Annotated in this window: 46 protein-coding genes and 1 pseudogene (1 of these 47 only partly in view); 19 read left to right on the forward strand and 28 right to left on the reverse strand. The window is 62.6% G+C overall.

Translation table 11 applies throughout. From position 1 onward, the window contains the following. The first annotated feature begins 282 nt into the window (after window positions 1-282). From ACI0FO_RS17135 to ACI0FO_RS17145, 3 genes are all read left to right on the forward strand, one after another. Window positions 283-4,293, forward strand: a complete 4,011-nt coding sequence (locus tag ACI0FO_RS17135) for an autotransporter outer membrane beta-barrel domain-containing protein (RefSeq protein ID WP_416028494.1) — start codon at window positions 283-285, stop codon at window positions 4,291-4,293. A gap of 81 nt (window positions 4,294-4,374) precedes the next feature. Further along, window positions 4,375-7,209 carry an autotransporter outer membrane beta-barrel domain-containing protein gene (locus ACI0FO_RS17140; RefSeq protein WP_416028496.1) on the forward strand — a complete coding sequence of 945 codons (2,835 nt, stop codon included), beginning with the start codon at window positions 4,375-4,377 and terminating at the stop codon, window positions 7,207-7,209. Window positions 7,210-7,357: 148 nt separating this feature from the next. Beyond that, window positions 7,358-8,443 carry a calcium:proton antiporter gene (locus tag ACI0FO_RS17145; RefSeq protein WP_416028498.1) on the forward strand — a complete coding sequence of 362 codons (1,086 nt, stop codon included), beginning with the start codon at window positions 7,358-7,360 and terminating at the stop codon, window positions 8,441-8,443. A gap of 20 nt (window positions 8,444-8,463) precedes the next feature. Here ACI0FO_RS17145 and ACI0FO_RS17150 read toward each other — a convergent pair whose 3' ends face one another. Then, window positions 8,464-8,730, reverse strand: a complete 267-nt coding sequence (locus ACI0FO_RS17150; RefSeq protein WP_416028500.1) for a hypothetical protein — start codon at window positions 8,728-8,730, stop codon at window positions 8,464-8,466. 225 nt (window positions 8,731-8,955) lie between these two features. Here ACI0FO_RS17150 and ACI0FO_RS17155 point away from each other — a divergent pair, with 225 nt between their 5' ends. Then, the gene (locus ACI0FO_RS17155; protein ID WP_416028502.1) at window positions 8,956-9,378 is read left to right on the forward strand and encodes a DUF3995 domain-containing protein; all 423 of its coding nucleotides are present in this window, start codon (window positions 8,956-8,958) and stop codon (window positions 9,376-9,378) included. A gap of 68 nt (window positions 9,379-9,446) precedes the next feature. Here the strand turns inward: ACI0FO_RS17155 and ACI0FO_RS17160 are convergent, their stop codons facing one another. Further along, entirely contained in the window at window positions 9,447-11,030 is a 1,584-nt protein-coding gene (locus ACI0FO_RS17160; protein WP_416028503.1) for an EAL domain-containing protein, read from the reverse strand. A 154-nt stretch (window positions 11,031-11,184) separates the two neighbouring features. Further along, the gene (locus ACI0FO_RS17165) at window positions 11,185-12,744 is read right to left on the reverse strand and encodes a sensor domain-containing diguanylate cyclase (RefSeq protein ID WP_416028700.1); all 1,560 of its coding nucleotides are present in this window, start codon (window positions 12,742-12,744) and stop codon (window positions 11,185-11,187) included. A gap of 519 nt (window positions 12,745-13,263) precedes the next feature. Between ACI0FO_RS17165 and ACI0FO_RS17170 the strand changes: the two genes are divergently transcribed. Beyond that, window positions 13,264-15,954 carry an autotransporter outer membrane beta-barrel domain-containing protein gene (locus tag ACI0FO_RS17170; protein WP_416028702.1) on the forward strand — a complete coding sequence of 897 codons (2,691 nt, stop codon included), beginning with the start codon at window positions 13,264-13,266 and terminating at the stop codon, window positions 15,952-15,954. 75 nt (window positions 15,955-16,029) lie between these two features. On the opposite strand, the gene ACI0FO_RS17175 is transcribed toward ACI0FO_RS17170, so the two are convergent. Genes ACI0FO_RS17175 through ACI0FO_RS17200 form a run of 6 tightly spaced genes read right to left on the reverse strand, consistent with a single transcriptional unit; the run spans window position 16,030 to window position 23,334 of the window. Then, on the reverse strand, window positions 16,030-17,346 hold the full coding sequence (locus tag ACI0FO_RS17175) for an aminotransferase class III-fold pyridoxal phosphate-dependent enzyme (RefSeq protein WP_416028504.1): 1,317 nt from the start codon (window positions 17,344-17,346) through the stop codon (window positions 16,030-16,032). 33 nt (window positions 17,347-17,379) lie between these two features. After that, a complete protein-coding gene (locus tag ACI0FO_RS17180; protein ID WP_416028506.1) occupies window positions 17,380-19,011 on the reverse strand; it encodes an ABC transporter ATP-binding protein in 1,632 nt (543 codons plus the stop codon). 2 nt (window positions 19,012-19,013) lie between these two features. Then, the gene (locus ACI0FO_RS17185; protein WP_416028508.1) at window positions 19,014-19,871 is read right to left on the reverse strand and encodes an ABC transporter permease; all 858 of its coding nucleotides are present in this window, start codon (window positions 19,869-19,871) and stop codon (window positions 19,014-19,016) included. Next, window positions 19,868-20,809 (reverse strand): ABC transporter permease, encoded by a 942-nt coding sequence (locus ACI0FO_RS17190; protein WP_416028509.1) that lies wholly within the window; start codon window positions 20,807-20,809, stop codon window positions 19,868-19,870. The genes ACI0FO_RS17185 and ACI0FO_RS17190 overlap by 4 nt, the downstream gene beginning before the upstream one ends. Before the next feature lie 7 nt (window positions 20,810-20,816). Further along, window positions 20,817-22,394, reverse strand: a complete 1,578-nt coding sequence (locus tag ACI0FO_RS17195) for an ABC transporter substrate-binding protein (protein WP_416028511.1) — start codon at window positions 22,392-22,394, stop codon at window positions 20,817-20,819. 58 nt (window positions 22,395-22,452) lie between these two features. Beyond that, window positions 22,453-23,334, reverse strand: coding sequence for an alpha/beta hydrolase (locus tag ACI0FO_RS17200; protein ID WP_416028513.1), 882 nt, complete (start codon window positions 23,332-23,334; stop codon window positions 22,453-22,455). Between the two features lie 112 nt (window positions 23,335-23,446). On the opposite strand from ACI0FO_RS17200, the gene ACI0FO_RS17205 reads away from it, so the two are divergent. Next, window positions 23,447-24,352, forward strand: coding sequence for a LysR family transcriptional regulator (locus ACI0FO_RS17205; RefSeq protein ID WP_416028515.1), 906 nt, complete (start codon window positions 23,447-23,449; stop codon window positions 24,350-24,352). 33 nt (window positions 24,353-24,385) lie between these two features. Here the strand turns inward: ACI0FO_RS17205 and ACI0FO_RS17210 are convergent, their stop codons facing one another. Then, on the reverse strand, window positions 24,386-25,942 hold the full coding sequence (locus ACI0FO_RS17210) for an MFS transporter (protein WP_416028516.1): 1,557 nt from the start codon (window positions 25,940-25,942) through the stop codon (window positions 24,386-24,388). A 103-nt stretch (window positions 25,943-26,045) separates the two neighbouring features. Here ACI0FO_RS17210 and ACI0FO_RS17215 point away from each other — a divergent pair, with 103 nt between their 5' ends. Then, window positions 26,046-26,936, forward strand: a complete 891-nt coding sequence (locus ACI0FO_RS17215; RefSeq protein ID WP_416028518.1) for a LysR family transcriptional regulator — start codon at window positions 26,046-26,048, stop codon at window positions 26,934-26,936. Between the two features lie 40 nt (window positions 26,937-26,976). On the opposite strand, the gene ACI0FO_RS17220 is transcribed toward ACI0FO_RS17215, so the two are convergent. From ACI0FO_RS17220 to ACI0FO_RS17230, 3 genes and pseudogenes are all read right to left on the reverse strand, one after another. Beyond that, window positions 26,977-27,915, reverse strand: a complete 939-nt coding sequence (locus tag ACI0FO_RS17220; RefSeq protein ID WP_416028520.1) for a Bug family tripartite tricarboxylate transporter substrate binding protein — start codon at window positions 27,913-27,915, stop codon at window positions 26,977-26,979. Window positions 27,916-28,020: 105 nt separating this feature from the next. Continuing rightward, window positions 28,021-29,199 carry a CaiB/BaiF CoA transferase family protein gene (locus tag ACI0FO_RS17225; RefSeq protein ID WP_416028704.1) on the reverse strand — a complete coding sequence of 393 codons (1,179 nt, stop codon included), beginning with the start codon at window positions 29,197-29,199 and terminating at the stop codon, window positions 28,021-28,023. Between the two features lie 210 nt (window positions 29,200-29,409). After that, a pseudogene (locus ACI0FO_RS17230) lies at window positions 29,410-30,255 on the reverse strand (hydroxymethylglutaryl-CoA lyase); the annotation flags it as partial. A gap of 141 nt (window positions 30,256-30,396) precedes the next feature. On the opposite strand from ACI0FO_RS17230, the gene ACI0FO_RS17235 reads away from it, so the two are divergent. After that, window positions 30,397-31,326, forward strand: coding sequence for a LysR family transcriptional regulator (locus ACI0FO_RS17235; RefSeq protein WP_416028522.1), 930 nt, complete (start codon window positions 30,397-30,399; stop codon window positions 31,324-31,326). Between the two features lie 138 nt (window positions 31,327-31,464). Here ACI0FO_RS17235 and ACI0FO_RS17240 read toward each other — a convergent pair whose 3' ends face one another. After that, entirely contained in the window at window positions 31,465-32,220 is a 756-nt protein-coding gene (locus ACI0FO_RS17240; RefSeq protein WP_416028524.1) for an SDR family NAD(P)-dependent oxidoreductase, read from the reverse strand. On the opposite strand from ACI0FO_RS17240, the gene ACI0FO_RS17245 reads away from it, so the two are divergent. Both ACI0FO_RS17245 and ACI0FO_RS17250 read left to right on the forward strand, forming a co-directional pair. Beyond that, complete coding sequence (locus ACI0FO_RS17245; RefSeq protein ID WP_416028526.1) at window positions 32,214-33,347, forward strand: AraC family transcriptional regulator N-terminal domain-containing protein; 1,134 nt, start codon at window positions 32,214-32,216, stop codon at window positions 33,345-33,347. The two genes, ACI0FO_RS17240 and ACI0FO_RS17245, sit on opposite strands and share 7 nt — an antisense overlap. A 49-nt stretch (window positions 33,348-33,396) precedes the next feature. Further along, on the forward strand, window positions 33,397-33,840 hold the full coding sequence (locus ACI0FO_RS17250; RefSeq protein ID WP_416028527.1) for a DUF695 domain-containing protein: 444 nt from the start codon (window positions 33,397-33,399) through the stop codon (window positions 33,838-33,840). 66 nt (window positions 33,841-33,906) lie between these two features. On the opposite strand, the gene ACI0FO_RS17255 is transcribed toward ACI0FO_RS17250, so the two are convergent. Further along, window positions 33,907-35,400, reverse strand: a complete 1,494-nt coding sequence (locus ACI0FO_RS17255) for a methyl-accepting chemotaxis protein (protein WP_416028528.1) — start codon at window positions 35,398-35,400, stop codon at window positions 33,907-33,909. A gap of 328 nt (window positions 35,401-35,728) precedes the next feature. On the opposite strand from ACI0FO_RS17255, the gene ACI0FO_RS17260 reads away from it, so the two are divergent. The 4 genes from ACI0FO_RS17260 to ACI0FO_RS17275 all read left to right on the forward strand — a co-directional run bounded on the left by ACI0FO_RS17260 (window position 35,729) and on the right by ACI0FO_RS17275 (window position 40,690). After that, entirely contained in the window at window positions 35,729-37,387 is a 1,659-nt protein-coding gene (locus tag ACI0FO_RS17260) for an MFS transporter (protein ID WP_105556126.1), read from the forward strand. A 65-nt stretch (window positions 37,388-37,452) separates the two neighbouring features. Continuing rightward, window positions 37,453-39,102 (forward strand): AMP-binding protein, encoded by a 1,650-nt coding sequence (locus tag ACI0FO_RS17265; protein ID WP_416028530.1) that lies wholly within the window; start codon window positions 37,453-37,455, stop codon window positions 39,100-39,102. After that, a complete protein-coding gene (locus ACI0FO_RS17270; protein WP_416028532.1) occupies window positions 39,099-39,863 on the forward strand; it encodes an SDR family NAD(P)-dependent oxidoreductase in 765 nt (254 codons plus the stop codon). The genes ACI0FO_RS17265 and ACI0FO_RS17270 overlap by 4 nt, the downstream gene beginning before the upstream one ends. A 41-nt stretch (window positions 39,864-39,904) precedes the next feature. After that, window positions 39,905-40,690, forward strand: a complete 786-nt coding sequence (locus ACI0FO_RS17275) for an enoyl-CoA hydratase/isomerase family protein (protein ID WP_416028533.1) — start codon at window positions 39,905-39,907, stop codon at window positions 40,688-40,690. A 19-nt stretch (window positions 40,691-40,709) separates the two neighbouring features. Here ACI0FO_RS17275 and ACI0FO_RS17280 read toward each other — a convergent pair whose 3' ends face one another. Continuing rightward, window positions 40,710-41,543, reverse strand: coding sequence for a TetR/AcrR family transcriptional regulator (locus tag ACI0FO_RS17280; RefSeq protein WP_416028534.1), 834 nt, complete (start codon window positions 41,541-41,543; stop codon window positions 40,710-40,712). 169 nt (window positions 41,544-41,712) lie between these two features. Continuing rightward, window positions 41,713-42,627, reverse strand: coding sequence for a LysR family transcriptional regulator (locus ACI0FO_RS17285; RefSeq protein WP_416028535.1), 915 nt, complete (start codon window positions 42,625-42,627; stop codon window positions 41,713-41,715). Window positions 42,628-42,726: 99 nt separating this feature from the next. Between ACI0FO_RS17285 and ACI0FO_RS17290 the strand changes: the two genes are divergently transcribed. Further along, window positions 42,727-43,914 (forward strand): MFS transporter, encoded by a 1,188-nt coding sequence (locus tag ACI0FO_RS17290; protein WP_416028537.1) that lies wholly within the window; start codon window positions 42,727-42,729, stop codon window positions 43,912-43,914. 21 nt (window positions 43,915-43,935) lie between these two features. Here the strand turns inward: ACI0FO_RS17290 and ACI0FO_RS17295 are convergent, their stop codons facing one another. The 10 genes from ACI0FO_RS17295 to ACI0FO_RS17340 all read right to left on the reverse strand — a co-directional run bounded on the left by ACI0FO_RS17295 (window position 43,936) and on the right by ACI0FO_RS17340 (window position 53,675). Next, window positions 43,936-46,236: a xanthine dehydrogenase family protein molybdopterin-binding subunit gene (locus tag ACI0FO_RS17295; RefSeq protein ID WP_416028538.1), complete on the reverse strand. Its 2,301-nt coding sequence runs from the start codon at window positions 46,234-46,236 to the stop codon at window positions 43,936-43,938. Next, on the reverse strand, window positions 46,233-46,706 hold the full coding sequence (locus ACI0FO_RS17300; protein WP_416028539.1) for a (2Fe-2S)-binding protein: 474 nt from the start codon (window positions 46,704-46,706) through the stop codon (window positions 46,233-46,235). The genes ACI0FO_RS17295 and ACI0FO_RS17300 overlap by 4 nt, the downstream gene beginning before the upstream one ends. Before the next feature lie 170 nt (window positions 46,707-46,876). Next, entirely contained in the window at window positions 46,877-47,434 is a 558-nt protein-coding gene (locus ACI0FO_RS17305; RefSeq protein WP_416028541.1) for a dihydrofolate reductase family protein, read from the reverse strand. Window positions 47,435-47,541: 107 nt separating this feature from the next. Then, a complete protein-coding gene (locus tag ACI0FO_RS17310; RefSeq protein WP_416028542.1) occupies window positions 47,542-48,924 on the reverse strand; it encodes a 3-carboxy-cis,cis-muconate cycloisomerase in 1,383 nt (460 codons plus the stop codon). Window positions 48,925-48,948: 24 nt separating this feature from the next. Beyond that, window positions 48,949-49,527: a protocatechuate 3,4-dioxygenase subunit alpha gene (gene pcaG / locus ACI0FO_RS17315; protein WP_416028543.1), complete on the reverse strand. Its 579-nt coding sequence runs from the start codon at window positions 49,525-49,527 to the stop codon at window positions 48,949-48,951. 3 nt (window positions 49,528-49,530) lie between these two features. After that, window positions 49,531-50,232: a protocatechuate 3,4-dioxygenase subunit beta gene (pcaH, locus tag ACI0FO_RS17320; RefSeq protein ID WP_313459780.1), complete on the reverse strand. Its 702-nt coding sequence runs from the start codon at window positions 50,230-50,232 to the stop codon at window positions 49,531-49,533. A gap of 79 nt (window positions 50,233-50,311) precedes the next feature. Then, window positions 50,312-51,592, reverse strand: a complete 1,281-nt coding sequence (locus tag ACI0FO_RS17325) for a TRAP transporter large permease (protein ID WP_416028544.1) — start codon at window positions 51,590-51,592, stop codon at window positions 50,312-50,314. Then, on the reverse strand, window positions 51,589-52,164 hold the full coding sequence (locus ACI0FO_RS17330; protein WP_416028545.1) for a TRAP transporter small permease: 576 nt from the start codon (window positions 52,162-52,164) through the stop codon (window positions 51,589-51,591). Before ACI0FO_RS17330 ends, ACI0FO_RS17325 begins: the two co-directional genes overlap by 4 nt. A 40-nt stretch (window positions 52,165-52,204) precedes the next feature. Beyond that, a complete protein-coding gene (locus tag ACI0FO_RS17335; protein ID WP_310031366.1) occupies window positions 52,205-52,648 on the reverse strand; it encodes a type II 3-dehydroquinate dehydratase in 444 nt (147 codons plus the stop codon). A 19-nt stretch (window positions 52,649-52,667) separates the two neighbouring features. Next, complete coding sequence (locus ACI0FO_RS17340; RefSeq protein WP_105556110.1) at window positions 52,668-53,675, reverse strand: TRAP transporter substrate-binding protein; 1,008 nt, start codon at window positions 53,673-53,675, stop codon at window positions 52,668-52,670. Between the two features lie 131 nt (window positions 53,676-53,806). Between ACI0FO_RS17340 and ACI0FO_RS17345 the strand changes: the two genes are divergently transcribed. Both ACI0FO_RS17345 and pcaC read left to right on the forward strand, forming a co-directional pair. Then, window positions 53,807-54,631, forward strand: a complete 825-nt coding sequence (locus tag ACI0FO_RS17345) for an IclR family transcriptional regulator (RefSeq protein ID WP_416028546.1) — start codon at window positions 53,807-53,809, stop codon at window positions 54,629-54,631. A gap of 15 nt (window positions 54,632-54,646) precedes the next feature. Continuing rightward, window positions 54,647-55,030: a 4-carboxymuconolactone decarboxylase gene (gene pcaC, locus ACI0FO_RS17350; RefSeq protein WP_313459768.1), complete on the forward strand. Its 384-nt coding sequence runs from the start codon at window positions 54,647-54,649 to the stop codon at window positions 55,028-55,030. Window positions 55,031-55,037: 7 nt separating this feature from the next. Here the strand turns inward: pcaC and ACI0FO_RS17355 are convergent, their stop codons facing one another. After that, window positions 55,038-55,940: a LysR family transcriptional regulator gene (locus ACI0FO_RS17355; RefSeq protein WP_416028548.1), complete on the reverse strand. Its 903-nt coding sequence runs from the start codon at window positions 55,938-55,940 to the stop codon at window positions 55,038-55,040. A gap of 143 nt (window positions 55,941-56,083) precedes the next feature. Between ACI0FO_RS17355 and ACI0FO_RS17360 the strand changes: the two genes are divergently transcribed. Both ACI0FO_RS17360 and ACI0FO_RS17365 read left to right on the forward strand, forming a co-directional pair. Beyond that, window positions 56,084-56,923 (forward strand): type 1 glutamine amidotransferase domain-containing protein, encoded by an 840-nt coding sequence (locus ACI0FO_RS17360; protein WP_416028549.1) that lies wholly within the window; start codon window positions 56,084-56,086, stop codon window positions 56,921-56,923. Between the two features lie 99 nt (window positions 56,924-57,022). After that, window positions 57,023-57,671 carry the 5' portion of an alpha/beta fold hydrolase gene (locus ACI0FO_RS17365; RefSeq protein ID WP_416028550.1) on the forward strand. Its footprint extends 437 nt past the window's final position, so the window shows 649 of its 1,086 coding nt (coding positions 1-649); the start codon lies at window positions 57,023-57,025; its stop codon lies off the right edge, out of view.

Genomic DNA, 57,671 nt, shown 5'->3' on the forward strand with positions numbered 1-57,671 from the left:
CGGCCACAACGCCGGCTCGGCGCACGGCGCCCGGGCGGCCTCGTCATAATGGTTCCGGGTCAAGCGCTTACCCGAGGTCCTGCACTCCCAAGTCGCGTGTTTCAGCGCCTTGTTCGGGGTCCGTCTCTTGGATACAACTCCCGGACGCCGATTTATTCTCGATCTTGCGAAATACGTAGCTCGAATACGCCAAAAGATGTAATTTTTACGACGAGCTCACAGTAACAGCCACTGCCCGGTAGTACGTCCACTAAACAACGTGTGTACGGAAAAGGAGCGTGTATGTATCCAGCCAACGTGCCGGACAGCCGTCGTTCTCACTATCTTAGAGATGCACTGCGGTTCACCTGTCTCTACACCCCCGCCCACACGCAGTTTCCTGCTGTTCTCCCTGCCGCGACCTTGCGCGGTGACTTGAACAACGGCGTACCACCGCGCCCCAATGCAACCTGGGCCAAAACCCACTGGTGCCTTTTATTAGGCTCCCTGACAATCGGCGCCGACGCGGTCGCGCAGACGCCTTGCCCTTCCGGGCCCGTCTATCAATCTGGAACCGCCTGTCAGGTGACTGGCGGACCCGCAATTAATGTACTGGTCGCGGCCCAGCCCGGTTTGGATGCACAGGGTATTAACGGTGAAATCACGGCACGCGACGTCACGATAAACCTCGGCGGCACCGGTTCGACGTTGCCTCGCAACTATATTGGCGCACGGGCCGGCACAGGCGGCCGCATCACCTTTGACAACGGCCAACTGACTACCGTGCAAGCCGCCAACAGCCAGCAAGGGCTTGTGGCGTCCGACGCCGGCAGCTTGATCACCACCTCCGGCTCCAAAATCACGGTGGGGCTGACCACCACCGCCAATGACAACGTCGGCGTGCTTGCCGTGAACGGTGGCACCGTGCAGATGATCACCACGGATGTGGCGACCCAGGGCGGCGGCGGCGCCCGTAACCACGCGCTGTCGGCCACCGGCGTCGGCAGTTCCATTTCCCACGCAGGCGGCCTCATCAGCACCACCGGCCGGGGCTCGTTCGGCGTGCACGTCGATGGGGGGGCTTCGGTCACGCTGGGTTCCGGCACGTCGATCGTCACGACGGGCACCATCACCTCGGGCGGCTCGGCAATCGGCAGCCACGGCGTGTGGGCCAACGGATCGGGGATCAACGGCAGCACGGTGGTTCCGAGCCACGTGGACGCAAACGGAATTTCGATCGTCACCGGAGATCCGGGCATCGGGACGAGCAGCGGCACCAGCGCGGCGGGGGTCCGCCTTGAGACCGGCGCAACCGCGTCCTTGACCAATGTGTCAATTACGACCCGGGGCGCCGGCACGACGATCAATCCGGCGGCAGGCGTGCTGGTTATGTCGGGCAGCAGCGTGGTCGTGCAGGGCACAAGCGCTATCACCGCGTCCGGCCAATTCGGACATGGAATCGTGGCACAAGACCCGGGTTCAAGCGCCGTCGTCAACGGCGGAACGTTCCAGGTGGGCGGTGCGCGGTCCATAGGCGTCAACGTGCTGGCTGGCGGCTCCGTTTCGATGAATTCCGCCAGCGTTGTGGCGGGATCCGGGGCTGCGATCGGCGTTCAGGCGGACGGAGGCACTTCCGGCGCGGGCGCCACGTTTACCGCGGTGGACACCACAATCTCCGCGTCCAACGCCAGCGGACATGCCTTGCGGGCCAACGGCGGCGCAACCGTCACGCTAACGCGGGGTTCGGCGACCAGCAACGGGATAAACGCGAATGGCCTGGTCGCCGCAAATTCAACCATCACGGCAACCGACGTCTCTATCCTGACAACCGGCGACGGCAACGCCATGGGCGCGCTGGCAGACCTGGGCAGTTCCATCACAGTGACAGGCGGCAGCGTCACCACCCAGGGCGCAGTTTCTCCGGGGTCCCGCCGTCCCCACGCACTCGCGGCCCGTAACCCGGGTGGCCGGCTGTCGGCCCAAGACACCGTCGTGCAGACCAGTGGCGATGAAGCGATGGGCGTCGTCGCCGATGATGGGGGTTCGGTCATCCTTGAACGCGTACCCGTCACCACATCGGGCACGCTGGCGATAGGCGCATTTTCCGTGGTGGAACAAGCCGGCCCGCAGTTCGCGGCCGACATCGCGGCCACGGACTCGACCATCCGGACAACGGGTCTGCGCGCCTACGGCGCACTCGCACAACGCAATTTCTTGGACGCGCCGGCCACCATCGGGCTGCTCAATTCCTCGGTCACGACCGAAGGCGCGGAAGCGGTCGGTCTGCGCGCGGTCAGCGCGGGCGCCGTCACGGCCACGACAAGCAGTGTGCTGACGCAAGGCGCGGCCTCGCACGGCGCGCTGGCGCGAGACAGCGGCAGCCAAATCACGCTTAACCAGACGCAGGTGACGGCGCAGGGCGCCGCGTCGCACGGCGCGGTTGCGCAAAACGGCGGCAGAATCAGCGGCGACGGCGCGGTGATCCGCGCCAACGGCGGCGCAGCGATGGGCCTGTTCGTGGTGGGCGACCCGGGGCCGGAAGCCAGCATCGCGCTGGCAAGATCCAGCGTGACAAGCGTAGGCGCGCCCGCGATCGGCATGGCCGGTCTTGCCAACGTTACGCTGCTGAACAGCACGGTTTCCGGAAATGGCGTGTGGCTACAGGTAGGCACCATCGACAACTTCCCGCTGTTATCGGCACCGGACGCGCCGTTGACAGGCATCCCGGATCCCGACACGCTGCTGGGCGACGCCGTCGCGACGCCCGCAGCCGTGAATGCCGTCGGCACCGCTGGACAGGCCACGCTGACCGCTTCGGGTTCAACATTGACCGGCGCCGCGCTAACCGCGCCGGGCAGCGTATCGAACGTGGCTTTACAGTCGAATACCGTCTGGACAATGACGGGCAATTCGAACATCACGAACCTGACGAACACCGCCAGCCAGATCGTCTACGCGCCGCCTGTCGGGAATGCCTACAAGACGCTGACCGTTTCGAATTACGTAGGCGGCGCCGGCAGCGTCGTCGGGCTGAACACCTTTCTGGAAGGCGACGGTTCCCCTTCCGATATGCTCGTCATTACCGGCTCGGCCACTGGGCAAAGCGGCTTGCGCATCACCAACGCAGGCGGCGCGGGCGCCGTGACGCAAGCAAGCGGCATCAAGGTGGTGGACGCGATCAATGGAGGGACCACGGCAGAGAGCGCTTTTTCGTTGAGCGGCCGGGCAGTCGCGGGCCCTTACGAATACCGGCTTTTTCGCGGGGGCACCGCGCCCGAGGAATCGAACAACTGGTACTTGCGCTCGGAAAAGAACCCCCAGCCCCAGCCCCAGCCCGCCCCGCCTGATCCTGAACCTTTGTATCGCCCGGAAGTGGCCGCGTATCTTGCAAACCAGCGCCTGGTGGGACAGATGTTCGTGCAAAGCATGCATGACCGACTTGGCGAGCCTCAGTTCATCGAGACGCAGCAATTCGATAACGACGACAGCAAGCGCAATGCGCTCTGGTTGCGTGCCGTCGGAAAATGGGAAGGATCACACAGCCGGGATGGAAACTTTGATGTCAGCACAAACCTGTTCCTGCTCCAGGGCGGCGGCGACATCGCCCAGTGGAAGCTGTTTTCCGAAACCGACAGGCTACACGTTGGCGCAATGCTCGGATATGGAACAGCCGACAGCACGGCACGCGCCGATGGCAACCCTTACAAAGCCAAAGGACGGGTCGACGGCTACAACGCCGGCGTATACGGCACATGGTTTCAAAATAACGAAACCAAGCTTGGCGCTTATGTAGATACGTGGTTTCAGTACGGCTGGTTCAATAACAGAGTCCAAGGCACCGATTTACCGCGTGTCGACTATGACTCCCAGGGTTGGGCAATTTCGGCCGAAACGGGGTATGCGTTCAAGTTGCGCGAAAACTGGATGCTTGAACCCCAAGCCCAGATCATCTACGTCGACACCGACACCGATAGCGTCACGGAAGACAATGGAACGCGAGTTGATCGAGCCGACTCCAACGGAACCATCACGCGTCTGGGCGTGCGCACCTATTCGACCTTTGATCTAGGCAATGCCCGCAAGGCGCAACCCTTCGCAACGATCAATTGGTGGCATACCAACGTCGACAGCTCCGTATCGTTCAACCAATTGCCCCTGGGCGCGCTCTATCCCAAGGATAGATACGAGCTCAAACTGGGAGTGCATGCCGATTTCACCAAAGGCTGGACCGGCTGGATCAACGCGTCGGGCAGTTGGGGCGCGCAAGACTATCACCAGTACGCAGGCCGGATCGGCGTGAAATACACCTGGTGATGGAGAGCAGCATTAGCACGAATCGTCTGAGTAGTACGTTTACCTACCATTGAGTAAGTACGGAACCAAGGAGCGTGTTGAATGTGCAAGCCTAATCCCGGCTCGCGATCCGCGGCCATTATTGGAAGCGCCTTGTTGTGGTCTTGCCAGACAGGCATCACCTACGCGCAGCTTTCCGCGCCTATTCCCCCCACCCCAAGCGACAACGACCTGACGGCCCCTCAGCTGGGCGGATTGACCGGTACGGTTCCCGCTGCCCAGGCTATTTCGGGCCAGCTCTACAGCACAACCGGGGTATCGAATCCGGCGCTACGCTCGGATGGCGTCGGCGCGGGCAACGTCAGTAACGGTATCGTGGTGACTGGCGGAGGTGGCGTCACAGCGCAGAACCTCAATGGCACGTCGCTCGGCGTCGTCAACGCGATGATGGGCGGGTTTGTTAATTTGGGTAGCGGGTCAACGGTGAATGCCAGCGGCACAGGTTCCAATCCGGGCATTATCGGCGCCACCGGCTTGTACGCGCGGGACATCGGATCAAACGGCGAACGCTCTAACATCACCGCCAACAATCTCACCATTAGCGCCTCTTCCGATAAGGCCTATGGCGCCTATGCCAGCTACGGCGCCCAAATCACGTTAACCGGTCTCACCTCCATCACTACGCAAAGCAATGGCACCGAGGGATGGGCCATTACGACAAACTACGCCGGTCTTCTAAGCGCGGAAAATGTAGTTGTCAATATGGATGGCTGGAATGGGGGATTTGGCTCATCGCAGATGGCGGTTTCCTCATGGAGGGGTAGCGTTACCACCATTACGGGCGACGCGAACCTGACGGTAAAAGGAAAGTCGGCCACGCTACTTTATGCGAGCGCCGCGGATTCCCAGACGAACGTGAACAACGTGACCGGTTCAGCGGTAAGTACGGAAACCTACGCTGTCATCGCTGGAGCAACTGGCGGCGGCTCCATCAGTGCAACGGGTAACGTGAATGCAACGGTCAATGCCGTCACGACGGGTTATGGGTTGAACGCCAGCGATGGCGGTAATGTGTCTTTTACGGGATCGTCGACCTTGAACATCAACGGCGGGCAGGCCGCCACGGGATTGGCGGTGTTCGACGGTGGAACGATGCAGTGGTACAACGGCACCGCCAACATCAACGGGGTGAAGAGCCCGACAGATGTCGTGGCGGCCCTGTATTCGGAAGGCACCGCCGCCACGACGGCCTCCTCTTTTGATATACGCAACAGCACGTTCAATTCGAACGGCGACGGGATCGTCATTCGCGGGGGCACGGCCACCGTCGCGTTCAACAACACGAAAATGACCAACGCCTCCGGCATCGCGTTGGATGTGGGCGCCGAAGGTGCCATCCCCGGAACGCTGGAGTTCACGGCGGACGGGGGGTCGCAATTGACGGGTTACGCATTGCTCGGAGCCGGCAGCACGTCGAACCTGACTTTGCAAGGCAACTCGCTTTGGAACATTACCGGCGACTCCACTCTCAGCAATCTTGTCCTGAACAATTCCCAGGCAATATTCACACCCCCCACGGCAAACACCTATAAAACGCTTACGGTCAATAACCTGAACGGCAGCGGCGGCACGATCAGTTTGAACACCGAGCTGGGCGACGACAATTCGCCGACCGACAAAATCAGGATAGACGGCGGCACGGCCAGCGGACAGACCCGTCTGAACATTCTGAACCAGGGCGGCGCGGGCGCGGTTACGGTGGCAAACGGCATCCGCGTCGTGGAAACCGTAAACGGTGGGACCACAGGCGGCTCGTCCTTTACGCTGGCGCAACGCGTCGTGGCCGGCCCCTATGAATACAAGCTGTTCAGGGGCGCGGCGACGGATGCCAACCCGGAAGACTGGTATCTGCGCTCCCAGAAGGAAGCACCGCCTCCCGAACCAATCCCAGGTCCCACGCCCGAGCCAGATCCTGAACCCTTGTATCGTCCGGAGGTGGGCGCCTATCTCGCTAACCAACGTCTGGCCGCGCAGATGTTCGTACATAGCCTGCACGACAGGCTAGGCGAACCACAATTTATCGAATCGCAGTTTGGGGCTCCTGACAGAACACGCCGCGGCGCCGGATGGATGCGCGTGGTGGGTCAATGGGAAGGCACAAAAAGCAGGGACGGCAATTTCGATGTAGACACCGACCTTTTTCTTCTGCAAGCCGGCGCAGACGTGGCGCAGTGGAAGCTGGGCGGGGAAAACGGCCGCTTGCATCTGGGTCTGATGGGCGGGTACGGCAATGCGCACAGCGACGTGTCGGCATCCGGCAACCCGGCTAAAGCGAAGGGCAAGGTCGACGGCTATAGCGCGGGCGCCTACGCGACGTGGTTTCAAAACGACGCGCAGAAGCTGGGGGCCTACGTCGACACCTGGTTCCAATATGGTTGGTTCAACAACGAGGTCAAGGGCGACGACTTGGCAAACCAGAAATACGATGCGCATAGTTGGGCGATTTCCGCCGAGACCGGCTACGCGTTCTCGCTTGGTGAACAGTGGGTGATTGAACCTCAAGCACAGCTTATCTATGTCGACTACAAGCAAGACGACGTGACAGAGGTCAATGGCACGGATGTCGGAAAGGCAAACTCGTCGGGCGTGATCACGCGTCTGGGCGCACGCACCTATAAGACGTTCGAGATGTCCAATGGCCGCAAGATCCAGCCCTACGCCACCGTGAACTGGTGGCACAGCAATCCTGCCAGCTCGGTATCTTTCAATGGCCTGCCGGTCAAAGATCTGTATCCCGCCAACCGTTACGAGCTGAAGATCGGGGTCAACGCGGACCTGAACAAGGGATGGACGACATGGGCCAACTTGGGCGGCTCTTGGGGCGCTCAGGACTTTCACCAGTACGCAGGCCGTGTCGGCGTGAAATACACCTGGTAAGTGCGTCATCGGCGGCGTCCGGGGGGCAGTCGCCCCCCCGGATGCCGGGTGGGAAGGCCCGCCAACAGCCAGCCCGAAGATGGGTCGGAGCACGTCCCCAGCGCGTTTAACATGCTAGGCTGGCATTATTTCCGCCCGTCCCTTGCAGATGAAGTCCTTTCTCCATTCCGAGAAGTTCCTACTCTTGGCGTGCGTCGTCGCCGTTGCCGGATACGCGCTTGACCCCTCTTCGCGCAACGTCGGCAGGCTGGCCAGCCTGGCGCAAGCCACCGTGCTGGTTGCGGCTATTCTTTGCGCCTCGTTAAGCGTGGCGCGCCATGCCGAGCGCATCGCGCAAAAGCTGGGCGACCCCTACGGCAGCATGATCCTGACACTGTCGGCGGTGTTGGTAGAGGTGATCGTGCTGGCTATCGTGTCGTCCAAGGGCGGCTCACCCACGCTGGTGCGAGACAGCATCTATTCCGCCGTCATGCTGGACATCAACGGCATCCTGGGCGTGGCCGCGCTGATCGGCGGATTCAAGCACGGCGAACAAGCCTACAACGACGACTCTGCCCGGACCTACAGCGTGATGATCCTGACCGCCGTCACGGTGTCGATGATCATCCCCGAATTCGTGCCCCAAGGCAGCTGGCGCGCCTACAGCGCCTTCACCATCGTGGCGATGCTGCTGTTGTACGGCGTTTTCCTGCGCATGCAGACCGGCCCGCACAGCTACTTTTTCAGCTACAGCTATCCTGAGAAGAAAACGCGCCGCAACTTGCCTGCGGGCGCGCAAGCCAGCTGGCGCCCGTCGGCGGCGATCATGGCCGCCGGCATCGTCGCCGTGGGCTTTCTTGCCGAACTCATGTCGCATTCGCTGGACCGCAGCCTGGAAGGCCTGGACGTGCCGATCGGCCTGGTCGCCTTGATCGTGGCGGGCATTTCCGCCGCGCCCGAGATGCTGACGGCCCTGCGCGCCGCCTTGGCCAACCGCATGCAATCGGTGGTCAACATCGCGTTGGGCGCGTCGCTATCGACCGTGATCCTCACCGTGCCTGCCATGGAGGCGATGGCGTTGATCTCTGGCCAGCGCATCATCATGGCGATGACGCCGCTACAGACCTTGATGATGCTGGTCACGCTGCTGGTTGCCGCCATCAACCTGAACGACGGCCAGACCAACGCCATTGAAGGCATGACGCACTTCGTGCTGTTCGCCGCCTTCCTGATGCTGTTGAGCCTGGGGCTGTAGGCACGGCGTTGCGGGCCGCGTCAAAAGCGCTGATGCTGCCCGAAAGGCACCTCGGCATCGGTCGGTTTTTCAAAAGTAGGCGCTTCGCCGTTCAAGTCGGCCGCGTGGATGCGCGCCAGCCGCGTGGCTTCGTCAATCGCCGTCTGCGCGGACGGGTATGGGGTTTCGATGGCGACGCGTTCACCCGGCTGCGGCTCGCCACCCAACGTCAACGTATAGCCGATACGCCATGCCCCGCCGTGTTCAACGGGCCGCTCGATCTGAAAATCCCATTTTGGCTTTTCCATGATTCCTCCTGTTGACACGCAACATGCTACAGCGATTGCCCGTGACGAAAAAAGTCCTTTGTGACCGCAACGACGGGCATGCCAATTGCTGCGCAACGGGGTTCACGGCGCCCAGGACACGCCATGATTTCCGAACGATTGCGCGGGTTGCGTCACATCGCGCAATTAGCCAAATCCCGTAAATCGGGGGCACAATCACGCCGTTGCCAGTTATCCGGAATCATCATGCAAGCCACCATCGCCGTCTTGACGTGTGCCGCCTTCATCGTGCTGTCGCTGTGGCATATCTATTGGGCACTGGGAGGCCGGATGGCTTACCTGACCGCCTTGCCGGTTAAGGACGGCAAGCCGCTGTTTAGGCCGTCGGCGCCGGGAACATTTTTGGTGGGGTTGGCCCTGATGGCGTTTGCCGGCCTGGTGGCGGTCAATGCGGGCTTTCTGAGCGCGCCTGTCGCGCCGACCTGGCTCCGCTGGACCAGTGCCGCGCTGGCGCTGGCTCTGCTAGGACGGGCGATTGGCGATTTCCGCTACGTGGGACTGTTCAAGCGGATGGGCGGCGAGCCCTTCGCCCGGTTGGACACGCGGGTGTTTTCACCGTTGTGCCTGTTGCTGGCCGCCGGCGTGGCGGCCACCGCCTGGCCGGGCTGACCGCGCGGTTAGCCGCCGGCTTGCCGGCCCCCCGGCCAACCGCGCCGGGCGTTCCTATTCGCGGCGGGTCAGCAAGCGGATGCCGAACGTGCCTGCGCGGGCGCATCCGTCTTGACGATCACTGCGTCCAACTCGTCAGCAGAGACGGGGTACCCGAAAAACCACCCTTGGCCGACGGCATGCGGCGCGCGTTCTTGGATGTAGTCGACCTGCCTTCGCGTTTCCAGCCCCTCCACGACCAGTTGGACGTTAAGCTGTTTTGCCATTTCGATCACTTGATCCAGCACCGGGTTGGTGTTTGAAACGTCTCCGATTGACTGGACAAAGACCCGGTCCAACTTGATTCCGCTGACGTCCCATTGAAGGACATTTCCCAGGTTGGAATAGCCCACGCCAAAGTCATCTAAAAACACGTTGAAACCCGCCAAGCGCAAGCGCCTGATCAGCGCTGCCGGAGACGCGGACGAGAACTTTGCCGACTCCGTGACTTCGATGACTATCCGCTTGGGCGAGACTCCTCGCTCTTTGACGCAAGCAACGAGAAAATCGAGGAACGACTCATCTTCCAGGTCCGCGGGAAAGACGTTAACGCTTAAATAAAATGGTCTTGCGCCCGTCAGTCGCTCCTTAACCCCGTCAATCGCATTCCGAATGATGTATCGCGTGAAATCTCGACGAAGTCCCATCGACTCGACCCAGGGGATGAATGTGTCCGGGGGAATAGGGCCGACCTCGTCGTGCGTCCAACGGGCTAGCGCTTCGGCGCCGACCATTTCGCCGGTCGCCAGAGAGCAAAGCGGCTGATACCGGACCTGGATTTTTTCTCGGCGTATGGCTTTGGCAAGGCTCACCCGCAGGCCGTTAGCGCCACGCCATGAGACCAGCAGTGCCACGCCGCAGGCGACACCGACCAGCGCTCCAACGAATCCGATCGCCAAGACCGGCACGCGCGCGTCCACTTGCGCCGTAGAAGCCACACAGACATCAGGCTGGCCGGGCGCCGAACACGTCAATCCGCTGCGGACAATCCGCAGCCCGCCGCCAAGCTTCCCCAAAAGGCTTGTATCGGTCTCGGCAGGCGGGTGAGCACCGAACTCCTGGATCACGCCGCCATCCCTCGAAAACGTTCGCCCCCACAAATTCCCGGAGTGCTCCTCCACATCAACGAACGCGCTGGGGCCATTGAACACCGCCACACGGTCGTTTGCCACGACGTCTGCGCTGAATGCCGGATGGACCGGGTTCGCCAGATTCCTCCATACAAAGGTGTTCTGGTGCATCGCCTTTCGCTCGGCAGGCAAGACATAAGGCTCGTCCCATTCGCCCCACACGGCCGAGCACTGTATTGCCCCCTCCGAGATCCGCGCGATATCACCCACATACTTCGACTGAAATACTCGTTCCCTCATCTGATCGAGGTCCTCGGCCGCGCATGGCATCGCCGGGGCGCTAAGTTCGTCAATGATAGCGATCTGCTCGTTCACGATGTCGAATGAACGCTGAAGCAGATGAACATTATGGTGGTCAATGACGTCGTCCAAGTGTGAAGCCTCGAACGAATAGCCAATCGCACCAAAAAACGTAGCAAGCCCCAATGTCGGCACAAGGATAAAAAGCAGCCCAAGCCGGCCTGGGAGATGTCCTGTTGTCATGATCGTCCCTGGTAATTGCCAGATTCTACGATCAGTATTGGCGGCGGGTAGCATTCCAACAAACCCACTTTTGGGGCGCATTTTGAACAAACACCATGGTGCATGGCAGCAACGCGGTTGTAAAAGCCTGGGCTGCCGAATCCCCTACATAAATTCACAATCCTGCCCACGCGTGGGCCATTTGTTGCGTCCGTCGAGCCTGTTTGTCCGCATACATTAGCCGGTCGGCTTCCTTAAGCGCGGCTTGTAGCGACGTGACAGCAGGGTCCACGCTGACAATTCCAAGGCTTGCGCCTCGATAGTCGAAACTACACTCGGCCAAGGTATAGGTACCGATCAGCGGCAGCGCCAGCCGGCTGCGCATTTCGTCCGCCGCCCTTTGCGGATCGTCGGGCCTGGACGGAGCCACTAAGCCAATGACAACGAACTCGTCGCCGCCCCATCGACCCAGCATATCGCTCGCGCGTAAGCCGGCCGACATGCGCCTGCCGACCTCTATCAAAAATCTGTCGCCGGCCTCATGCCCATAGGTGTCGTTGATCGGCTTGAATCCATCCAGATCGATAAATGCCACCAGAACCCATTGCTGCGTCCGCTTCGCCAGAGCGAACAAGCGCTCCAACTCGGCCAACACCGCGCGTCTATTCGGCAGGCCGGTCAGTACGTCATAGTTGGCCGCATATCGTTCATCCCGTCGGCGCATCACGATCTGGCTGGCCGCATGCCCCGATAACAAGATCAGGATCAAGCCGAATACCGCAACCAGCCCTGCCATCCAGAAGTGTTGTCTGCGCATGGGTGCCAGATGCTCCAGCGTAGCCAGCGTGAGCAACTGATATTGTGTGCCCGACAAAGGCTGACGCCGCAGCAGATAGGGCCGGCCGTCGATGAGCCAATGGTCGGCACGGTCTGGGCTACCTGCGGGGCGCACGTCCATGCGCTCGCCTAGCGCTTCCTCGCCGTCCGGCGGAAGTAACGTGCCTGGCGGCAGGAGCGCCGCGACGTTGCGTAGCATGAACGGCTCTGACGACGTCGTGATCACGCGCCCCTGGCGGTTCACGATCAGCGCGACATGACGCCCTGTCAGATAAAGCGCCACCTCGGGCGCGTCAAACTTGACCGTGACCGAGCCCAACGGCACGTCGTTCGCATCCTCGATACGACTGGCCACGAAATAGGATGGGGATTTATTCAGGCGAGCAATCCCGAACGAATGGCCATTGCCGGTGCGCAGCGCATCATTGAGGTAGGGCCGACCCGCATAGATCATGCCCACGATGCTGTCGGGCTCGGCCCAATTGCTGGCCGTCACCGTGTCGTCCGACAGGTTGTTCATGTAAATGCGCGCGTAACGCAGATCACTGGCCAGCGCGTTCATGACGTCGCCGACCCTGCGCACCAAGGGGTCGCGCGTGAACTGCGCGGCGCGCTCCTGCCGTGTCAGTTCGGCGACCCCCGGCGCATCCGTGCGATAACGCATGGCAAGCTCAATGACCAGGCTCTGCCGCGCCACCATATTGGCCACGCTCGCCATTTCGGTGAACAGCCGGTCCATAACGCGCGCGGTCGTTTTAGCTTCGTATTCGGCGCTGGCCGCCTGGCTAGCCAACTGTGCCGCCACGATCCTCTGCGAAATCCACCACCCCAAGCCGGCCACCAGCGCCACCCACACTGCGGCCAAAATCAGTGTCACCCGGCGCATCTTGGGCCGCATCGGTTGTTCACGCCTGCCTTGCTGCAGCGACACGTTATTCCCCTCACGAACTAATCATCCAAAACAACTCTCTTTAGCGTTTTTGGCCTTCTTGCTCGTGGCCAGAGTATAAGCATCGACGCGCCGCACGCGGCCTATCTTGATTCGGTTAAAAGCGCTATCCAGCAAGACAATATCGCGATAGATTATCTATGTTTTTTTAATTGACAATATTTGACAGTTAAATACTGGCGACACATTACGACACGCTGTCGTCTTCTCCAACACATACTGTGCCGCACCGGGCTTTACCCGGCTGGCACGGGGACTGGCAGGTGCCTTTACATCGCGACATAACCTCCGCGCCTTCGCACCCATCTTTTCCACATCAGCGAGGCGCTATTCCGCGCGGGTAACCACCTATGAAAAATAGCGGGCAGTATGCCGTAGCTATAAGCGTGGTTCCTATTTACTTATTTACCTCAGGAAGGAATTGCCGTGGTCAGCGAAAACTGCAAGCTCGCGGGGCGCTCAAAATGGATCGTCCTAGTCGCATTCGCGGCCAATTTCACGCACCCCACGTACGCTCAATCGGTGTCCAGTACCGGCCAGGTATCACCTGGACCCGTCCAGACGCCGGTTTGGGATGTTGGCGGCCCTCTATTCGTTGGCGACTCCCTTCCCGGGACGTTGACCATCAGCGATGGCGGTTCGGTGCTGAACGATTGGGCCGCCATTGGCGATCTCAATGGTGGCAGGGGTTTTGTGACGGTGTCAGGCCGTGACGGCAGCGGCACTGCATCCACCTGGACCAGCCTCGGCGCGGTGTATGTCGGCACCCAGCCCGGCAGCAATGGCACGCTGCACATTCTGGATGGGGGCATGGCACAAAGCGAGTCGGGCGCCATTGGCTTTGCTAACGGAAGCGTCGGCAGCGTGCTCGTTTCCGGGCCGGGGGCGACATGGAATCTCTCCCCGAACAGCACGTTCGAAATCGGTGGGAGCGGCGAGGCCACGCTGCGTATCGACAATGGCGGCGCCGTGCATAGCGGCCAAGCCGTAATCGGCTGGGTCGCCGGCAGCGAGGGCAGCGTGACGGTATCGGGGCCGACATCCGTCTGGGACCCGGTCAACAATATCTACGTAGGCTTCGAGGGCGTCGGCGAGCTGCACGTCGAGGATGGCGCCACCGTGCGCACCGTCGGATCGTCCGCGCCAGGCGCTGCCGCAACGGTCTACATCGGCAACCACGCGGGCAGTGTTGGCACGGTGACCGTATCAAGCTCGACGGCCGATATCTCGACCCTTACCGCAAGCGACCGTATCGATATAGGCGCGGCAGGCACGGGAACCTTGAGCATTTCCAAGGGCGGACTGGCCGTCGCCAACCGCGATACGTGGCTGACCGTCGACAGCACCGCCACCGGGACGCTGAACCTCACTGGCGATGCCACAGGCCGCGGCGTGCTGGAGACCGGATCGGTCATCAAGGGCGGCGGCAACGCCACCTTTAACTTGAATGGAGGCGTGTTGCGCGCTCGGCGTGACAAGGCCAATTTCCTGAATGGTTTCCTGACGCAGGCGATTGGCACCGAGGGCGCCTCGTTCGATACCAACGGCTACGAGGTGGGCGTGATGACCGCGTTCTCGGGCGCGTCCAGCCTCAACAAGCTGGGCGCCGGCAGGCTGACCTTGTCGGGCAACAGCGCGGCCTTCACGGGAAACACCGATATCCAGGCCGGCACACTGCAGGTCGACGGCGTGCTGGGCGGGCCGGTGAACGTCCTGGCCGCAGCCCGGTTGACCGGCACGGGGCGCGTCGGCGCGACGGTCAACCAGGGCACCATCGCGCCGGGGCCGCGCAGCGGCTTCGGCACGCTGACCATCGCGGGCAACTATACGGCGCAGGGCGGCAACCTGGAGATCCGCACCCAACTTGGCGGCGACAACTCGCCGACCGACAAGCTGGTGATCACGGGCGACACCGCGGGCGCAACACCGGTCATCGTGCAAAACATGGGAGGCGCTGGCGCGTCGACCCAACGCGGCATCCAGGTCGTGCAGGTCAACGGGGTCTCGGCGGGCCAGTTCAACCTGGCTAACGGCGACTATGTCATCGAGGGGCGTCCGGCGCTGGTGGCCGGCGCCTATGGCTATGTCTTGCAACAGGACTCGGCCGACGGCGACTGGTATCTGCGGTCGTCCCTGACAGATCCCGGCCTTCCCCCAATCGGTCCCGGCACGCCCCCGACCGGTGGTGTTACGCCAGGCGCCGAAGCGCCCATGCTGTATCAGCCCGGTGTGCCGGTCTATGAAGCCTACGCCAACACGCTGCTTAACCTGAGCCGGCTGCCCACCCTGCGCCAGCGGGTCGGCAATCGCCTCTATGATTCGGTGGATGTCGGCCGCAACGGCGTATGGAGCCGGATGGAGGGCACGACGAGCCGGCTCGATCCTTCCGCGTCGACCACGGGCGCACGCCAGGACATCGACAGCTGGAAAGCACAATTTGGGGTTGACCGTATCCTGGCAGGCCAGGAAGAAGGGTCCCGTCTGGTGGGTGGCATCGCCTTTCACTACGGCAAGGCCGACACGCATGTGTCCTCGACGTATGGCAACGGCACGATCGACACCACTGCCTATGGCCTGACGCCGACGCTGACCTGGTATGGCAAGAACGGCCTCTATATCGACACCCAGGCCCAGGCCACCTGGTACGACAGCGACCTGAATTCCCGACTGGCCGGCAAGCTGAAAGGCGGCAACCACGCCAACAGCTACGGGCTGGGCATCGAAGCGGGCAAGGCGTTCGGGTTAAGCGAGCGATTGGCCCTGATCCCGCAGGCGCAGCTAAGCTACGTATCAACCCGCTTCGACCGCTTCAACGACAAATTCGGCGCGCGCGTTGAAAGCGACAAGGGCGACAGCCTGCTGGCCCGCGTCGGTATCGCGCTGGACTACAAAAGCAACTGGCAGACGGCGGGCGTGAACCGGGAATCGAGCGTCTACGGCGTCGTCAACGTGAAACATGAATTCCTGAACGGAACCCGAGTAAACGTGGCCGACGCGCAGGTGGCAAGCCGCATGGCGCGAACCTGGGGTAGCGTGGGCGCCGGGGCCAATTACGGTTGGGGCGACCGCTATGCGATCTACGGCCAGATTGACGCCGACGTGGATTTCTCGGGCAGCTATATCGTCACCGCGACTGCGGGTTTCAGGATGACGTTCTAGACCCGGCGATGACCGCAAATCACGCCTGCGTCGGGGCGCGGATCTGGCACAAGAGACCTGGCAAGCGCCTCCTGATCATATGCCGTCAAGAAGAAGCGCCCGTTGCAAGCATTCAAAAATCTGTTCGACCTGAGCAGGGCTGATGATGAGCGGCGGCGAAATGACGATCATGTCGCCGGACGCGCGCACCAGCACGCCGTGGTCAAAGCAATAGCGTGCGACATCTGCGCCTCGCATGCCGGCTGCGCCGGCGCGCGGCGCCAGGTCCACGGCGCACAACAAGCCGATGCTGCGCACGTCGTTGACATGCGGCAGGCCTTTGAGCGCCAGCGCATGGGACTGCCAGACGGGGCTGATCTCTTGCACCCGGGCATTGATGCCCAGTTCCTGATGCAAACGCAGCGTGGCCAGCCCGGCGGCGCAAGCCAGCGGGTGGGCGGAATAGGTGTAGCCATGCATCAGTTCCACCACTTGCGGCGGGCCGGCCATGAAGGCCTCATAGACGTCGCCGCTGACGATGACGCCTCCCATGGGCACCGCGCCGTTGGTCAGGCCCTTGGCCACCGTCATCAAGTCGGGCGTGACGCCAAAGACCTGCGAGGCGAAGTTGCCGCCCACGCGCCCGAAGCCGGTGATCACTTCGTCGAAAATCAGCAGCACGCCGTGCTGGGTGCATAGCTCGCGCAAGCGTTGCAAATAGCCGACCGGTGGCGGGTAGACGCCGCCCGAACCGGTTACCGGCTCGACGATGACGGCGGCAACCGTGCTCGGGTCCTGGATATCCAGCAACTGCGCAAGCGCTTCCGCATAGCTGGCGCCCTGCTTGGGTTGCCCGGCGCTAAAGCGCATGCTGGCGTCATAAGGCAGCGGCAAATGGCTGACTTCGCCCAGCAGCGGGCCGAAGTCGCGCTTCTGGCGGCCGATACCAGAGACGGAAAGGCCGCCGAAACCCATGCCGTGATAGCCCTTTGCCCGGCCAATGAATTTGATGCGGCGGCTGTCGCCGCGTGCCTGATGGTAGGCGCGCGCAATCTTCAAGGCGGTGTCGACGGCTTCGGAACCCGAGTTGGTGAAGAACACCCGGTTCATGCCTTCGGGCGCCAAGTCAATCAAGGCATCCGACATGGTCTGCGCTGCCGGGTGACTCATCTTGAACGACGACACAAAGTCCAGGCGAGCGGCGGCCTGCTGAATGGCCTGCACGATGCTAGGCTGGCCATGACCGGCGTTAACGCACCACAGGCCGGCCATGGCGTCCAGAATTTGGCGGCCGTCGGGCGTGCGGTAGTACATGCCCTCGGCGCTATCGAACATCATGGGCTGTTGTTGAAACTGCCGCATGGGCGTGAATGGCGCCCAGAATGCATCGGAAACAGAACTGGCGTCGGTCATGGAATGTCCTTGAATGGTTGAAACGGGGCCGGCTCAGGGTTGTGCCGAGCGGATGCGATAGCCACCGCTAGCCAGCCTTTCCAGCGGGCTGGCTGCGGCCAGCAATTTGCGTGTGTAGGGGTGTTGCGGGTTGTCGAACAAGGCGTCGCGGCCCGCGATTTCGACTATTTCCCCCTGGCTCATCACGGCGACGCGATGCGCGATCCGTTCGACTGCCGCCAGATCATGCGAGATAAACAAGCACGCAAATCCATATTGCTTCTGCAAGCGCTCGAACAGATCCAGAATCTGCTTCTGGATGGTCATATCCAGCGCCGAGATCGGCTCATCGGCAATCACCATCTTCGGCCGCCGCACCAGCGCACGGCCGATGGCCACACGCTGGCGCTGGCCGCCAGACAGTTGATGCGGGAAGCGGTCACGGAACGACGGATTCAGGCCGACATCGTTCAGCGTTTCCGCCACTCGCGTGCGACGCTGCGCTTCGTCCAGGTCATCACTATGACGCAAGGGTTCGTCCAGAATCTGCCCTACGCGCATTCGGGGATCCAGCGACGAATAAGGATCCTGAAAGATCATCTGGCATTGCAGGCGGGCGCTGCGGTGGACGGACCTGAGTAAATCCACCCCATCAAACTTGATGCTGCCGGCGCAGGGTTTGACCAAACCCGCCACCGCGCGTCCCAGCGTGGTCTTGCCAGAGCCGCTGCCCCCCACCAGGGCCAGCGTTTCGCCCGGCGCGATGCTGAGATCCACGCCGCGCACCACGCGATAGGCGGCGCTGCGCCACCAAACGCTGCGCTGCCCGGGGTATTCGATGCACACGCCTTTGATTTCGACCAGCGGCGCGCTGGCCTGGGGCAAAGGAGGCAGAACGCCACGGCGCGGCAGCGCCTCCAGCAACTGACGGGTGTAATCGGCTTGCGGGTTCAGCAGGATGGAGGCCGTCGGCCCCTGCTCGACCGCCTGCCCATTGCGCATAACCACGACCTTGCTGGCGTAACGCGCCACCAGCGAAAGATCATGGCTGATGAAGAGCACCGCCGTGCCCTGCTCGCGGGTCAGTTCCAGCATCAATTCGATGACGTCCAACTGCGCCAGGCAGTCCAGCGCCGTGGTCGGTTCATCGGCGATCAACAGGGCTGGACGCAGCAGCATGACCGAAGCCAGCATGATGCGCTGGCGCATGCCGCCCGAGAATTCATGCGGATAGGCCGTCAGGCAGCGCACCGGATCCTTGATGCCGATGCGCTCGAGCATGGTCAGGCAGCGCCGACGTATTTCGGCGACGCCAAGCTTGGTATGCAGCTTAAGTGCCTCGCTCATTTGCCGGCCAATGGTCAAAGCCGGGTTGAGCGAGACCATGGGCTCCTGGAACACCATGCCGATCTCGGCCCCACGCACACGGCGCAAGGCTCTGGCGTTCTGCGTGTCCAGGACCTGGCCCTTGAACCCTATGCTGCCGCCCGCCACCTGCATGGGAGCGGGCAAAAGGCCGATCACGGCGCGGGCGGCCATGGTCTTGCCGCTGCCCGACTCTCCTACCAAGGCCAGGATCTCGCCCGCCGCAAGCTCAAAACTAACATCGTTCACGGCCAGCGGGCCATCCAGGCCGGCAGAGATCTTGAGATTCTTGACAGACAATAGTGGCGCTTTTTCGGTCATGGTCACTTCCTCATGCGCGGATCGAGGCGATCGCGCAAGGCATCGCCAAACAGATTGATACCCAGCAAGGCCACGCTGATCAGCACGCCGGGAAACACGCCCAGCCAGGCGGCCGAAGCGATGTAAGGCCGGCTGGCCGCCAACATACTGCCCCAGGTGGCGGCAGGCGGCGGCACGCCAAGGCCCAGAAAGCTCAACGCGCTTTCGGACAGCAATGCCCAGCCGAACATGCTGGTAGCCAGCACGCACACCGGTGCCAGGCAGTTGGGAACAATGTGGCGGATCATCGTGTACAGCTCGGAATTACCGATGACTCGGGACGCCTCGATGAACTCGCGCTCGCGCAGCGACAACACGCTGCCGCGGACCACACGCACCACCGACGGCGTATAGGCCATGCCCAAGGCCAGAACAATGCTGTATTGGCTGGCGCCCAAGACGGCCATGATGCCCAACGCCAGCAGAATTCCAGGAAAGGCCAGCAAAGCGTCGTTGAACATCATCAGGATGCGATCGGTCCAGCCGCGAAGGTAGCCGGCCAGCATGCCTATCATGGTGCCGCATGCCAAGGCCACCGCCACGGACAGGAGACTGATCCACAGGCTGGTCGACGCGCCGATGATGAGGCGGCTCAAGACATCGCGGCCGAACTCATCCGTGCCCAGCCAATGCAGCGGGCTGGGCGCCTGAAGCCGGAAGCCAAGATCCAGCTTCAGCGGGTCATACGGCGTCCACACCAGGCCCAGCAGGGCCAGCGCGACCAGGCTCAGCAAGAGGCCGCCGCCGATCAGGGCATTGAGCGCCGGCAGGCTGCGGCGTCGCGCAGGCGCAGCCGGCAGAGAGATGGCGTTGCCATTCATAGTTTCACCCTGGGATCAAAGACCGGATACAGCAGATCAACGATCAAATTCACCACGACATAAATGCTGGTTATCAACAAAAGACACCCCTGCAAGACCGGATAGTCGCGTGCGAAAATCGAATCAACCATGAGCCGGCCGATACCCGGCAGGGTGAAGACGGTTTCCAACACCGCGATGCCGCCCAGCAGATTGCCCAGGATCAGGCCCACCAGCGTCCAGGTCGGCGCAAAGGCATTGCGCAAGGCATGGCCCCACAGCACCGCTGTTTCGGACAGACCCTTGGCGCGGGCATGAGCGATGTACTCCAGCCGCAAGACCTCGATGGTGCTGGCGCGCGCCATGCGGGCAATCGAGCCGAACTCCACCAACGTCAGCGTCACCACGGGCAGGACCAGGTAGCTAAGCCCTCGCAAGGGATCCGCGCTGACGCTGACGTAGCCAACGATGGGAAGCCACCCCAACTGCATGCCGAAGAAGTACAACAGCAGCAAGCCCAGCCAGAAGGCCGGAATCGACAGCAGCAAGGTGGCGCCGGCGACCAGACCCAGATCCATCAGGCTGTTCTGCTTCCAGGCCGCGTAGAGGCCAACCGGCACGGCCAGCAGCACGGCAAGGCCAACCGAGATCAGGACGATGACGGCGCTGACGCTGAAGCGCTCGACCAGCAGATCCAGCACCGGCTGGCTGCTGCTGATGGACAAGCCGAAATCGCCGCTCAACACGGCCCGGATCCAGATCAGGTACTGGGTCACGAAAGAGTGATCCAGACCCAACGTCTTGCGCATCTCAGCCAGGCTGTCCGCGTCCGCCATATCCCCCAGCATCAGCAGGGCAGGATCACCGGGGATAAAGCGGATCAGGCCAAACACCATGATGGAGATCAGCAGCAAAGTGGGCAGCGCCATGCCCATACGCTGAACGAAGAATCGCAACATGACTGGCCTATTTCGCGGTTGCGGCCAACGACACACCCCACAGGCGCGGCTTGGATATCGGCCAGGTTCGATAGCCCTGAATGCCATCGCGGAAGGCGCCGATGGCGGTGCCGTTGTAGATGATGACCATGGGAACATCCTGGATCAACATGCCATGCAGCTGATCAAACAGCGCCTGACGCTTCGCCGGTTCGGCTTCACGCATGGCTTGACGCAAGATGCCGATGGCGTCCGCGTTGTCCCAGACTTTACGGGCTTCCTTGGATTTGTCTCCCAGCACCTGCTCAAAACTCAGGGCCGGGTCGAAACGCGGCGAATAAGAGAACGACATCATTTGGTAGTTGCCGCTCTGGTAGCGTTCGAGCTGCGTGCCCCATTCCAGCGTTTCCATCTGGATGTTGATGCCCACGGACGCCAGCATGGCCTGGCTCAGGATGCCCATATCGAACATCTGCGGATAGCGCTTATTCACGATCATCTTGATCGGCTGGCCGCGGTAACCGGCGGCGGCCAACAACGCCCGTGCCTCGGCCAGATCGGTGCGATAGCCCGTGGCGGTAGCCGCGTCATAGTAGGTGCTGCTGCTGGGCACGGCCGAGTTGTTGACCTGGGAAAGTCCGCTGGACAGCGTGGCCACCATCTGACCGTAATCCAGCGACAGCGCAATGGCGCGGCGAATGCGCACATCTTTCAGCAGCGGGTCGCGGGTCTGGAACAGCAAGCCGTTGATGGACATGGCTGGGCTGACCTGGATGGTCAGGCCCTTGGCCTGCTTCAAATCAGCCGCGTCCGTTGCCGTGACGTCGGGCAGCAGATCCACGCCTCGGGCCATCAGCGCAGCCTTTGCCGTGGCATTGTCGGGAATCACGACAAAGCGCAGTTGGTCCACCAACGGCTGCTTGTTGCCGGTATAGCCGTCTGGCTTGGCCTCGGCACGCGCGGCGTATTCGGCAAAACGTTGCAGGTCAATATATTGCCCGCGTTGCCACTGCCCCACTTTGAAGGGGCCGGTCCCGATCGGGGCACGCCACGCCCCCTCGGGCGTCAGTGAGTCCGGATGCAGAATGCCCGTGCCGCCGCAATCGGTTCTAGCCATGGTCGCCAGAAACAGGGCGTTGGGCTGCTCCAGCGTGAAGACCACGGTCATCGGATCCGGGCTGCTGATGTCCTGCACCTTGAGCAGGCCACGGCCGTCAAAGTCGGCCAGGCAGCGCCATTGCGTCTTGGGATCCAGGTAACGGCGCCAGGTCCACAAGACCTCGGCTGCGGTCAGCGGCGCGCCATTGTGAAAGCGCACGCCCTCGCGCAATTTGAAGCGATAAGTGCGTCCATCGTCAGAAACGCTGATCGATTCAGCCAGCATGGGGCCCACGGTCGCGTCTTCGCGGTAGGCCACCAAGCCCTCCACCACATGCATGACGACAGCGTCGGTGTTCTCATCCCGGTTGACGCCGGGGTCAGTGCTGCGGATATCCCCGCTGATGCCGACCTGGATGCGTGATGGTTCGGTAGCGTGAGCCCCGGCTGCCGCCAGCGCCAATGCCAGCGTGGCGCAGCTCACGGCGGCTTTTACAGTGTTGTGCATGAAGTACTTCTCCTTCAATTGGGGGCTGTAGGGCCGGATCCGGCCATGCCGTTTGTGCTTATTGCGGCACTTGGCGAGCCCGCCGTTGGCGCAACACCGCAGCGAAGAACTTCTGCGCGGCCGGCATGACTTTGATACCCATGTGTGGCACGTTGGGAATTTGGTCCAGCGTGGCCTTCACGCCGGCGGCTTCAAAACTGGCGCGCAGACGTTCCAGCCGCTCGGGCCGGGTGCGGCCGGCGTCATTGGCGCCTTCCATGTAGTGCTTGCCGCCGGGGCGATGAGTGATCTCCCAGGTTTCGAGATCGGCTGCGCCGACCACCATATGGATGGGCACTTGACGCAGGGCGTCCAGGTTCAGCGCCTTGCCAAAACGCGTCTCCATATCGGCCACGCCCACCCACCACTTGCGATCGGTGTCCAGTAGCGTGACCGAACCGGGCGCGCCTATCGACGCGGCCCAGAGCCGGTCGGGGTGCAGATAGCAGAAGCGATTGGTGAATTGGCCGCCGCCCGAATAGCCGAAGAGCCCAAAGGTGTCGAAGTGACGGCCGTATTTCTTGCCGACCTCGGTGACCATATCCAGCAGGATCTGGTCATACCGGATATCGCCTTCAAGAATTTGCTTGTAGCCGTCGCCATTGCCATCGCCCTGCACGCCCACCGGAAACAGCGGCGCCAGGATGATGCAGTCGTTCCAGCGGCCGAACTCGGCAAAGCTGTTCCGGTAGGTCTCCATCGCGCGGTTTGAGCCGTGCACCACAACCACCAGATCCACCGGACGCGTTGCATCTTCGATGGACTCCGGAACGTAAAGACAGTACGAAAAACGCTTGTCGCCCACATGGGAGTAGACCGTCGTCGGGCCTTGATCGTAGAGACGCCGCGCGGTTTGTCGCGCCAGCAGTTCGGCCTGGGATTCCGGGGTAGCAGTGCTCATGGTCTACACCATTCAATGGGAAAGACCCGCAGTATCCATCGGCGCCTAAACAAAGAAAATCTAATTTAATTTTAATTAGAGTAAAGTAAACCTTTACCAAAACCGACTCGACATGAGCAGCATCCGGTTCCTCAGAACATTTATTGCCGTCGCCGAAGAAGGCAGCTTTGCTGCCGCAGCCGATCGGGTCGCGTTGACCAGCGCCGCTGTCGGCCAGCAAATGCGCGCGCTTGAAGATGAAATGCGCCGCGCGCTGTTCGAGCGCAACCACAGACAAACAAGTTTGAGCCGCGAAGGGCAGCTCTTGCTGCCGCGGGCCAAGCGCCTGGTGGCCGATTACGAAGCGATGCTGGAAGACCCCGATCGCGACTTGCGCATGGAAGGCGAAATCACCGTCGGCGGCATCATTTCCGCCATGGGCCTGCTGGCCAATTGTCTGGTGCAGTTGAAGGCCATTCATCCCAAGGTGTCGGTCACGCTGACCAGTGCCCGCTCAGATGAATTGGCCCCCCTGTTGCTGGCCGGCGAGTTGGATGCCGCCGTGGTGGTGAGGTCGCCCCGACAGGACTTCAAAGGGCTGAGCTGTTCGCGGCTATACGACGAACCCTTGATCTTGCTGGCTAGCGCCGAGGCTCATGCCAGAACGCCGGACATCACGGAGCTGCTGGCTACTCAGCCCTATATTCGCTATGACCGCAATACGGCCACCGGTTCCAAAGCCGACCGGGTGCTGCGCCGCTTGCGAGTCAAGCCGCAAGAAATCCTGGAGCTCAACTCGATCCTTGGCATTGCGACGCTGGTGCGCCAACAAGTGGGCGTCAGCTTGGTGCCCTTGCTGCAAAACGTCTATTGGACCGAGGACCGAGCCTTGAAAGTGCTGCCGTTGCCGGGGCCGCAAGAATTCCGCAGCATCAGCATCGTGGAACAGGGCCGCAAACGCCATCTGACTGCCGAAATCAGCAGGTTGTTGCGCGTCGCTTTCGATTTGCGCGGCCGCCCTATAGAGAGCAGAAAATAAGGCCAATGGGCATCTGATCAGCGCGCGGCGCGCTCAACTGGCCGCCTCGCCCGTCGATACTTCCTGGCGGGCATGGATGGGCTTGACCCCGTCGTACCCTTCCCGCCCGATGAACCAATACAGCGCCACCGCTGTCACCACGGTAACGGCGCACAGCACGTAGAGCAACGCGGCAAACGCCTGTCCCGACGCCAGCGCCAACGCGGTTTGCTGCACCGACGGCAGCAGCGTCATCGCCCCTGCCACATCGCCGGCCACCAGGCGCTGAGCCGCCATCCCCACCGATGCCGCCCCTTCCCGCGCGACGGCCGCAAGATAATGGGACGTCAACCCGGCCAGTATCGCGCTTACGATCGCCAGGGCCAGGCCCTCACCCGCCACCCGCGAGGTGCTGAAAATGCCAGCCGCCATGCCGGCGCGCTCCTTGGGCACCACGCTCACCGCCAGTCCATCCATCAGCCCCCAGGGCAGACCAATGCCCACGCCGATCAGCAGCATCGGCCAGACCATGGCGGGCACATCGGCGCGCAGCATCACGTGGCTCAGCCAGGCCAACCCCGCGGCGTTCGCCAGCAGTCCAACGGCGCACAGGCTTGCTGCCGAAAACCGTTGAACGAGGCGCCCCGCCAGCATCGGCACCCCCATCAACGGGGCCGACAACGCCATCATCAGCAGGCCCGTATGCACCTCGTCCAGGCCGGACACCGCGATCAGACGCACCGGCAGGAGAATCAAGAGCACCACGAACCCATACGCCGGCGCCGCAGCCAACAGTTGCACGCCGACGAAGCGCGGATGACGGAACAGCGTGAGATCGAGCAACGGCCGCTTGCTGCGCAGCTCGATTTTTACGAAGGCGATGAACGACAACACGCAACCCGCCAGCAACCCCAGGGTGCCGCGATCCGCCCAACCGGCGGCCGGCACGCGCAGCGCCATGCACGTCAGCAACGCCAACGCGCCCGAGAACGTGAAGGCTCCCGCCCAGTCCAGCCTGCCCGCCTCCGGATCGCGCGATTCGCGTAGATAGCGCCATCCCAATCCCCACGCGGCTAGCGCCATCAAGACCGTCAGGCCGAACACGCCGCGCCAGCCGAATTGCGCTACCAGCAAGCCCGACAGGATCGGCCCGAATGAAAGCCCCACGCCGAAACTCGTGCCCATCAAGCTGAAGGCCCGCGTGCGCGCCGCGCCATCGAATTCCTGCGCCAGCGCCGCCGCGCCTGCCGACAAAATCGCCGCGCCGCCCAGCCCCTGTGCGGCCCGCAATAGGTTGAACACCGCCATTCCCGGGGCCGCGATCAGCGCCAGCGACGCCAGCACGAAAAGTGCCGCGCCCCACAGATAGACCCGCCGGCGCCCATGCCGGTCAGCCAGCCCGCCCGCTGCTAACAAGGTGCTGCCAAACGCCAGCATGAACGCATTGGTGACCCAATTGAGCGCTTCCGGACCTGCATGCAACGCCTGCGCCAGCGCCGGCAGCGCGACTGCCGGGCCGGTGAAACTAAGCGGCATTACCAATGCGCCAAGGCAGACGGCAGCAAGCGCCAATCGCTGCGAGGCGGAAGAAGTCGAAACGGGCATGGTCATGGTCAATGCGAAATCCAAAAAGGGATTTCAAGATAACGGGGCAGCCGTCTCGGATAAATGGGGTGATAATCCGGTCATTACGGAATAACATTCTTGAATAGACATGGACCGCCTTGCCGCTCTTATGCCGTTTGTCTGTAGCGCCGAGCTGGGCAGCTTCGCCGCCGCAGGCCGCAACTTGGGCCTATCGCCCTCGGCCGTCGGCAAGGCCGTCGCCCGCCTGGAACAGGATCTTCACGTGCGCCTGTTCCAACGCAGCACACGCCGCATGCAGCTCACCGAAGAAGGCCGCCTGTACTTCGAGCGCTGCAAGCGCATCCTCGACGACCTTGATGACGCCCACGCCATGCTTTCGCGCGCGCGGGACGAACCGCGTGGCCGCCTGCGCGTCAGTGCGCCGCTGATCAGTTATCACTTTCTACTGCCGGTATTGCCCGACTTCGCGGCGCGTTATCCCGGCGTTGAGCTCGATCTGGACTTCAATGATCGCGTCGTCGACCTGATTGGCGAACGGATGGACGTCGCGATCCGCAGCGGCGACCTGCCGGACTCCCGGTTGATGGCCCGGCCGATGAGCCAGTTTCGGATGTTGCTGTGCGCCTGTCCGGAGTATCTGGCACGGCATGGCGAGCCTCGATCGCCCGACGACCTGCAAGCACATGCCGCGGTCCGATTCCGCTATCCAAATTCTGGAAACCTGCAACGCTGGCCGCTGACGGATCCCGACCCTGCGGTGCGCACGGCGCTGACCTGCAACAACATGGAAGCCTTACGCGGCGCGGTAATACAGGGATTCGGCATCGGCTGCATGCCGGATTTTCTGGCGCGCGATGCGCTGGCAACGGGCGTTCTGATAGAGGTGCTGCCCCAGCACACAAAAGGCGCGGGCCGGTTCCAGCTAGTGTGGCCGTCGAACCGGAACCTGTCGCCCAAGGTGCGGGTGTTCGTGGACTTCATGGGGCAGCGCTGCGGCGACGCGCAGGCGGCCCGATAAATGCAATGGCGGCCGGCCTGTGGCTCGATCGGGCCAGGCCTTATTGCAGTTCGATATTCGCGTTCTTCACGATTTGCGCATATTTTTGCGTCTCGCTCTTGAAGTAATCGGCCGTATTCGCAGGGTCTAGCATGGTGATCGTATTGCCCTGCAGGTCCATGGCTTTTTTTGTTTCGGGGTCGTGATATGCCGCGTCGAAGGCCTTGTACACGCGCCGCACTTGATCCGCCTGCAACTTCGCGGGGCCGATCACGGCAAACCAGCCTTCCACTTCGTAGTCGGGCATGCCTTGTTCACGAATGGTGGGAATGTCCGGCGCTGCCGGACTACGTTCCTTGCTGCCCACGCCAATAGCTTTCAGCGCCCCACTTTTCAGATGCGGCAAGATGGACGGCAGCGAGGTCACGCCAAAGTCAACCTGCCCGCTCATGATGTCGGTCACCATGGGGCCGGTTCCCTTGTAGGGGATGTGGCGAATTTTCAGTCCGTTTTGCTGCAGGAACAGCTCGCACCCCAGGTGCAGGATGGTGCCATTGCCCGATGATCCGTAGTTATAGGCGTCGGGCTTCGCCCGCAAGGCCGCGACCAGATCGCGCACATTGCTGTAGGGCAGCTTTGTCGGATTCACGACCAGAAGCAGCGGCGTGGTGCCGATGATGGAAATCGGCGTGATGTCCAAGATGGGATCGAACGGTACGGATTTCAGCACGCTGGGAAAGATCACATGGTTGTTGGACACCACGCCCAACGTGTGGCCGTCGGGCGTGGCGCGCACAATGGCCGAGGTGCCCAGGATACCGCCAGCGCCCGGCTGGTTTTCCACCACCACCGACTGCCCGAACGCCCGATTCAACGCCGGCCCTGCGGAACGCACGATCGTGTCCACGCCAGAGCCCACGCTGATGGGCAGAATCAACCGCACTGGCCGGGCACTGTCTTGCGCATGCGCAATGCGCAGCGGCAGAGCGGCCCCCAGCATGCTCGCCCCCAAGACGCCCAGCATCCCACGCCGGGTACAAGATATGTCGTGTGCCTTCATGATGCTGTCTCCTCTCGTTTTATAGGTATCGGCACGGCCAGGCGGTCAGTGGATGACGCCTTGCTCGCGCAACTTGTGAATACTCTCGTCGGGGTAACCCACGTGTCTCAGCAATTCCGTGGTGTGTTCCCCCATGATGGGCGGTTGCAGCCGCACATCCAGCCGTGCTCCGTCCATGGTGATCGGAAACAACGTCACCTTCGCCTGCTGCCCGGCGCGTTCGCCATCGGTCAACCGTATATTGGCCAGGCCACCGGTGGCGCGCAGATGCGGGTCGTCGAAAAGCGCTTCCGGCCGGACGATGGGCGCGAACGGCAAGCCGTTCTTTTCGAAGACGCGCGCCAATTCGTCCACCTCGTACCCCTTCAAGCGCGTTCGCAGATCGGGCAACAGTTCCGGTCGCGCTCGCACGCGGTCGTTATTCGTTTTCAGATGCGGCGCGTTCTTAAGATCGTTAAACCCGAAGGCATCGCAGAACGTGATCCATTGCGCGTCGCTGACAGCCGCCAGGAAGATCTGGCCCTCGTCCTTCACGGTAAAGACGTCGTACAAGGCCCAGGCGGAAATGCGCTCGGGCATGGGCGCGGCGGCCTGGCCGGTGACCGCGTATTGCAGCATGTGTTGCCCGACCAGGAAGACGTTGTTTTCGAACAGCGCCGATTGCACTTCCTGCCCAAGGCCCGTCGCGCTGCGCTCCTGTAGCGCCCCCATCGCGCCTATCGCGCCAAACATGCCGCCCATGATGTCGTTCACGCTTGAGCCGGCGCGCAAGGGGTCGCCCGGGCGGCCCGTCATGTAGGCCAAGCCGCCCATCATTTGCACGACTTCGTCCAGCGCGGTGCGTTGTTCATACGGGCCGGGCAAGAACCCCTTGCAGCTGACATAGATCAGGCCGCGATTTCGCTGGCTTAACGATGCGTAATCCAGACCGTATCTGGCCATGACGCCGGGCCGAAAGTTCTCGACCACGATATCGGCGCTGCCGCATAGCTTGCGCGCGGCGTCGGCGCCGGCAGGACTGCGCAGATCCAACGAAATGGATTTCTTATTCCGGTTGAACATCGGAAAAAACCCCGCGCCCGCGCCCAGCAGATGACGGGTACGGTCGCCCTCGATGGGTTCGACCTTGATCACCTCGGCGCCCAGGTCCGCCAGCACCAGACCGCAGGTAGGCCCCATCACCATGTGGGTGAATTCCACCACACGGATACCGGCCAACGGCAAACGGCGTGTCCTGCCAACCGCCGGTGCAACGGGCGCAGAGGCGTCGCCGGACGAAGTGCCGTTATGTTCCGGCGCGGGTGCTGGAGCGGCGGCCGCGTCGTCCGCGGCCGACGCCACGCCCTTCCAGATCTTCGGCAACCCTGCTTGCGCAATCGATCCGCGCAGCGTTTCCCCTTCCAGCCAGACGCCGGCCTGTTTACGCAAGGCCAGCAGCCGCGGCATGTCCAGCCCCGTGTCCACGCCCATGCTTCCCAGCAGATAGGCCACGTCTTCGGTGGACACGTTGCCACTGGCGCCCGGCGCATGGGGACACCCGCCGATTCCCGCCAGACAGGCATCGAATCGCGTAATGCCGGTATCCAGCGCCGCCATCACATTGGCCAGCCCCAGGCCCCGCGTGTCGTGAAAATGCGCGCACGTCAGGCGGTCGCCGGCAATGCGGCGCGCGGCTTCGAACAAGCGGCGCACCATCAGGGGATCCGCATACCCCACGGTGTCGGCCAGGCTGACACAATCAACGCCCGCGTCCAGCAACGCCTGCATCAATCGCAGCACTTCCGCCGGCTCCACATGCCCCTGTAGCGTGCAGCCGAACGCAGTGCCCACGCCGCCTTCAAGCACCATGCGGGAACCGGCGGCATCTCGCGCCGCGCGGATTCTTGCGACCTCCTTGACCACGTCGTCCGGCGTCTTGCGCAGATTGGCCAGGCTGTGGGCATGGCTGGCCGACAACGGCACGACCATCAAGTCGGCGCCAGCGTCGATGGCGCGTTCCGCGCCCTTCAGGTTGGGCACCAGCACCGTCGCCCGCAAACCGGGAAACGTCCGGGCATAGGCCACCAGCTCGGCCGTGTCGGCCAATTGCGGCAGCAGGCGCGCCGGCACAAACGAGCCAACTTCGATTTCGCGGAGTCCCGCGGCATAGGCCTGCGCAATCCACCCACGCTTGATGGCGGTGGGCACCACCCTTGCCAGGCTTTGCAGGCCGTCGCGCAAACCCACCTCGCGCAAGATCGCGCGGGCAGGCCAGCCAGCAGGAAGTTCGGTAGCAAACATGAATGGCTTCGTCCGATAAGGCAGGAATAGACGTAGTGTAGATTTCACATATCGGCCGAATAACGATCATTTGGAATGCAAAACGTTCCAAAACGGAATATCTTAAGCAGGTCTGATGACTTTCCTGTAACGGGACTTCCCATGCGCGACCTGGACCTGACTTCATTGCGGCTATTCGTGGCCGTTTGCGAAACGCGCAACATTGCCCGGGCGGGCGAGAACGCCAACCTCGTCGGATCCGCCATCAGCAAGCGTCTGGCCCAGCTGGAAAGCGCCGTGGGCGCCAAACTCCTGACCCGACGCAAACACGGCATGGAGCCCACGCCAGCCGGGGAAACGCTGCTGGAACATGCCCGCGCGATCATGACCAGCACGGCCCGAATCGAACGCGACATGTCCGCCTATTCCCATGGGCTGCGGGGCCAGATCCGTGTACTGGCCACGTCCTCCGTGCTGGCCGAATCGTTGGCCGAAGATGTGGCAATGTTCCTGCAAGACCCGCGTCATCGCAGCATCCGCGTCGACATGGAAGAAGGCTTGAGCCACCAAGTGATCCGCGGCATCAAGGAAGGCGTGGCATCGTTGGGTATCTGCTGGGACGCATCGCCTCTGGATGGGTTGCAGTCCCGCCCATACCGCAACGATCACCTGGCGATGGTCGTGCACCCCGCCCATCCCCTGGCACGGGAATCCACGTTGCAATTCAGCCAAACGCTCGATTACGAACATGTGGGCATGCCCGTCGCAAGCTCCGTGCAAGTCATGTTGCACCGGGCCGCCGCGCAAGCCGGAAAACCTTTATTGCACCGGGTGATCGTGTCGAACTTCGATTCGGCCTTGCGTGTGGTTCGCGCGAACCTGGGCATAACCATCGTCCCCCGCGAAGTCGCGCAGCCCTATGCGCACGCAACGGGATTGATCGTGATTCCGTTGACCGATGCCTGGGCCGAGCGGCGTTTCACCTTGTGCTTTCGCGACGAAGAAAATCTGTCGCCCGCCGCGCAGGTGCTGCTGGAACACCTGGCCAATGTGGCGCGTCACGACGACACCGCCCCGGCGTTCAAGTCATGAATCATCCCGCTGTGTACCATCGACAGTTCGAAGGTATGGAGGTACGTGTGGGATGAAGTGGCGAATGATCCGCCACATCACGGTCGTCACCGCGTCCAGGCCATGCAGAGCGGCGTGCTGTCTTCGCGCATCGCGCGATCAAATCGACTGACCGCCCGAGACTTCGATGCGCTGGCCGTTGACCCAGCGATTATCCGGGCCCAACAGGCTGGCGATCATGGGGCCAATATCATCCGGCACCCCCACACGGCCAAGTGCGGTCAGGTCGGCGAAGGCCTTGTTGTAGTCGGGGATATCGCGCACCGCCCCGCCAAGGAAATCGGTTTCGATAGCGCCGGGCGCAACGGCGTTAACGGTGATGCCGCGGCTGCCCAGTTCCTTGGCCATGTACACGGAAAGCGTTTCCACGGCGCCCTTGGCGGCGGCGTAGGCCGAAAACCCGGGAAAAGACACGCGGGTGAGGCCCGACGACAGGTTCACAATGCGGCCGCCGTCCGCCAGCAACGGCAGCAGCGCCTGGGTCAGGAAGAACACGCCCTTGACGTGGGTACCAAAGAGCGCGTCGAACTGCGCCTCGGTGGTGGACACGAAGTCCGCCATTTCGCCGTGGCCGGCGTTGTTGATCAGGTGATCGAATCTGTCACGGCCCCAACTGCTGCTTAACGCCTCGCGCAGGGCGGCCACGAAACCCGCAAAGGACGCCACGTTGTTTGTGTCCAGTTGCAGCGCGATCGCCTTGCGGCCGAGCGCTGCGATGTCGGCGACCACCGCATCCGCCGAAGCCCTGTCGCTGCGATACGTGATGATCACGTCGCCACCATGGCGGGCGATGCTCAGGGCCGTATTGCGGCCCAGACCTCGGCTAGCGCCGGTAACAAGGGAAATAGTTGTCATGGAAAGCTCCTGAAACGTTGAGCGTTCATCTTAGGAGTGACCGGGTTAAGCAGGTTGCCCGATCATATTGGCCACTTGCCTATTTGTTTTATCGTAGAAAACCAGAAACGCCAGGCATACAATTTCCAGACGATTTTCTCCACGCGTGTTTGCCCAAGACAATGAATTCACTTGCCCAATCTGCTGAATCTTGCGTGGCAACGGCCGACTCATCCAGGCATGTCGGTGTAACCGACGCCTTGTTGCAGGTAGCGCGGCGCTACGCCGATGCACATGTCAACGGCGAAGGCTTCGCGGCCACTTCCATCGACAACGTGGCCCTCCTGCGTGAAGCCTCGCCCTCCCCCCTGCAACACGCCATCACCAAGCCCTTGGTTGCCTTGGTTTTGCAAGGCCGAAAGCGCGTGACCATGGGCGCCAGGACCTTCGAATTTGGCGCGGGCGAATCCTTGCTGATCACGATGGACGTGCCGACGGTCAGCCAGATAACCGCGGCCAGCGCGGCCGCGCCTTACTACTCGTTTGTCATGCAATTGGACTTGGGCGTGATCACGGATCTGCTCAGCGAAATGCGTGCCCTGCCGGCCGTGCCCGATCAACCCGTGCGCGTGGATCCCACCGAAACGGAAGTCGCGGAAGCCGCGTTACGGCTGATCAGATTGCTGGACCGGCCGGGCCCGATCGCCTTGCTGGGCCGCCAGCTGGTGCGCGAACTGCACTACTGGCTGCTGGTTGGCCGGCATGGCAACGCGATTCGCGCACTGGGTGTCACGGACAGCCACGCGCACCGCATTGCACGCGCCGTTGAAATCCTGCGGAAGAAATTCACCGAACCCTTGCGCGTCGAAACCCTTGCCAATGCCGCCGGCATGAGCCTGTCGGCGTTTCACACGCATTTTCGTAGCATCACCACGCTTACCCCGCTGCAATTCCAGAAGCAGCTCCGCCTGCTTGAAGCTCGCCGACGCCTGCTTGCAGAAGGGGCCGCAATCAGCTCCACCGCCTATGGCGTCGGGTATGAAAGCGTGACGCAGTTCACGCGTGAATACGCGCGGATGTTCGGCCAGCCACCGGGACGCAGCATCCGTGAAGCCCGCGCGCTGGCGCATTCGCACGAGGTTTTGTAGGATCCAGGGCTGAACCCGTCGGTTCGGCTTTTACACAGGAATATATTCAATGAGCAGCATTTTCCCAGGCGATCTCTGGGCAGTGGGTGAAACCCGCATCAACGGTTTTTCAGTCATCGTTCGTTTTCGTACCGGCCTGCCGTCGGCGCCTGATCGTCAGGTAAACGAAAACTTGATCATTGTCTCTTGGCCCTATACCGGCATTGAGTCCGGCATGCCCAATGAAGAAGACAAGAAGAGCGCCGACAACTTTGAAGGCGCCATCGAGAAGGGCTTCGAGAACTCCAATGTTGGGGTCCAGGTGGTGGGCCTGACGGGCAATCATCTGAAAGAGTGGCGCTTCTACACCCACGACGTCGATGCCTTTATGGAGGCGTTCAACCAATGCCTGGCCGGTCACCCGGCCTACCCCATTAATCTACGCGTGTTCAAAGACCCGGATTGGAATGGGTTGTCGCAATTGCAGCCCAAAGGCTCGGAACAGCTCCATTGAATGATGGGCCTGCGGCGCCCGCGCGCCGCAGCCCGCGCAAGCCCCGGCTTACGGCGCGTGCGTGGCTCAGGCACTGGCCAGTGCCCGCCTGACCGGAGAGGGCGCGATTCGCTTTGGCGCCGGCGGCACATCAGACAGCTGGCTGTCTTGCAAGCGAAACACGCTAACCGCTTGCAGCAATTGGGCGGCCTGGGCTTGCAGGGCCGTGGACGCGCTTGCGGCCTCTGCGATCAGGCCTGCGGTTTGCCGGGTCAGTTCGTCCATCTTGGCCACCACCTGATTCACCTCTTCGATATCCGCGCTTTGGGCTCGGCCGGCGTCGCCGATCTGGCCGACGATGCCCGCAACCCCGTCAATGCTGGAAACGACTTCGCGGATCACGCCCGCAGCATTGTCGGCCTGACGGAATCCACTGCTGGTCTTTTCCAATGAACCTTCGATAAGGCCGCGGATCTCGCGCGCGGCGCCGGCGCTACGCTGGGCCAGCGCGCGGACTTCAGCGGCCACCACCGCGAAGCCCTTGCCGCTTTCACCCGCGCGGGCGGCCTCCACGGCCGCGTTCAAGGCAAGGATATTCGTTTGAAACGCGATGCTGTCGATCACGCCGATGATCTCGGAGATCTTCTTCGCTTCCTGCTGGATTTCTCCCATCACGGTCGCGACGCCGGCCACCGCCGTACTCCCCGTGCCCACGATCTGGCGGGCCTGATCGGTCAGTTGCCGGGCCTGCATGGCGTGCGCCGCGTTGTCATGGACATTGGCGGCCAGGCCACGCATCGACGCCACGGTCTGCGCCAGCGAATCGGCCTGCGCGCGCGAACGCTCTTCCAGCTTCTGGTCGCCCTGCATCATTTCGCCAGACGCGGCCGATAGCGTCGTCGCCGTGGCGCGCACTTCGCTCATGGTCCGGTGCACCGCGTCCATGGTTGTCTTGAAGCTGCGGCCCAGGCCGCTATCCATGCTCAAGCCGCCAAATCGCAGGTCGAATACCCCCGGCTCGCGTCCGATATGCGCGCTAAGCCGGGCCAGCTCTTCAGCGGCGATGCCGGCGCGTTCCATCTTCCAAGCCAGCCATCCCAGCGCTGCAGCCTGCACCACGACGTAGGTCGCATGCAACAGCACCATCCCGAGGCTGGGCTCCGTGAAGCAGATCGTTCCGTATCCCCATTGCTGCAGGAAATTGAAAGACAGGTGATGTACCGCGATCACCAGGGCCGCGCACAGAATGGTCCGCCAATCCCGATACGCCAGCAGCAGGGAAAGCAGCACGAAGATGCCGAAGTGCATCTCGGTCATGCCGGACAGGAGGTGAATATGAAGCGCGGCCAACACCATCAGGCTACAGGCCACCGCCAAGCGGGTGGACAAGCTGCCCGGCCGCCACAGGATCAGCAGGGTGGGAATGCCCGCCGCCACCGCGCCTACCGTGACAGCGGCGCCCCATCGGCCATATTGCGGCGCCAGGCATAGGCCAACGATGAACAGCAGCCAGAGCAGCGGCAACATCGCACGGTCGGTCCGGCGATACGATTCTTCCAGCAAGCGGCTTGCGGTGCGCATGGGCAGATCCTTCGGCAGGGGCGCGAGGGGTCCGCGCAAACGCAATTTTGATAGAAAAATTGCAGTTTGTGAATATTTGTTCCAAATAATTCATGGCGGACGCCGACAGGTGCTTCGACCAAAAAAGACCACAAAGCCCCCACTTCCCACGCTGCTGGCTGATCGGTCCCGCTCCCCTCCCTCACCCCTCCCCGTGGAACCCTAGGGTTTCCACATATATGTACATTTACAATATTAATGAATACTGTATTTGCACAGTTATGTGCGCAAGAAAGATGAGCGAAACAAGCTCTCAACGAGACGAAGTGCCTTCACAAAGGGGGAGGAAATGGAAATAACCGCATCCGCACCACATTCGGCGTCCATGTCAAAAAAGGATAGACGCGTCATCATCGCTGCGTCGCTGGGCACGGTGTTCGAGTTTTACGACTTCTTCCTGATCGGGCTGCTGGCCGCCGAGATCGCCCGTGTGTTTTTCTCTGGCGTCAATCCAACCGCCGGCTTCATCTTCACGCTGCTGGGTTTCGCCGCAGGCTTCATGCTGCGACCGTTCGGCGCCATCGTCTTTGGCCGCCTGGGAGACCTGGTCGGGCGCAAGTACACGTTCCTGGTCACGATCGTCCTGATGGGCGGGTCGACCTTTTTGATCGGGGTATTGCCTTCGTACGAAACCGCCGGCCTGATCGCCCCGATCGCGTTTGTGCTGATGCGCATGATTCAGGGATTGGCGCTCGGTGGCGAATTCGGCGGCGCCATGATCTATGTGGCCGAGCACGCGCCTACCAACAAACGGGCAACCTGGACGGCGTGGGTGATCCTGACTGCCGCCGTGGGGTTTCTGCTGGCGGTCGCCATCATCATCCCTTTGCGCCTGAGCATGGAGCCGGCCGCATTCATGGCATGGGGCTGGCGCATTCCTTTCATCGTTTCCATCCTGTTGTTGGGCATCTCGCTGTGGATACGCCTGAAGCTGGACGAATCGCCTGAATTCAAGAAGATGAAGGCAGAGGGTCGGGCATCAAAATCACCATTGGCCGAGACCTTTGGCCACTGGAAGAACCTGCGCCTGATTCTGATCGGGGCACTATGCATTCTGCCGGCGCAAGCCGTGCTCTGGTACACCGGCCAGTTCTACTCGCTGTTCTTTTTGACCAAGGTCTTGAAGGTCGAGACACTAACGGCAAATTTCATGCTGATCATCGCGACCGTGCTGACAGCGCCGCTCTACATCATCTTCGCGAATCTGTCCGACCGGATAGGGCGGCGTCCGGTCTACATCGGCGGCTACATTCTTGCGGCAGTGCTGACCATTCCGATCTTCCAAGGCCTCACGCACTATGCCAACCCCGCACTGCAGCGGGCTCAGGAAATGTCGCCGATTGTGGTCGCCACGAATCCGGCCGACTGCTCGGTGCAGTTCAATCTGCTCGGTACCAGCAAATTCACCTCGTCTTGCGACGTCGCCACCAACGCCATGACGTCACTCGGCCTTAACCACACAAGCGTCGCTCGGACAGACATCCGCGTGGCGGAAATCCGTGTTGGCGATAAGGTGATCGCCTCATACCAGGGCGACGCGCCAAACGCGGCCGAGGAAAAGAAACGCTTTGACGCTGAATTGCGAGCGGCACTCATCGAGAAGCACTACCCGCTGGGCAACGCGAACCCCGACGACGTGAACGCGCCGGCCATCGTTCTGCTGTTAATGCTCTTGCTCAGCTTCGGCACGATCACATTCGCACCGTCCACGACCTCTTTGCTGGAAATGTTTCCCTCGCGCATCCGTTATACGGCCATGTCGTTCCCGTATCACCTCAGTGCGGCCTGGTTCGGCGGGTTCCTGCCTGCGACGGCATTCGCGATTGTCGCAGCCACCGGAAATATCTACGCCGGCCTTTATTACCCGGTCGGCATCGCAATCGCCTGCACGGTGCTTAGCCTGATTTTCGCGCGCGAAACAAAGGGAACCGATATCTCGCGCGGCTAGCACGAACCGGCCAAAGAGCCGGCAAACATCTACGCATCAAGAAAGACAGAGGAAAGGAGAACACCATGAAGGTAGCCGAGTACAGCGCGCGCGTGGGGGACCGCCTGGCGGACCTTATCGCCGCCTACGGCGCGGCAGACGCCGCCGCGAGCGACCTGCTATGCGACCGGCACGATCCGGGCGCCACCGCCTATCGCGTCGTCACTGCGGACGGCAAGGCGATCGTCATCACTTACGGTCGGCTGCGCGAGCGGTCTGAAAAGCTCGCCAGCGGATTAAGCAAGCGCGGCTACGGCGTGGGCGACCGCATTGCGACGCTGATGGCCAAGGGCGAAGATTATCTCGTGACGCTGCTGGCGATCTGGCGCCTTGGCGCCGTGTATGTCCCGCTATTCACGGCCTTCGCCAAGCCCGCCATCGAGATGCGGCTTGCAAGCAGCGGCACCAAGCTGGTGGTGTGCGATGAGGCGCAGCGTGCCAAACTCCAGGGGCTAGCTGGGGACGTCCTGCCCGGGCTTGGAGTTGCAATCGCCGGCCCAACTTCCGCGGACGGGCTAACGCTGGCTGAGATCGAAGCAGGCGGTGACTGGTCTTTTTCGGCGCATGTCACCTCGGGCCAAGGCGCCATAATCGAGGTGTACACGTCAGGCACCACCGGCAAGCCCAAAGGCGTCGTCGTGCCATTGCGCGCCGTGGCGGGGTTTCAAGCCTATGGGGAATTTGGACTCGGCCTTATTGCCGAAGACACATTCTGGAACGCCGCGGACCCAGGCTGGGCCTATGGGCTCTATTTCGGCGTGATGGTCTCGCTTTCCACCGGCGTGCCGTCGATCATGCACACGGAGAAGTTCACCCCCGAAGGCACGCTGGCGGTGCTAAAGCGCGAGGGCGTGACCAACTTCACCGCGGCGCCCACGGTCTATCGCAGCCTGAAAGCCCACGGCATACCTGCGGAATTCGTCTCGTTGCGCTGCGCATCCAGCGCGGGCGAGCCCCTGACGCCGGACGTCAATCAATGGGCGCCCGCCGGTCTGGGAACGCTGGTTCACGACCATTTTGGCCAAACGGAAGCGGGAATGCTGCTGAACAACCATCACCACCCCGATCTGCGGCAGCCCATCAAGCCTGGCTCGATGGGCCGCGCCCTGCCGGGCTGGCATATGACCGTGATCGACCCCGCGACGCACGAGGAGCTGGGCCCCAATCAGGCCGGTCTGCTGGCCGCGTGCCTGTCCCGTAGCCCCTTGGCGTGGTTCGAGGGATACGCCAGCTCGCCGGAAAAAAATGCCGACAGACTCACGCCTTGCGGACGTTGGTATCTGACCGGGGACCTGGCCTTGTATGACGACGAAGGCTACTTCCGCTTCTCGTCACGAGACGACGATGTAATCATCATGGCCGGCTACCGGATTGGCCCCTTCGATGTGGAATCCGTTATCGCCTCACATCCGGCCGTGCGGGACGTCGCCGTCGTCGCCGTCCCTGACGAAATCCGGGGCGAAGTCCTGGAAGCGGTCGTCGTCCTAAACCCGGGATACTCGGCCAATGACGCGTTGTCAGAGGAACTTCAGAAAAAAGTGCGCACGGAATACGCTGCGCACGCCTATCCGCGCCGGGTTCACTACCGGGACGAGCTACCGAAAACCCCTTCCGGGAAAACTCAGCGGTTCGTGTTGCGCAAAGAGTTGCGTGATGCGCTAAGGAGTCCGGCATGACACTGGCAGCTTCAACAGGAATCGTGACCGGCGCCGCCTCGGGACTGGGTCGTGCCACCGCCTGGTTGTTGGCGTCCCATGGCGCAAGGCTTGTGCTGGTCGACCTGAACAGGGAAAAACTCGATGCCTTGAAGGCCGAGTTGCCCGGCGATCACGTCGCCGCCCAGGCAGACGTTTGCAACCCCATGGAAGTCAGCGCTGCCATTGACCAAGGGATGTCGGCGTTCGGGGAACTTCGTTTCGTCGTCAATTGCGCCGGCATTCCTTCCGCGGCAAAGACGGTTTCGCGCGGCGTTGCCCATGATCTTGAGTTATGGAACCGGATCATCGCCATCAACCTGACCGGGTCATTCAACGTATTGCGACTGGCCGCCGAAAAAATGATCGAAAACCAGCCAGACGGTCATGGCCAGCGCGGTGTGATCGTGAACACCAGCTCCATCGCGGCTTTCGATGGATTGAAAGGACAAGCCGCGTACAGCGCAAGCAAGGCGGCCATCGTCGGTATGACCTTGCCGATTGCGCGTGACCTGGCCGAACACGGCATCCGCTGCATGACGGTGGCGCCGGGCGTTTTCGAAACCGAGCTCACCGCGAACGTCCCGACGAAGGGCATGGAGGCCATGGAGAAGAGCTTCCTTTTTCCGAAACGTACCGGGCTACCGGACGAATTCGCACAGATGGTGCAGTCCATTCTGACCAACCCGTACGTGAACGGCACCTGCTACCGCCTGGACGGCGGGGCGCGCTTTGCACCATAGGCCGAAGAAACAGCACTACCGATGGAACACAAGGTGAAGTAATGGAACACGCTGGATTGGAACACGAAGGACGTCTGCTTACCCGGATCTGCAGGGTGCATGCAGGCATCGCCTGGATCACGCTCGACCGCCCGGAAAAGGCCAACGCCGTCAGCTCCGCGCTGCTAAGCGATGTGATCGCCGCATTGGATGCGGCGGAAGCCGAATCGAACGTGCGGGCAGTCATATTTTCTGGAGCGGGGCGGAATTTTTGTGCGGGAGCCGACCTCGTTGAATTGCTGGAAGGCGGTAAGACGGCCGTGCGGCGACTGCTGGACAACTTCCGTGAAGTCTGCCGGCGATTCGAATCGTCTGCCCTGCCCATTGTCGGCATGGCCCACGGCGCCGTGCGCGCCGGCGGACTGGAACTGCTGTTGTGCTGCGACGCCATCATCGCGGCGGACGACGCCACCATCGGCGACGCCCACACACTACGCGAACTTCTGCCCGGTGGGGGTAGTAGTGTCAGGCTGCCGCGTGTCATCGGCCATCAGCGGGCCAAATGGATGATCTTGTCTGGCAGCGCGATAAGCGCCACGCAAGCCATGGATTGGGGCATCGTGCACGCCGTGGCGCCGATGGAAGCATTGCGACAATGCGCCATCCGCCTTGCGGGCGAAATGTCGCTTGCCGATCGGCAGACGATCCAACGGGCAAAATCCCTGTTTGTCGCCGCCCACGCACTGCCCATCGCAGAAGCGCTGGAGAACGAGATCACGACGCTCGAAGCGCATTCGGACACTCGCGCCATGCAAGACGGGCTAGCTCGATTTGTAGGCAGCCGTTAGGCCGACCGCCAACGGTTGCTCACCGTCGCTCGACGGCTCTCACGCAAAAGTCCGCAATTTCTCTGACGCTCTCCAGCCGCTGACGGTCGGTCGCGTCGTTGTTGCGCGCCAGCGGGCCGACGAGTGCCTCGAACAATGACCCCACGATACATGCGGAGGAGACCTCCGGGTTTTGTTCAACGAAGTCGCCATTGCGCATGCCCCGTTCAATGATCGTTTCAAAGACGCGCATCAGCTTGCTTCGGTATTTCAGCCGTTCGAGCTCAATGGCGGAGTCAACCGGCTCGGCTACCAATGCGTAGCCAAGCTGCTTCGCGCGGATGGCACGGCTGCCGAAAGCATAGGCGCACGCCCGCAGCAGCGTCGCGGGCTCGTCATTTCCCATCGCGATCCCGGCAACGACATTGACCTCATGCTGCGAGACGTGGGAGACCACTTCCACCAGCAGGCTTTCCCGTGAACTGAAATACCGGTATAGGGTCGCGGGCGCCATGCCCGCGCGCTCGGCGATCGCATTGACCTGGGTGTCGCGAAACCCCACCTGCGCCACCAAATCAATCGCCGCCGCCAGAAAGCGCGCCCGTTTGTCATGCAGCGGCAAACTGTAGTTTGGCCGGCCGGCCCTCACCGCGTTGTGTGCCGCCCCGCTCTCGCCCTGCGTCGCATCCCCATTATCCGTTCGGGACAAGTACCAATTCTCGGCAAAATGCCGCGCCTTGCCCAAGTCTTCCGTCTTGGTGCTGATGCGCTCACTCTTGCCGTCGAATGTGGCTTGGCATTGCCAGAACCTGCTGTTCGGCCTTCGGTAGATGCTGACTCGCCCGCCCACCGCAGAGTGCTTCTCGTCAGCCATGACTTGATTTTCCGATGATGTGAAAAATAAAAGGATGATGAATACAATTTTTGCACAATACAAGCGTACTTGAGTTCATGGCCACTCAACTGCTTTCCAAGACGGCGCCTGCATCTTGCACGGGCGCCAAGACCGGCGTTCCGAATGCCCGGCCCCGGGCAACGTTGCCCTATGGCTTCTTGGCGCCGGAAGGCGAATTCCACCGCAGCGCCTCAAGCACCAACGAAAACGCATGGGACGGTTGCTTGCGGCTTGGGTAGTACAAGTAGTATCCCGGGAACGGTGGACACCAATCCTCCAGTACGCGCACCAGCCGCCCTTCCTGAAGGTGCGGCGCGAACTCTTCTTCAGGCAGGGACGCTATGCCCAATCCCGCCACCGCCGCATCCACGATGCTGGGCGACGTGTTGAAGACGAGTTGACCATCCACCCGAACGTTCAGTGATTGGCCGCGACGTTCGAAGTCCCAGGTGTAGAGACCCCCTGCCGTCTGCATGCGCATGTTGATGCAGTTGTGGTTGAGCAGGTCGCGCGGCACCTTGGGGACGGGATGCGTCTGGAAGTATGCCGGCGAAGCCGCGATCGCCATGCGCAATTTCGGCCCCACGGGCACCGCGATCATGTCCCTGTCGATGGTGTCGCCCATCCGCACGCCCGCATCGAAGCGGTCGGCCACGATGTCCCGGAATCCGTAGTTGACGTCGAATTCGACTTTGATGTCTGGATATTCCAGCAGCAGGGGCGTCAGCTTGGGTAGCAGCGTTGTCCGAAGAATGTGCTCGCCGCACGTGATCCTTACCGTGCCGGCCGGCTTGTCCCGCATCTTGGTCAGTTCATCGAGTTCCGCGTCGATCTCATCAAATCGGTTCCCGATGGCATTAAGCAGGCGCTCGCCGGCAGCCGTGGGCGACACACTGCGCGTGGTGCGCGTAAGCAGCCGGATCGACAGCCTGGATTCCAGGCCGCTGATGGCCTGGCTGAGGGCCGACTGCGTGACGCCCAGCAACGAGGCGGCGCGCGTGAAGCTGCCTTCCCGCGCCACGGTCACGAAGTACAGAAGATCGTTCAGGTTGCGTTTGACCATGGCAGGAGTCTCCCACGAACTATTAATTAGTGAGACTAATATACCTTTTAAGATTTCATTAGCTAGTCGAGTAACCTTCCGTGCGCCAAGATTCATGGCATGAAAAAACAGTATCGATCCCATGGCGATCCGAACTGGAGCGGCGTGTTCGCCATGTCGCTGTGCGTCTTTGCGCTGATCGCCTCCGAGTTCATGCCCGTCAGCCTGCTGACGCCGATCGCGGCCGACCTGCGCGTCAGCGACGGAATGGTCGGGAAAGGGATCGCCATCTCTGGCGCGTTCGCGGTGCTGACCAGCCTGTCCATCTCGCGGCTTGCCGGCGACATGAACCGCAAGACGCTACTGCTTGCGTTGACGGCGTTGATGGCCGTCTCCGGCGCCGTGGTGGCACTGGCGCCCAGCTACCTGATCTACATGGTGGGACGCGCGCTCATCGGCATGGTGATCGGCGGGTTCTGGTCCATGTCGGCCGCGACGGCCATGCGCCTGGTGCCTCCCGAGCAGGTGCCGCGCGCATTGGCGATTTTCAACGGGGGCAATGCGCTGGCGACGGTGATCGCCGCACCGTTGGGAGCCTGGCTGGGCGCTATCCTGGGTTGGCGTGGCGCTTTCTTCTGCCTCGTGCCGGTGGCGGCGGTGGCGCTGGTCTGGCAGTGGATCAGCCTGCCGGACATGGCGGCCCAACAGCGCGCGCCGGGTTCGAGCAACGTCTTCAAGGTACTGGCAAGCCCACCGGTGGCCCTGGGAATGGCCGCTTGCGGCGCGTTCTTCATGGGGCAGTTCGCCCTGTTCACCTATGTGCGGCCGTTCCTGGAAACCGTGACAATCGTGAACGTGACCACGCTGTCGCTCATCCTGCTGGCGATCGGCGTGGCCGGCGTCATCGGCACGGCGCTGATCGGCTCGGTCCTCAAACGCAGCCTGTACGGGGCGCTGATCATCATTCCCGTACTCATGGCGATGATCGCGTTGACGCTGATTCCTTTCGGCGCGCGGGTCGCCGCCGTGGTCGCGCTGCTGGCCCTGTGGGGCCTGATGGCGACCTCGGCCCCGGTAGGCTGGTGGAGCTGGATCGCCGACGCCATGCCTCGCAACGCGGAGGCCGGCGGCGGCCTGATGGTGGCCGTGATCCAGTTGGCTATTGCCCTGGGCTCCACCCTTGGCGGCCTGCTGTTCGATTCGACAGGCTACCAAGGCACCTTCATGGCAAGTGCCGCCGTGCTGTTGTTCGCGGCGCTGCTCGCCTTCCTGACCTCGCGGTCGCAAGTCCGGGCAAGCAGCCGCTGACCCGGCCTGCGCCGCACCCGTTCACGCCGATCGATCCACCGTGCGCACCGGCAGGCTGCGCACGCGCTTGCCGGTGGCAGCGAAGATGGCGTTGCATAACGCGGGCGCCACGGGCGGTACCGGCGGTTCGCCGACGCCGCCTGGCGGCAGTGCGTAGTCGTCATTCACCAGGTGGGTCCGGATCACGCGCGGCGACGCATTGTGGCGCAATACCTCGTAGTCGTGGAAATTGCTCTGCTTCACGCGGCCCTTTTCGAAGGTGATTTCGCTGCTAAGGGCCAGGCTCAGGCCCATGATGGCGCCGCCTTCCATCTGGGCGCGGATGCGCTCGGGATTGATCTGCGGCCCGCAGTCCATCGCCATGTCCACCGCGATGATGCGCACGTCGCCCTTGTCGTCCACGGCAACCTCGACCACGGTGGCGGTGTAGCTCAGGAAGCTATAGCAGAATGCCAGCCCCAGGCCGTGGCCCTTGGGCAGCGTGCGGCCCCATTCGGCGCCTTTGCATGCCGCCTCGATAACCCCGCGCAAGCGGCCGGTGTCGTAAGGATAGCGTTCGGGCGATTCGGAGTAGTTCCAGGTGTCGGCCAGGGTGCCCGGGTCGATGCGTCGCGCCGGACCGATAAGGTCTAGCGCAAAGTCCTTGGGATCCTTGCCTGCGCGGTCAGCCAACTCGGCGATGAAGCACTGGGCCGCGAAGGCATGCGGAATGTTGGCGACAGAGCGGAACCAGCCGATGCGGGCATGCGCCTCGACTTCGGCCGTTTCCACCTGCACGTTCGGAATGCGGTAAGGCATGTTGATCGCCGACATCGCCGACTCGAACATCTGCTGGCCTTTGGCCCCTTCGGAAAAAAGCGAGGCGATAGTGGGCGCGGCGCTGCGGTGCAGCCAGGATTGGACCTGTCCGTTCTTGTCCAGGACGGCCTCCAGCCGTTCGACCGACACGGTGTGCAGGTAATCGTGGCGGATGTCGTCCTCGCGCGTCCATACCAGCTTGACTGGCGTACCCTCGGGCATGGCGCGGGCGACGATGGCCGCTTCATCCACGAAGTCGGGCTTGGACTTCCGTCCAAAGCCGCCGCCCAGCAGCAACACGTTGACCTTGACGTTGGCCGGTTCAAGCTTAAGGCGGGCAGCCACGGCCTCGCGCGCGGCCGCGGGGTTCTGAACGGACGTCCAGACCTCGGCGGTGCTCCCTTTGATCAACACCGTGGCCACCGGCGGTTCCATCGAGGCGTGAGCCAGATGCGGCACGTAGTATTCCGCGGCCACGCGCTGGGCTTCGGGCGCCTTGGCCCAAGTCTGCGCGGTGTCGCCTTGCGTGCGTATCGCCTTGCCGGCTTTGCGCGCCGCCGCCTCTAAAGTCTGGCGGTAGGCGGTTGAGTCGTAGCCGCCATTAGGGCCGTCGTCCCATTCGATCTCCAAGGCGTCGCGGCCCAGGCGAGCGGCCCAGGTGTTGCGCGCCACGACCGCCACGCCGCCCAGTGGCTGGAAGGCGGGCGCGCCTTTCATCGCGGGGATCTCCACGACCTTCAGCACGCCTGGCACGGCTAGCGCCTTGGCGCTATCGAAACGACGCAGCCGCCCGCCCACCACGGGCGGGCGCGCCACCACCGCATAGACCATGCCGGGCAGGCGCATATCCATGCCGTAGGTGGCCTGGCCTTTACCGATGGCTTCCAGGTCAACCAGGCGCACACGGTCTTTGCCGATGTACCGGAACTCGCTCCGGGCCTTCAACCTGAGCGCGTCGCCCGTGGGCACCGCCTGCTTGGCCGCGTCCGCCGCCAGTTCGCCATAACCCAGCCGACGTCCGGTGGGCGGGTGCAGCACCTCATGCTGCACAGCCTTGACCTCGGCCACGGGAACGGACCAACGCGCCGCCGCCGCGGCTTCAAGCATCTGGCGGGCGGCGGCGCCGACGCGCCGCATGGGCGTCAGAAAATGGCGGACGCTGCGCGAGCCGTCCACGTTCTGGTTGCCATAGCGCACCTCGTCGGCCTCGGCCTGCACGACCTTCACGCGCGCCCAGTCGGACTCCATTTCGTCCGCCACCACCATGGGCAAGCTGGTGCGCACGCCCGTGCCCATCTCGGCGCGGTGCGCCACGATGGTGACGGTGCCGTCCGGCGCGATGGACACGAAAACCAGCGGATCATCCACCGTGCCGCCGGGCATGGAGTCGGCGCCGTATTTTGGGGCGGTGGTGTCGGCAGCCCAAGCGGCCGTGACCACGCCCTTGGCCGTGACGGCCAGCGTTAACGCGGCGACGGTGCCTTGCAAAAATCCGCGCCGGGAGAGTTGAGAAGCGGCGGTCATTGCTTGTCTCCCTGCGCCAGGCGCTGGGCGACCTGTTGAATGGCGGCGCGGATGCGCGGGTACGTGCCGCAGCGGCAGATGTTGCCGCTCATGGCGTCGTCGATCTGCTGTTCGGTGGGCTTGGGCGTTGTCTTCAGCAGGCTTACCGCCGTCATGATCTGGCCGGCCTGGCAGTAGCCGCACTGCGCCACGTTGTTCTCGACCCAGGCCTGTTGCACGACCTTGCCCAAGCGGTCCGCCTCCATGCCTTCGATCGTCGCGATCGCATGGCCGACGGTAGCCGAAACCGGCGTGACGCACGAACGGATCGGCGACCCGTCCATGTGGACCGTACAGGCCCCGCACAAGGCCATGCCGCAGCCGAATTTTGTGCCGGTCATGCCAAGCTCATCGCGCAGGGCCCACAGCAGGGGCATCTCATCAGGCGCGCTGATCTCTGTGGTCTGGCCGTTGACTTGAAGACGCATCATGGACGAACTCCTTGGGTCAGAGCCAAGAACATTGTGCGATGCCCCGAACGAGGGGATTGGCTCGAAAGTAAATCATTCTGGTGCAAAATTCCGCCATGGACAATTAGCGGGGCTAATAGGCACTTTAAGCGTTCACGGGGTAGTCGTGCGCAAATTGACTCGCCTTGGCGTCAGCGCGCACGCCGATAGTGCATGGCGACCACACCGCCAGGGAGCGGCTTGGCAGAGATCAAATCAAGCAGTCGCGTACCGGGCAGCCCGCCCTCGAACAGCGTCGGGCCGTGCCCGGCGATCCGAGGGTGAATAAGGAATTGGTATTCATCGACCAGATTCAGCCGGTCCAGCTCGGCCGCGAGATTGCCGCTACCAACCAGCACACCGCTGGGGTTCGAGTCCTTGAGCTTCTGTACGCCAGTGCGCAGGTCGTCTGCGATGTGACGGGTGTTGATCCACGGGTAGTCCTTTCGCGTCGAGGACACGACGTATTTTGGCTTGGCGTCCAGCTTGACGGCCCAATCGCGCATCGCCGCAGATGCCTCGACGTCGCCGCGGGCGACGGCCGGCCAATAGGCCTCCATCATCTCGTAGGTGACGCGCCCCCACAACAACGCCCCGCACCCATCCATGAGCCGGGTGAAGAAGGCGTGCGTGTCGTCGTCGGCGGTCCCTTCCCGATGGTCTACGCAGCCGTCAAGCGTGACGTTCATACTGAAAGTCAGGATTCCCATGATGTCGTTCTCCCGAAATTCTTGAATCCGGCTCCAACTTTGCGAATAAATCTGCGGATTAAAGATACATCAGACCGGGATGGACTTGAATAAAAGCGATGCGGTGCTCAGGAAGAGGATTCCGCCCAGCTCGCGAGCACGCGGTCGCAAATAGATTGCGCTTCACCCAAGTAGGTGGCGGGATCGCCCAGGCGGTCAAGGTCATGGTCGCCCAGCAACTCGCGTGTCGCTTCATGCTTGGCTAATGCCTCGCGTACGCTTGCTTTTAGCGAACAGTTGCGGCGCACGGCGTCCTGTGATGCTTGTTCGATCAGCTCGTGGGCCTCTATGCGGCCGATTCGAGCGCCCAGCGCAAGCGCATAAGCCTCGGCAAGGATCAATCCGTTTGTTGCGTCTACATTGCGCGCCATGTTGGCGGCGTGGACTTCAAGGCCGTCCAGCATGCCTGCCACGTGGCGTAGCGCGCCACCGGTCAGCGCGCAGATTTGTGGCAGGACGTCCCATTCCGCCTGCCAGCCGCCCAACGCGCGTTCGTGTTCTTGCACCATGGAGGAGAGCATGGTGGACACCAGTGGCGGCACGCGGGTGGCGGCGGCCAGGATGGCGGCGCAGCTGACGGGATTGCGCTTGTGCGGCATGGTGCTGGAGCCGCCCCGTCCCGGGCCGCCGGGTTCGGCAAGTTCGGCGATTTCGGTCTGCGCCATCAACGACACATCGCGGGCGATCTTGCCCAGCGTGCCCGTCAGTACGCCCAACGTCGCGGCCATATCGGCCAACCGGTCGCGATGCGCGTGCCAGGGCATATTGGGCAGCGCCAGGCCCAACTCTTTGGCCAAGGCGCCGGCGATGGCGGGTGCGGCGTCGCCCAGGCTGGCCAACGTGCCGGCGGCGCCGCCGAATTGCAGCAGAGCGGCTTGTTCGGCGTCGTGCCGCAGGCGTCGCTGCGCCCGCGCCAAGGCTTCCAGCCAACCGGCCGTCTTGACGCCAAACGTAGTGGGCAGCGCGTGCTGCAACCACGTGCGCCCGACCATGATCGTGTCGCGGTGCGCCGCCGTCAGTCGCGCACATGCACGTTGCGCCGCGTCCAGGTCCTGGTCCAGCTGCGCGGCGACCTGTTGCAGCTGCAAGACCAGCGCGGTGTCCAGCACGTCCTGGCTGGTGGCGCCCCAATGCACGAAACGTGCCGCCTCGGGATCAACCCGACGCACGGCGGCGGTCAGTTGCTTGACAAAGGGAATGGCAATGTTGCCGGCCAGCATTGAGGCCGTGGCGATCGCCTCCAGATCCAGGATGGCATCAATATCCTCGGCATGGCAGACGTCATGAATGCTGCGGGCCGCGCGGGCGGGGATAACGCCACAGTGCGCCTGGGCGCGGGCCAGCGCCGCTTCCACCGCCAGCATCCGCCTGATGGTGCCGGGCCCGGAGAACAAACCCAAGATGTCGCGGTCGGAATAGATCTGTTCGGTCAGGCCGGAAAGAATGGTCATGTGGCGCGTCCGTTGCCGTGGCGATCAAACATCGAAGAACACGGTTTCGCCCGCGCCCTGCAAGACGACATTCCAGCGCAGTACGCCGTCGTCCGACGCCTGCGCGACCAGCGTTCCCCTGCGGGCGGCGGGGGTCTGGCGCATCACCCAATCCTGTTCGTTGGCCTGGGCTTCATCCGGAAAGTACAAGCGCGTCGATAGGTGTTTAAGCAGGCCGCGCATGAATAGCGAGACCAGCAGATGGGGCGCTTGCAGCGTGCCGTCCGGCGCGGGCACGCTGCCGGGCTTGATCGTGGTGAAGCGGAACGAGCCGTCCGCTTCCGTCGGCACGCGTCCAAACCCCGTAAAGCCCGGCGTACTTATGGCGGGCGCGCCATGGCGCGGGTCGTCCGGATGGCGGTAAACGCCGCGGGCGTCGGCTTGCCAAATTTCGATCATACCGTCCGGCACCGGATTGCCCTGGCCGTCAATGACGCGCCCTTCGATCACGACCGAGGCCACGGCCAGGTCGGGCTGACCCGCGGTCAAGTCCGCACAGTTCAGGCCCGACAGGCCGATGTGCAGGTAGGGGCCGACGGTTTGCGAGGTAGTGGGGTAGAGCATGCGTTACTCCATCGGGGTAGCGTTGCGGCCGCGCAGCACGATATCGAAGCGATAGCCCAGCGCGTATTCAGGCACGGTGGTTTCCCAGTCAAGCGTGGCGACCAGGCGCGCGCGCGCCTTGGCGTCCGGCACGCACTGGAAAATGGGGTCGAATTCCAGCAACGGATCGCCCGGAAAGTACATCTGCGTGACCAACCGCGTGGCATAGGCGCGGCCAAACAACGAAAAGTGGATATGCTGCGGCCGCCAGCCGTTGTAATGATTGCCCCACGGGTAGGCGCCGGGCTTGATGGTCTTGAACTGATAACGGCCATGTGCGTCCGTCACCGTCCGGCCCTCGCCGCTGAAGTTCGGGTCCAGCGGCGCATCATGCTGATCGCGCTTGTGCAGGTAGCGGCCGGCAGCATTGGCCTGCCATATTTCGATCAGCGCGTCGGGCACGGGGCGGCCGTTCTCGTCCAGCACGCGGCCCGACACGATGATGCGTTCGCCGATGGCCTCGGCGCTGGCGATGCGCGTCAGGTCGTTGTCGCCCTGCTTGACGAAGGCGGCGCCGAACGCCGGGCCAGTGATTTCCGACAAGGTTTGCGGCAGCGCGATCAGCGGCTCGTTTGGCGAACGTAGCAGCGTGGAACCATACGCGTCAAAGCGGTAAGCGGGCTGCGTATCCCAGAACGGACGCCGGTATTGGGCAAGTTTGGACATTGCTGGAATTCTCCTTTGAATAGCGGTTCGCGCCTGCCCCGTTCAGCAATGGGAACGAGGCGCGAACTAGGCATGCGTATCAACCGCCGAACCAGCGCGCGGGCACGATGACCAGCGCGGGGAAGACGACCATCAGGAACATGACCGCGAATTCCGCGGCCATGAACGGCATGACCCCTCGGGTGACGTCGTCCATCTTCATCTTGCCCACGCCCGCCACCACATTGAGCACGGTGCCCACGGGCGGCGTCACCAGGCCGATCGAGTTGTTGATGATGAACAGCACGCCGAAATACACCGGGTCGATGCCGGCCGCGCGCACCACCGGCATCAGCACGGGCGTCAGGATCAGGATGGTGGGCGTCATGTCCATGGCGGTACCCACCACCATCACCAACACCATGATCGCCGCCATCAGCAGGATCTTGTTGCCGATGTAGGGCTGAAGCATGTCCACGACTTTGGCGGGCAGGTCGGCCACGGTAATCAGCCAGGCGCTGACCATGGCGGCGGCAATCAGGAACATCACGATCGCGCTGGTCTTGGCGGCCGACACAAACACCGCATACAACTGATTCAACTTCAGTTCGCGGTAGACCAGCGTCGATACCAGCAGCGCATACGTGGCCGCGACCACCGCGGCCTCGGTTGGCGTGAAGACGCCCATTCGCAAGCCCACCAGGATGATGACCGGCAGCATCAGCGCCCACAGCGCCTTGCGCGCCGCCGTGCCGATTTCCTTGGCGGATTTACGCGGTGGCGGCGCCACTTTCTCACGGCGAACCAGCCAGGCCCAGGTCAGCCACAAGGCCCCGCCGATCAGCAGCCCCGGCACGATCGCGGCCATGAACAGCTTCGAAATCGACACGTTCGCCGCCACGCCGAAAATCACCAGGCCGATGCTGGGCGGGATCACCGGGCCGATCACGCCCGTGGCCGCAATCAAGCCGCCGGCCGTTGATTTCTTGTGGCCGGCACTGACCATCATCGGCAGCAGCAACGCCGTCAACGCCGCCGCATCCGCCACGGCGGAGCCGGACAACGCCGACAACAGGCAGCCGGCCATGATGGTCACATAGCCCAGCCCGCCCTTGACGTGCCCGACCAGCGCCAACGCCAGGTCCACGATGCGCTTGGACAGGCCGCCCACGTTCATGATTTCGCCGGCCAGCATGAAGAACGGCACTGCCAGCAGCGGAAAACTGTCGGCGCCACCGATGACGTTCTGCGCCAGGATCTGCGAATCGAAGATGTCCAGGTGCCACATCAGGGCCACGCCGCTGGCCAACAGTGCAAAAGCGATGGGCACGCCCAGGGCCATCACGCCCAGCAGCGACCCGATGAATACGAAGATAGTCATGCGCTTCTCCCCGGCGCGCCGTGGTTGGCGTCGTCCAGAATCTGCTTGAGTTGCACGGCTTCTTCAGACTCCTGGACCATGATCAGGTCCTGGTCGCGCAGCTTTCCGGCCAGCACGCGGTACAGATCCACGGCGATGATCAGCCCGGCCAGGGCCGAGAACACCAAGCCCGCCACATACACGATCGCCATCGGCAAGCCGCTGACCGGCGCGCTGACGTCCGCATTGATCACAGCCTGTTCCCAGCTGCCCTTGAACATCAGGCCCACGATGTACAGCATGATGATCTGGCCCACGACCAGGCAGATCTTCTTGCCCGCCGTCGGCAGCTTGGCCACCACCATGTCCATGCCCAGGTGGCCGCGTTCCTTCAACGCGATGACCGCGCCCAGGAACGTCAGCCAGATGAACATCCAGCGCGATAGCTCTTCCGACAACGTGATGCCGGAATTGAAGCCATAGCGTGCAACGACGTTGCCGAAGACCAGCACCACCATCGCCGCCAGCAGCAGCGCGATGGCCATTTCCAGCACGCGGCACGCCGCCGCGATGCACCCATCTATGAAAGCCATGGAGCGGCCTCCCTCGGCGTGGAAAGAAGAGTGCCCCGTGTCATGCGCGTGCTTCTTGCAGGATGTCGACCAACCCACGCAGCGCCGTCAGGTATGAATGCGGCCCCAGCCCCTGCACGGTACCGCGCACCGCCGGCGAAATGATCGAATGCGCGCGCCACGTTTCGCGCGCGGCGATGTTCGACATATGCACTTCCAGCGTGGGGAACGGCATGGCCTTGATGGCGTCGTGCAGCGGCACGCCGTGCTGCGTCAGGCCGGCCGGGTTGACCAGCGCGCCCTGCGCCGCGTCGATGTTCTCGTGCAAGAAATCGATCAGCGCGCCTTCGTGGTTCGATTGCAGCGTGGCCAGTTCCACGCCCAATTCGGCCGCCAGGGCGGCCAGCCGCTGATTGATTTCGGCCAGGGTGGTGGTGCCATAGATGTGCGGCTCGCGGCGGCCGAACAGGTTGAGGTTCGGGCCGTGCAGAACAAGAATCTTCATGATGGATACGCCGGTGCGTTTACTTGCGGATGCGTGCGAGTTCGTCGTTGTAGAGCTTGACGATGGCGGGGTCATAGCTGCCGGTGAAGTGTTCGATGACCGGCTTGACGACCTGCTGCATGCGGACTTTCTGGCCCGGCTCGATCGTGTTGTATTGGATGCCCTTGGCCTGCAATTCCGCCACGGCCTTTTGCGCGGCTTCGCGGCTGACCTTGCGTTGGTAACCGCGCGCTTCGTCGGCCGCCTCTTGCATCATGCGCTGTTCGGTGGGCGACAACTTGTCCCAGAACTTCTTGCTGACCAACACGATGTTGGCCGCGTAGACGTGGTTGGTCGCGCTGACGTACTTCTGCACTTCGTAGAACTTGTTGGACAGAATCACCGAGTACGGATTCTCCTGGCCGTCCACCGCTTTGGATTCCAGCGCGCCGTACAGTTCCGCAAACGGCATGGGCACGGGGTTGGCCTTGAACGCCTTGAACGTGTCCAGGAACACCGGATTGGGAATAACGCGGATCTTCAGGCCCGCCAGGTCTTCCGGCTTGGTGATGGCGTGCTTGGAGTTCGTCACGTTGCGAAAGCCCAGGTCCCAGAAACCCAGCGCCACCAGGCCTTTTTCGGGCAGCTTGGCGGTCAGCGCGCGGCCCAGCGGGCCATCCAGCAGGGCGTCCGCCTGACCAAAGTCGGTGACCGAAAACGGTAGATCGATCAGCCCGAATTCCTTAACGATGCCGGCCAGCGAGGTGGACGCTGGCGCGGACATTTCCTGCACGCCGCCTTGCAGGCCGGACTGCTGCTGCATCTCGTTGCCCAGCTGCGATGCCGGGAATTCCTTCACCTTCAGTTTGCCCCCGCTTTTGCTGGACAGGATCTCTGCAAACTTCTTCACGCCCGCGCTCACGGGGTGGTCGGTGTTGTTCAGGTGGCCGAAGCGGATGGTGCGTTCCTGGATGTCCTGCGCGTGGGCCGTCATCGCGGCCGAGCATAGAACGCCCATCAAGCCCAAGCAGAAAATGCGGGTCTTCATCGTTGTCTCCTTCCGGGTTTTTTTGGAATGTTCTCGATGTCTTGGAGGACTCGGTAGTGGAATGTAATTCCGAGTGGAATAGTTTTCCACCTAGGGTTATCATCCATTACCCCACTACTTGTTGAGATGACATGGCCGGAGTCCTCGAACGCGCGCTTGCCGTCATGGAGCACCTATCCTCCAGACCCGAAGGCGTGCCGCTAGCCTCGCTTGCGCAGCAGCTGGAGATCCCTCAAAGCGCCGCCCACCGCCTGCTGACCGACCTGTGCCGTTGCGGCTACGTCAGGCAGATCCGCGACCACGGCGACTACGCGTTGACGGCCCGCGTGGCGTCCATCGGCCTGAGCTATCTGGCCGCCACGGGAATCGTCGATATCGCCCAGCCCCTGGTCGACCGCCTGGCCGATATCTCGGGCGAGTTGGTGCGCCTGGCCATCGTCGACAACGAACGGCTGACCTGGGTCGCCAAGGCGCAGGGCGCGCGTCATGGTCTGCGCTATGACCCGGAAATGGGATCGGACGCCAGACTGTCGTGCAGCGCATCCGGGCACGCGTGGATGTTGACGATGTCGGACGAGCGCGCGCTGGATCTGGTGTCGCGCCAGGGCTTTGGTTCCCCCGCGGAATATGGGCCCAACGCACCCACTACGATTGCCGCCCTGACCAAGATGCTGCATGCGGGCCGCAAGCGCGGCTACGCGATGATCAATGAAGTGTTCGCGCCCGGCATGACGGCCATGGCGGCGCCCGTGCAGCGCAAGGGCGAAGACGCGATTGGCGTGCTCAGTATCGCGGGGCCGGCCATGCGCCTGACCGAAGCACGTATGTTGGAACTTGGGCCTCAGCTACTGGCCGCCACCGAAGAGCTGGCGCTGGCAAGCCTGGCATCGCCCATGTTCCGCAAGCGCTTTCCCATGCAGGGCCGCAATGCCGACGACGAAGCATCCCCACAATAAGCAGAGGAGACAATCATGAACGAGCACCAGCGATTCGAGCAGGGCCTGGCGGTGCGCACCGAGGTCCTGGGTGAAGCGCACGTCAGCCGCTCGCTGGCGTCATCGACGGAATTGAATCGCGAATTCCAGGACCTGATCACGCGATATGCCTGGGGCGAAATCTGGACGCGCCCGGGGCTGCCGCGCCACACGCGCAGCTTGCTTGTGATTGCGACCATGATCGCGTTGAACCGCGAGACCGAACTCAAGCTGCATCTGCGCGCCGCCGCCAACAACGGCGTCACGTTGGACGAGGTGAAGGAAGTGCTGCTGCAATCCGCTATCTACTGTGGCGTACCGGCGGCCAATTCCGCGTTCCACACCGCGGCGGAAATCTTCGCTGAAGAAATCGGGCATTGAACAACGGCTATCCGCCTGGATTGCTCAGAAGATCGATCAGGGCGCGCGCAGCGGCCGACTGGTGTCGGTGCGCCGCGTAGACGACAGAGAATGGACGCGACCGTCCCCGCAACTGCGGCAGTACCTCCACCAGCCTGCCGTGCTGGATGCGGTCGCGGACGATGAATTCATAGCTTTGGCAAATACCCACGCCCTGTTCGGCCAGCGACACCACGCCTAGCACGTCGTCCGAGATCTCGAAGCGAGAGCCTGGCACCCAATCCCTGTCGCACCCGCCGTCGCGGAATATCCACGGCGCGAGCCGGCCCGTGCTGGGCATCATGAAGGGAAGACAGACATGGTGATGCAGGTCTTCCACGGTCTGTGGCGCGTCCATTCGCTTGACGTACTGAGGCGAAGCGACCAACAGCAGCGGCGCATCTTCGAGCTTGCGGGCCACCAGGCCGCTGTCGGGAAGGTGGCCCAATCGGATGGCCAAGTCGAATCCTTCGGCAACCAGGTCAACGTTGCGGTTGGTGATGTTCAGTGCCACCTGGACCTGGGGATACAGCTGAGCAAAGCGCGCCAGTAGCGGCGGCAATCGGTAGTGCCCGTAGGTAGTGGGCACGCTCAGTCGCACGCGGCCGGCCAGTTCGCCCTCCTGGCCAAGCACTTCCCGCCCGGCGTCCTCGAACTGGGAAAAGGCCGAGCGGGCCTGTTCCAGGTAGCGCCGGCCCGCGTCGGTCAGGCCCAGGCGGCGCGTCGTCCGCTGCAGCAATTGCCGCCCCAGGCGCGTTTCCAACCGTGCAACGGCGCGGCTCAGCACCGAAGCGGTGGTCGATAGCGCCACGGCGCCGGCGGTGAACGATCCATGCTCGACCACCGCGACGAAGGCCTCTACATCCCCTAGGTAGTCGAATTTCCGGCCCATCTTGCTCTCAAAAGAACAAATATTGTTCTGAAAGCCTAGTTTATCTCTTCTGGCGGCCCTAATACAGTGACGGCATTGCAAGACGCGCGGCTGAACCAGCAAGCGCCCCCCTTCTAAACCTGAAATCCGCCAGGAACCACAAAATGAAATCGATGCACAAATTTGCGGCCGTGATGGCCCTGGGCCTTGCGGCCACCACCGCCCAGGCCGGCAACGTGCTGGTCGTGTTGTCCGATGCCAACCGCCTGGACCTGAAGGACGGAAAGGTCTTTGCGACCGGCTTCTATCTCAACGAGCTGATGCAGCCCGTCAAGCTGCTGCTTGATGCGGGTCACGAGATTACGTTCGCCACGCCGCTGGGATCGGCTCCGACGGTGGATGCGAGCTCCATCGATCCGATGTACTTCGGCAACGACCCCGCCCAGCTGAAGGTCCATCAGGCTCTGCTCGACCGACTTGCGCTGACCTCGCCGGAAAAGTCGCCGGTCGTGAGCCTGGCGCGCATCGAGCAGCAGGGCTATGGCCGCTTCGATGCGGTCTACATCCCCGGCGGTCATGCGCCGATGCAGGACCTGCTGAAAAGCCCGGCGCTGGGGCGCTTGCTCGCCGACTTCCACAGCCGCAACAAGACCACGGCATTGGTCTGCCATGGGCCGATCGCGTTGCTGTCGACGCTGCCGGACGCCCAGCACTTCGTGACCGCGCTGGAGTCCGGCCAGGCCGGCCGTGCGCCGCAATGGATATACAGCGGCTATCAGATGACCGTCATCAGCAACCAGGAAGAGGAACAGGCCAAGTCCCAGCTGGGTGGCGGCCAGATGAAGTTCTATCCGCAGACGGCATTGCAACAAGCCGGGGCGCAGTATCGCAGCAACGCCGCGCCGTGGACACCGAATGTCGTCGTCGACCGCGAGTTGATCACCGGCCAGAACCCGGCATCGGCGCTTGGCGTCGCGCAAGAGATTCTCAAGCGCCTGAAGTAGTCCAGGCCACGCCCGGCGTGTCACGGAACCTCGCCCCCCCTGCATGGTCACTCTAGTACAGCGCCGGCAGCGGGCCGGCGCCAAAACAGGAGCCATTGCATGACACGAATCCGACATATCCAGCTTGCCGCATTGTGCGCCAGCCTGTTGCTGGCGGGCGGCGCGGCATGGGCGGCCGATGCGCCCAAGGTGCCTGACTACGGTCCCAACCTTGAACGCTTCCAGTATCCGCACCCGGTCCATCGCCACACCGTCAACTCGCAGGGCCAGACGCTGTCGATGGCCTACATGGACGTAAAGCCCAAACAGGCCAATGGCCGGACCGTCGTGCTGATGCACGGCAAGAACTTCTGCGGCGCCACCTGGGACACCACGATCACGGCGCTGAGCCAGGCCGGCTATCGGGTCGTGGTGCCTGACCAGATCGGCTTTTGCAAATCCGACAAGCCGGCAAGCTATCAATTTTCGTTTCACCAGCTTGCGGCCAACACCCAGGCCCTGCTGACGCACCTGGGCGTGGAACGCGCCAGCGTGGTCGGACATTCGATGGGCGGCATGCTGGCGGCGCGTTATGCGCTGATGCACGGCGCAACCACCGATGCGCTGGTGCTCGTGAATCCCATCGGGCTGGAAGACTGGAAGCAGGAAGGCGTGCCCTACCGCAGCATCGACGCTTGGTACGCACGCGAACTCAAGGCCAACTTTGCCGGCATGAAGAAGTACCAGCAGGGCACGTATTACGCGGGGC

Source organism: Achromobacter marplatensis (genome assembly GCF_049060505.1).
GTDB lineage: Bacteria > Pseudomonadota > Gammaproteobacteria > Burkholderiales > Burkholderiaceae_B > Achromobacter > Achromobacter marplatensis_A.

Excerpts from the sequence above, each read along its gene's own strand:
- ACI0FO_RS17145 (WP_416028498.1), top strand. The coding sequence starts at position 7,358 with ATGAAGTCCTTTCTCCATTCCGAGAAGTTCCTACTCTTGGCGTGCGTC.
- ACI0FO_RS17280 (WP_416028534.1), bottom strand. The coding sequence starts at position 41,543 with ATGGCTGACGAGAAGCACTCTGCGGTGGGCGGGCGAGTCAGCATCTAC.
- ACI0FO_RS17305 (WP_416028541.1), bottom strand. The coding sequence starts at position 47,434 with ATGGGAATCCTGACTTTCAGTATGAACGTCACGCTTGACGGCTGCGTA.
- ACI0FO_RS17210 (WP_416028516.1), bottom strand. The coding sequence starts at position 25,942 with ATGACCATGCCCGTTTCGACTTCTTCCGCCTCGCAGCGATTGGCGCTT.
- ACI0FO_RS17260 (WP_105556126.1), top strand. The coding sequence starts at position 35,729 with ATGGAAATAACCGCATCCGCACCACATTCGGCGTCCATGTCAAAAAAG.
- ACI0FO_RS17185 (WP_416028508.1), bottom strand. The coding sequence starts at position 19,871 with ATGAATGGCAACGCCATCTCTCTGCCGGCTGCGCCTGCGCGACGCCGC.
- pcaG (WP_416028543.1), bottom strand. The coding sequence starts at position 49,527 with ATGCTCTACCCCACTACCTCGCAAACCGTCGGCCCCTACCTGCACATC.
- ACI0FO_RS17205 (WP_416028515.1), top strand. The coding sequence starts at position 23,447 with ATGAGCAGCATCCGGTTCCTCAGAACATTTATTGCCGTCGCCGAAGAA.
- ACI0FO_RS17195 (WP_416028511.1), bottom strand. The coding sequence starts at position 22,394 with ATGCACAACACTGTAAAAGCCGCCGTGAGCTGCGCCACGCTGGCATTG.
- ACI0FO_RS17310 (WP_416028542.1), bottom strand. The coding sequence starts at position 48,924 with ATGACCATTCTTTCCGGCCTGACCGAACAGATCTATTCCGACCGCGAC.
- ACI0FO_RS17220 (WP_416028520.1), bottom strand. The coding sequence starts at position 27,915 with ATGCTGGGGGCCGCTCTGCCGCTGCGCATTGCGCATGCGCAAGACAGT.
- ACI0FO_RS17175 (WP_416028504.1), bottom strand. The coding sequence starts at position 17,346 with ATGACCGACGCCAGTTCTGTTTCCGATGCATTCTGGGCGCCATTCACG.
- ACI0FO_RS17240 (WP_416028524.1), bottom strand. The coding sequence starts at position 32,220 with ATGACAACTATTTCCCTTGTTACCGGCGCTAGCCGAGGTCTGGGCCGC.
- ACI0FO_RS17190 (WP_416028509.1), bottom strand. The coding sequence starts at position 20,809 with ATGTTGCGATTCTTCGTTCAGCGTATGGGCATGGCGCTGCCCACTTTG.
- pcaH (WP_313459780.1), bottom strand. The coding sequence starts at position 50,232 with ATGTCCAAACTTGCCCAATACCGGCGTCCGTTCTGGGATACGCAGCCC.
- ACI0FO_RS17330 (WP_416028545.1), bottom strand. The coding sequence starts at position 52,164 with ATGGCTTTCATAGATGGGTGCATCGCGGCGGCGTGCCGCGTGCTGGAA.
- pcaC (WP_313459768.1), top strand. The coding sequence starts at position 54,647 with ATGAACGAGCACCAGCGATTCGAGCAGGGCCTGGCGGTGCGCACCGAG.
- ACI0FO_RS17180 (WP_416028506.1), bottom strand. The coding sequence starts at position 19,011 with ATGACCGAAAAAGCGCCACTATTGTCTGTCAAGAATCTCAAGATCTCT.
- ACI0FO_RS17340 (WP_105556110.1), bottom strand. The coding sequence starts at position 53,675 with ATGAAGACCCGCATTTTCTGCTTGGGCTTGATGGGCGTTCTATGCTCG.
- ACI0FO_RS17215 (WP_416028518.1), top strand. The coding sequence starts at position 26,046 with ATGGACCGCCTTGCCGCTCTTATGCCGTTTGTCTGTAGCGCCGAGCTG.
- ACI0FO_RS17250 (WP_416028527.1), top strand. The coding sequence starts at position 33,397 with ATGAGCAGCATTTTCCCAGGCGATCTCTGGGCAGTGGGTGAAACCCGC.
- ACI0FO_RS17325 (WP_416028544.1), bottom strand. The coding sequence starts at position 51,592 with ATGACTATCTTCGTATTCATCGGGTCGCTGCTGGGCGTGATGGCCCTG.
- ACI0FO_RS17345 (WP_416028546.1), top strand. The coding sequence starts at position 53,807 with ATGGCCGGAGTCCTCGAACGCGCGCTTGCCGTCATGGAGCACCTATCC.
- ACI0FO_RS17155 (WP_416028502.1), top strand. The coding sequence starts at position 8,956 with ATGCAAGCCACCATCGCCGTCTTGACGTGTGCCGCCTTCATCGTGCTG.
- ACI0FO_RS17150 (WP_416028500.1), bottom strand. The coding sequence starts at position 8,730 with ATGGAAAAGCCAAAATGGGATTTTCAGATCGAGCGGCCCGTTGAACAC.
- ACI0FO_RS17335 (WP_310031366.1), bottom strand. The coding sequence starts at position 52,648 with ATGAAGATTCTTGTTCTGCACGGCCCGAACCTCAACCTGTTCGGCCGC.
- ACI0FO_RS17140 (WP_416028496.1), top strand. The coding sequence starts at position 4,375 with ATGTGCAAGCCTAATCCCGGCTCGCGATCCGCGGCCATTATTGGAAGC.
- ACI0FO_RS17160 (WP_416028503.1), bottom strand. The coding sequence starts at position 11,030 with ATGACAACAGGACATCTCCCAGGCCGGCTTGGGCTGCTTTTTATCCTT.
- ACI0FO_RS17270 (WP_416028532.1), top strand. The coding sequence starts at position 39,099 with ATGACACTGGCAGCTTCAACAGGAATCGTGACCGGCGCCGCCTCGGGA.
- ACI0FO_RS17235 (WP_416028522.1), top strand. The coding sequence starts at position 30,397 with ATGCGCGACCTGGACCTGACTTCATTGCGGCTATTCGTGGCCGTTTGC.
- ACI0FO_RS17135 (WP_416028494.1), top strand. The coding sequence starts at position 283 with ATGTATCCAGCCAACGTGCCGGACAGCCGTCGTTCTCACTATCTTAGA.
- ACI0FO_RS17285 (WP_416028535.1), bottom strand. The coding sequence starts at position 42,627 with ATGGTCAAACGCAACCTGAACGATCTTCTGTACTTCGTGACCGTGGCG.
- ACI0FO_RS17200 (WP_416028513.1), bottom strand. The coding sequence starts at position 23,334 with ATGAGCACTGCTACCCCGGAATCCCAGGCCGAACTGCTGGCGCGACAA.
- ACI0FO_RS17255 (WP_416028528.1), bottom strand. The coding sequence starts at position 35,400 with ATGCGCACCGCAAGCCGCTTGCTGGAAGAATCGTATCGCCGGACCGAC.
- ACI0FO_RS17300 (WP_416028539.1), bottom strand. The coding sequence starts at position 46,706 with ATGATGCGTCTTCAAGTCAACGGCCAGACCACAGAGATCAGCGCGCCT.
- ACI0FO_RS17355 (WP_416028548.1), bottom strand. The coding sequence starts at position 55,940 with ATGGGCCGGAAATTCGACTACCTAGGGGATGTAGAGGCCTTCGTCGCG.
- ACI0FO_RS17165 (WP_416028700.1), bottom strand. The coding sequence starts at position 12,744 with ATGCGGCCCAAGATGCGCCGGGTGACACTGATTTTGGCCGCAGTGTGG.
- ACI0FO_RS17360 (WP_416028549.1), top strand. The coding sequence starts at position 56,084 with ATGAAATCGATGCACAAATTTGCGGCCGTGATGGCCCTGGGCCTTGCG.
- ACI0FO_RS17275 (WP_416028533.1), top strand. The coding sequence starts at position 39,905 with ATGGAACACGCTGGATTGGAACACGAAGGACGTCTGCTTACCCGGATC.
- ACI0FO_RS17265 (WP_416028530.1), top strand. The coding sequence starts at position 37,453 with ATGAAGGTAGCCGAGTACAGCGCGCGCGTGGGGGACCGCCTGGCGGAC.
- ACI0FO_RS17290 (WP_416028537.1), top strand. The coding sequence starts at position 42,727 with ATGAAAAAACAGTATCGATCCCATGGCGATCCGAACTGGAGCGGCGTG.
- ACI0FO_RS17295 (WP_416028538.1), bottom strand. The coding sequence starts at position 46,236 with ATGACCGCCGCTTCTCAACTCTCCCGGCGCGGATTTTTGCAAGGCACC.